The sequence below is a fragment of the Stenotrophomonas sp. SbOxS2 genome (genome assembly GCF_013416715.1).
Taxonomy (GTDB): Bacteria; Pseudomonadota; Gammaproteobacteria; order Xanthomonadales; family Xanthomonadaceae; genus Stenotrophomonas; species Stenotrophomonas lactitubi.
Window position 1 is genome coordinate 280,009 of sequence record NZ_JAAVXD010000001.1, and the last position, 55,792, is coordinate 335,800.

The 55,792-nt window shown below is 66.7% G+C and carries 55 protein-coding genes (2 of these 55 running past the window's edge); 23 read left to right on the top strand and 32 right to left on the bottom strand.

What is annotated here, in order from left to right; genetic code table 11:
- The 4 genes in view from HFK18_RS01380 to HFK18_RS01395 are tightly spaced (at most 27 nt apart) and all read right to left on the bottom strand, a layout consistent with a single transcriptional unit that may run on beyond the window.
- Positions 1–652: the 5' portion of a sugar phosphate isomerase/epimerase gene (locus HFK18_RS01380; RefSeq protein ID WP_180163862.1), read on the bottom strand. The gene continues 215 nt to the left of window position 1, outside the view; only the first 652 of its 867 coding nucleotides appear in the window; the start codon lies at positions 650–652; its stop codon lies beyond the left edge, outside the window.
- A 19-nt stretch (positions 653–671) separates the two neighbouring features.
- Positions 672–1,796, bottom strand: coding sequence for a Gfo/Idh/MocA family oxidoreductase (locus HFK18_RS01385; RefSeq protein ID WP_180163864.1), 1,125 nt, complete (start codon positions 1,794–1,796; stop codon positions 672–674).
- 12 nt (positions 1,797–1,808) lie between these two features.
- Entirely contained in the window at positions 1,809–3,026 is a 1,218-nt protein-coding gene (locus tag HFK18_RS01390; protein WP_180163866.1) for a nucleoside permease, read from the bottom strand.
- A 27-nt stretch (positions 3,027–3,053) separates the two neighbouring features.
- Positions 3,054–4,106: a sugar phosphate isomerase/epimerase family protein gene (locus HFK18_RS01395; protein WP_180163868.1), complete on the bottom strand. Its 1,053-nt coding sequence runs from the start codon at positions 4,104–4,106 to the stop codon at positions 3,054–3,056.
- Positions 4,107–4,201: 95 nt separating this feature from the next.
- Between HFK18_RS01395 and HFK18_RS01400 the strand changes: the two genes are divergently transcribed.
- Positions 4,202–5,209, top strand: coding sequence for a LacI family DNA-binding transcriptional regulator (locus tag HFK18_RS01400; RefSeq protein WP_180163870.1), 1,008 nt, complete (start codon positions 4,202–4,204; stop codon positions 5,207–5,209).
- Between the two features lie 40 nt (positions 5,210–5,249).
- Here HFK18_RS01400 and HFK18_RS01405 read toward each other — a convergent pair whose 3' ends face one another.
- The 4 genes from HFK18_RS01405 to HFK18_RS01420 all read right to left on the bottom strand — a co-directional run bounded on the left by HFK18_RS01405 (position 5,250) and on the right by HFK18_RS01420 (position 7,666).
- Complete coding sequence (locus tag HFK18_RS01405) at positions 5,250–5,642, bottom strand: DoxX family protein (RefSeq protein ID WP_180163872.1); 393 nt, start codon at positions 5,640–5,642, stop codon at positions 5,250–5,252.
- Between the two features lie 135 nt (positions 5,643–5,777).
- Positions 5,778–6,800, bottom strand: a complete 1,023-nt coding sequence (arsB, locus tag HFK18_RS01410) for an ACR3 family arsenite efflux transporter (protein ID WP_180164320.1) — start codon at positions 6,798–6,800, stop codon at positions 5,778–5,780.
- A 14-nt stretch (positions 6,801–6,814) separates the two neighbouring features.
- Positions 6,815–7,321, bottom strand: coding sequence for an arsenate reductase ArsC (locus tag HFK18_RS01415; RefSeq protein WP_100551806.1), 507 nt, complete (start codon positions 7,319–7,321; stop codon positions 6,815–6,817).
- Between the two features lie 15 nt (positions 7,322–7,336).
- Complete coding sequence (locus tag HFK18_RS01420; protein ID WP_100551807.1) at positions 7,337–7,666, bottom strand: metalloregulator ArsR/SmtB family transcription factor; 330 nt, start codon at positions 7,664–7,666, stop codon at positions 7,337–7,339.
- A 17-nt stretch (positions 7,667–7,683) separates the two neighbouring features.
- Between HFK18_RS01420 and arsH the strand changes: the two genes are divergently transcribed.
- The 6 genes from arsH (at position 7,684) to HFK18_RS01450 (ending at position 12,931) form a co-directional block, all read left to right on the top strand.
- A complete protein-coding gene (gene arsH, locus HFK18_RS01425) occupies positions 7,684–8,415 on the top strand; it encodes an arsenical resistance protein ArsH (RefSeq protein ID WP_180163880.1) in 732 nt (243 codons plus the stop codon).
- An 88-nt stretch (positions 8,416–8,503) separates the two neighbouring features.
- Positions 8,504–9,529, top strand: coding sequence for an AI-2E family transporter (locus HFK18_RS01430; RefSeq protein WP_099819337.1), 1,026 nt, complete (start codon positions 8,504–8,506; stop codon positions 9,527–9,529).
- A gap of 55 nt (positions 9,530–9,584) precedes the next feature.
- Positions 9,585–11,327, top strand: a complete 1,743-nt coding sequence (locus HFK18_RS01435; RefSeq protein WP_180163882.1) for a GGDEF domain-containing protein — start codon at positions 9,585–9,587, stop codon at positions 11,325–11,327.
- Between the two features lie 72 nt (positions 11,328–11,399).
- Complete coding sequence (locus HFK18_RS01440) at positions 11,400–11,843, top strand: hypothetical protein (protein WP_180163884.1); 444 nt, start codon at positions 11,400–11,402, stop codon at positions 11,841–11,843.
- 11 nt (positions 11,844–11,854) lie between these two features.
- Complete coding sequence (locus tag HFK18_RS01445) at positions 11,855–12,355, top strand: GNAT family N-acetyltransferase (protein ID WP_180163886.1); 501 nt, start codon at positions 11,855–11,857, stop codon at positions 12,353–12,355.
- Positions 12,356–12,499: 144 nt separating this feature from the next.
- Positions 12,500–12,931, top strand: a complete 432-nt coding sequence (locus HFK18_RS01450; protein ID WP_180163888.1) for a pyridoxamine 5'-phosphate oxidase family protein — start codon at positions 12,500–12,502, stop codon at positions 12,929–12,931.
- Positions 12,932–12,972: 41 nt separating this feature from the next.
- On the opposite strand, the gene HFK18_RS01455 is transcribed toward HFK18_RS01450, so the two are convergent.
- A complete protein-coding gene (locus HFK18_RS01455) occupies positions 12,973–14,358 on the bottom strand; it encodes a DUF2867 domain-containing protein (RefSeq protein ID WP_180163890.1) in 1,386 nt (461 codons plus the stop codon).
- A gap of 11 nt (positions 14,359–14,369) precedes the next feature.
- Positions 14,370–14,681: a metalloregulator ArsR/SmtB family transcription factor gene (locus HFK18_RS01460; protein WP_025873922.1), complete on the bottom strand. Its 312-nt coding sequence runs from the start codon at positions 14,679–14,681 to the stop codon at positions 14,370–14,372.
- Positions 14,682–14,810: 129 nt separating this feature from the next.
- Here HFK18_RS01460 and HFK18_RS01465 point away from each other — a divergent pair, with 129 nt between their 5' ends.
- The 6 genes from HFK18_RS01465 (at position 14,811) to HFK18_RS01490 (ending at position 20,532) form a co-directional block, all read left to right on the top strand.
- On the top strand, positions 14,811–15,404 hold the full coding sequence (locus HFK18_RS01465) for a hypothetical protein (RefSeq protein WP_165376517.1): 594 nt from the start codon (positions 14,811–14,813) through the stop codon (positions 15,402–15,404).
- Between the two features lie 186 nt (positions 15,405–15,590).
- Positions 15,591–16,058, top strand: coding sequence for a DUF2975 domain-containing protein (locus tag HFK18_RS01470; RefSeq protein WP_100554063.1), 468 nt, complete (start codon positions 15,591–15,593; stop codon positions 16,056–16,058).
- A gap of 13 nt (positions 16,059–16,071) precedes the next feature.
- Positions 16,072–16,296: a helix-turn-helix transcriptional regulator gene (locus HFK18_RS01475; RefSeq protein WP_100551815.1), complete on the top strand. Its 225-nt coding sequence runs from the start codon at positions 16,072–16,074 to the stop codon at positions 16,294–16,296.
- Positions 16,297–16,358: 62 nt separating this feature from the next.
- Positions 16,359–17,897: a TerC family protein gene (locus HFK18_RS01480; protein WP_180163892.1), complete on the top strand. Its 1,539-nt coding sequence runs from the start codon at positions 16,359–16,361 to the stop codon at positions 17,895–17,897.
- Positions 17,898–17,979: 82 nt separating this feature from the next.
- The gene (locus HFK18_RS01485; protein WP_180164322.1) at positions 17,980–19,116 is read left to right on the top strand and encodes a metallophosphoesterase; all 1,137 of its coding nucleotides are present in this window, start codon (positions 17,980–17,982) and stop codon (positions 19,114–19,116) included.
- Positions 19,117–19,257: 141 nt separating this feature from the next.
- A complete protein-coding gene (locus HFK18_RS01490; protein WP_180164324.1) occupies positions 19,258–20,532 on the top strand; it encodes an MFS transporter in 1,275 nt (424 codons plus the stop codon).
- 4 nt (positions 20,533–20,536) lie between these two features.
- On the opposite strand, the gene HFK18_RS01495 is transcribed toward HFK18_RS01490, so the two are convergent.
- The gene (locus HFK18_RS01495) at positions 20,537–21,484 is read right to left on the bottom strand and encodes a nucleoside hydrolase (protein ID WP_180163894.1); all 948 of its coding nucleotides are present in this window, start codon (positions 21,482–21,484) and stop codon (positions 20,537–20,539) included.
- A gap of 154 nt (positions 21,485–21,638) precedes the next feature.
- Here HFK18_RS01495 and HFK18_RS01500 point away from each other — a divergent pair, with 154 nt between their 5' ends.
- A complete protein-coding gene (locus HFK18_RS01500) occupies positions 21,639–21,977 on the top strand; it encodes a hypothetical protein (protein WP_180163896.1) in 339 nt (112 codons plus the stop codon).
- A gap of 92 nt (positions 21,978–22,069) precedes the next feature.
- On the opposite strand, the gene HFK18_RS01505 is transcribed toward HFK18_RS01500, so the two are convergent.
- The 14 genes from HFK18_RS01505 to HFK18_RS01570 form a co-directional block, all read right to left on the bottom strand.
- Positions 22,070–22,789, bottom strand: a complete 720-nt coding sequence (locus HFK18_RS01505; protein ID WP_180163898.1) for a GntR family transcriptional regulator — start codon at positions 22,787–22,789, stop codon at positions 22,070–22,072.
- A gap of 105 nt (positions 22,790–22,894) precedes the next feature.
- Positions 22,895–24,262: an SLC13 family permease gene (locus HFK18_RS01510; protein ID WP_100551821.1), complete on the bottom strand. Its 1,368-nt coding sequence runs from the start codon at positions 24,260–24,262 to the stop codon at positions 22,895–22,897.
- A gap of 117 nt (positions 24,263–24,379) precedes the next feature.
- Positions 24,380–25,300, bottom strand: a complete 921-nt coding sequence (mdcH, locus tag HFK18_RS01515) for a malonate decarboxylase subunit epsilon (RefSeq protein WP_180163900.1) — start codon at positions 25,298–25,300, stop codon at positions 24,380–24,382.
- Positions 25,297–26,154, bottom strand: a complete 858-nt coding sequence (gene mdcB, locus HFK18_RS01520; protein WP_180163901.1) for a triphosphoribosyl-dephospho-CoA synthase MdcB — start codon at positions 26,152–26,154, stop codon at positions 25,297–25,299. Before mdcB ends, mdcH begins: the two co-directional genes overlap by 4 nt.
- On the bottom strand, positions 26,151–26,801 hold the full coding sequence (gene mdcG, locus HFK18_RS01525) for a malonate decarboxylase holo-[acyl-carrier-protein] synthase (RefSeq protein WP_180163903.1): 651 nt from the start codon (positions 26,799–26,801) through the stop codon (positions 26,151–26,153). The genes mdcB and mdcG overlap by 4 nt, the downstream gene beginning before the upstream one ends.
- Positions 26,794–27,498, bottom strand: coding sequence for a biotin-independent malonate decarboxylase subunit gamma (mdcE, locus tag HFK18_RS01530; RefSeq protein ID WP_180164326.1), 705 nt, complete (start codon positions 27,496–27,498; stop codon positions 26,794–26,796). Before mdcE ends, mdcG begins: the two co-directional genes overlap by 8 nt.
- Positions 27,499–27,500: 2 nt before the next feature.
- The gene (locus HFK18_RS01535; protein WP_180163905.1) at positions 27,501–28,409 is read right to left on the bottom strand and encodes a biotin-independent malonate decarboxylase subunit beta; all 909 of its coding nucleotides are present in this window, start codon (positions 28,407–28,409) and stop codon (positions 27,501–27,503) included.
- Positions 28,406–28,726, bottom strand: coding sequence for a malonate decarboxylase acyl carrier protein (mdcC, locus tag HFK18_RS01540; RefSeq protein WP_180163907.1), 321 nt, complete (start codon positions 28,724–28,726; stop codon positions 28,406–28,408). Before mdcC ends, HFK18_RS01535 begins: the two co-directional genes overlap by 4 nt.
- A 10-nt stretch (positions 28,727–28,736) precedes the next feature.
- A complete protein-coding gene (mdcA, locus tag HFK18_RS01545) occupies positions 28,737–30,380 on the bottom strand; it encodes a malonate decarboxylase subunit alpha (protein ID WP_180163909.1) in 1,644 nt (547 codons plus the stop codon).
- A 180-nt stretch (positions 30,381–30,560) separates the two neighbouring features.
- Positions 30,561–32,759: a TonB-dependent siderophore receptor gene (locus HFK18_RS01550; protein ID WP_180163911.1), complete on the bottom strand. Its 2,199-nt coding sequence runs from the start codon at positions 32,757–32,759 to the stop codon at positions 30,561–30,563.
- Between the two features lie 331 nt (positions 32,760–33,090).
- Positions 33,091–34,782, bottom strand: coding sequence for a malate dehydrogenase (quinone) (gene mqo / locus HFK18_RS01555; protein WP_180163913.1), 1,692 nt, complete (start codon positions 34,780–34,782; stop codon positions 33,091–33,093).
- Positions 34,783–34,988: 206 nt separating this feature from the next.
- Entirely contained in the window at positions 34,989–35,435 is a 447-nt protein-coding gene (locus HFK18_RS01560) for a GNAT family N-acetyltransferase (protein ID WP_180163915.1), read from the bottom strand.
- A 78-nt stretch (positions 35,436–35,513) separates the two neighbouring features.
- Complete coding sequence (locus HFK18_RS01565; protein ID WP_099819359.1) at positions 35,514–36,098, bottom strand: hypothetical protein; 585 nt, start codon at positions 36,096–36,098, stop codon at positions 35,514–35,516.
- 103 nt (positions 36,099–36,201) lie between these two features.
- Positions 36,202–37,107, bottom strand: coding sequence for a LysR family transcriptional regulator ArgP (locus HFK18_RS01570; RefSeq protein WP_049464713.1), 906 nt, complete (start codon positions 37,105–37,107; stop codon positions 36,202–36,204).
- A 139-nt stretch (positions 37,108–37,246) separates the two neighbouring features.
- On the opposite strand from HFK18_RS01570, the gene HFK18_RS01575 reads away from it, so the two are divergent.
- Both HFK18_RS01575 and HFK18_RS01580 read left to right on the top strand, forming a co-directional pair.
- On the top strand, positions 37,247–37,882 hold the full coding sequence (locus HFK18_RS01575) for a LysE family transporter (RefSeq protein WP_025873889.1): 636 nt from the start codon (positions 37,247–37,249) through the stop codon (positions 37,880–37,882).
- 169 nt (positions 37,883–38,051) lie between these two features.
- Positions 38,052–40,043 carry a S9 family peptidase gene (locus HFK18_RS01580; RefSeq protein WP_180163916.1) on the top strand — a complete coding sequence of 664 codons (1,992 nt, stop codon included), beginning with the start codon at positions 38,052–38,054 and terminating at the stop codon, positions 40,041–40,043.
- A 55-nt stretch (positions 40,044–40,098) separates the two neighbouring features.
- On the opposite strand, the gene HFK18_RS01585 is transcribed toward HFK18_RS01580, so the two are convergent.
- Both HFK18_RS01585 and HFK18_RS01590 read right to left on the bottom strand, forming a co-directional pair.
- Complete coding sequence (locus HFK18_RS01585) at positions 40,099–41,853, bottom strand: oligopeptide:H+ symporter (protein ID WP_180163918.1); 1,755 nt, start codon at positions 41,851–41,853, stop codon at positions 40,099–40,101.
- 71 nt (positions 41,854–41,924) lie between these two features.
- Positions 41,925–43,073, bottom strand: a complete 1,149-nt coding sequence (locus HFK18_RS01590; RefSeq protein ID WP_180163920.1) for a heparan-alpha-glucosaminide N-acetyltransferase domain-containing protein — start codon at positions 43,071–43,073, stop codon at positions 41,925–41,927.
- A 201-nt stretch (positions 43,074–43,274) separates the two neighbouring features.
- Here HFK18_RS01590 and HFK18_RS01595 point away from each other — a divergent pair, with 201 nt between their 5' ends.
- The 3 genes from HFK18_RS01595 to HFK18_RS01605 all read left to right on the top strand — a co-directional run bounded on the left by HFK18_RS01595 (position 43,275) and on the right by HFK18_RS01605 (position 48,917).
- Complete coding sequence (locus HFK18_RS01595; protein WP_025873881.1) at positions 43,275–45,239, top strand: oligopeptide transporter, OPT family; 1,965 nt, start codon at positions 43,275–43,277, stop codon at positions 45,237–45,239.
- A gap of 209 nt (positions 45,240–45,448) precedes the next feature.
- Complete coding sequence (locus tag HFK18_RS01600) at positions 45,449–47,527, top strand: S9 family peptidase (RefSeq protein WP_180163922.1); 2,079 nt, start codon at positions 45,449–45,451, stop codon at positions 47,525–47,527.
- A 145-nt stretch (positions 47,528–47,672) separates the two neighbouring features.
- Positions 47,673–48,917: a DUF819 family protein gene (locus HFK18_RS01605; protein WP_180163924.1), complete on the top strand. Its 1,245-nt coding sequence runs from the start codon at positions 47,673–47,675 to the stop codon at positions 48,915–48,917.
- A 231-nt stretch (positions 48,918–49,148) separates the two neighbouring features.
- Here the strand turns inward: HFK18_RS01605 and HFK18_RS01610 are convergent, their stop codons facing one another.
- From HFK18_RS01610 to HFK18_RS01630, 5 genes are read right to left on the bottom strand one after another with little or no spacing between them, the layout of a single operon-like run.
- Entirely contained in the window at positions 49,149–49,628 is a 480-nt protein-coding gene (locus HFK18_RS01610) for a hypothetical protein (protein WP_032975950.1), read from the bottom strand.
- Positions 49,629–49,674: 46 nt separating this feature from the next.
- Positions 49,675–49,935, bottom strand: coding sequence for a cell division topological specificity factor MinE (minE, locus tag HFK18_RS01615; protein ID WP_005408532.1), 261 nt, complete (start codon positions 49,933–49,935; stop codon positions 49,675–49,677).
- Positions 49,936–49,937: 2 nt separating this feature from the next.
- Positions 49,938–50,747, bottom strand: a complete 810-nt coding sequence (minD, locus tag HFK18_RS01620; RefSeq protein ID WP_089239526.1) for a septum site-determining protein MinD — start codon at positions 50,745–50,747, stop codon at positions 49,938–49,940.
- A gap of 36 nt (positions 50,748–50,783) precedes the next feature.
- Positions 50,784–51,587 carry a septum site-determining protein MinC gene (gene minC, locus HFK18_RS01625; RefSeq protein ID WP_099819369.1) on the bottom strand — a complete coding sequence of 268 codons (804 nt, stop codon included), beginning with the start codon at positions 51,585–51,587 and terminating at the stop codon, positions 50,784–50,786.
- A 2-nt stretch (positions 51,588–51,589) separates the two neighbouring features.
- On the bottom strand, positions 51,590–52,186 hold the full coding sequence (locus HFK18_RS01630; protein WP_100551840.1) for a GNAT family N-acetyltransferase: 597 nt from the start codon (positions 52,184–52,186) through the stop codon (positions 51,590–51,592).
- Between the two features lie 150 nt (positions 52,187–52,336).
- Here HFK18_RS01630 and HFK18_RS01635 point away from each other — a divergent pair, with 150 nt between their 5' ends.
- From HFK18_RS01635 to HFK18_RS01650, 4 genes are all read left to right on the top strand, one after another.
- The gene (locus HFK18_RS01635; protein ID WP_180163925.1) at positions 52,337–53,542 is read left to right on the top strand and encodes a sensor histidine kinase; all 1,206 of its coding nucleotides are present in this window, start codon (positions 52,337–52,339) and stop codon (positions 53,540–53,542) included.
- Positions 53,542–54,183: a response regulator transcription factor gene (locus HFK18_RS01640; RefSeq protein ID WP_025873873.1), complete on the top strand. Its 642-nt coding sequence runs from the start codon at positions 53,542–53,544 to the stop codon at positions 54,181–54,183. Before HFK18_RS01635 ends, HFK18_RS01640 begins: the two co-directional genes overlap by 1 nt.
- A 245-nt stretch (positions 54,184–54,428) precedes the next feature.
- Entirely contained in the window at positions 54,429–55,502 is a 1,074-nt protein-coding gene (locus HFK18_RS01645) for an SRPBCC family protein (protein ID WP_099819371.1), read from the top strand.
- 104 nt (positions 55,503–55,606) lie between these two features.
- Positions 55,607–55,792, top strand: partial view of a DUF423 domain-containing protein gene (locus HFK18_RS01650; RefSeq protein ID WP_180163927.1) — the start only. It continues 186 nt past the right edge of the window; 186 of the gene's 372 nt are visible here — the first part of the coding sequence; the start codon lies at positions 55,607–55,609; its stop codon lies beyond the right edge, outside the window.

Here is a 55,792-nt window from a genome sequence, read left to right on the forward strand (position 1 = left end):
GTGCGTTGTCCTTGGCGTGTACCGCGAACAGCCGACCGCGGAACGTTGCCAGCATCACCGCCGGATCGAGGCCTGCACGCGCGACCCAGGCCAGGTCCAGCTCGGTCTGCAGGTCGGGTCCGGCCGCGGCGAACAACAGTTCCAGGCCGGTCCTGCCGTTGAAGTCGGCCAGCTCGAAATCGTGGTTGTGGTAGGCCAGGCGCATGCCCTTGGCCCGTACCTGCTTGGCGATTGCGCCCAGTTCCTTGCCGAGCGCGGTCCAGCCTGCGGCATCGGTTGGCCGATCCTTCGCATCCAGGTAAGGCACCACCAGCGTGGTGTTGCCGATCGACCGGTTGAAAGCCACCACGCCATCCAGGTCCTTGCGCAGCTCGGCCAATGGCACGTGCGACGAAATCGCCTTGATCGAATACCGGTCCAGCAACTGCTTCAGTTCGGTGGCGCTGACGCCCTGCGTGCCCACCGTTTCCACCGCGTGCACGCCCGCGTCGTGGACGATCTTCAACTGCTGGTCGAGCGGGCCGGCGTTGCGCAGCGTGTACATCTGCACCGCGATCGGCTTCTGCGGGCCCGGAGCTTCGAGTGCCAAGGCAGGCAGGGCAGCGAGCAGCAGCAGTGCGAGGGTCGCAGCTCTACGAACAGGGATGTTCATCAACAGATCCTCCGGGGATTCAACCGATGGCGGTCCAGGCGCGCGTCCTGGCCGATGCAATGACACGATCGACAATCTGCGCCGAGCGAACGCCGTCTTCGAAGGTGGGCAGGCCCTCAGGCCGCTCGCCTTCGATGGCGCGATAGGTATCAGCAACAAATGCTTCGAAACAATGGCCGTAGCCCTGCGCGTGCCCGGCCGGCAACAGCGACAACCGGCGCTGTTCGGCACTGCCGGCCCCGGGACCACGCACGAAGACTTCCTCGCGCTGGTCGGGCAGGCCGATCCACAGGCGCTCGGCGTCTTCCTGGTTGAACGCCACGCTGGCCCTGGCGCCATCGATCTCGAACCAGAGGCGATTGCGGCGTCCCGCCGAGACCTGGCTGACCGTCAACGACGCCAGCGTGCCGGCGCCGGTCCGGAACATCGCCGCCGCCACGTCCTCACTCGCCACCGCCTGCATCGCGCCGCCGGCCACCGCTGTAGTGAAGCTCTGCCCGGTGTCGGTGCTGCGTTGTGCGATCACCGTGTCGAACGCCGCGCTGACCTCGGTGAAACGCTCGCCGCTGACCCATTCCACCAGGTCGCACCAGTGCGAGCCGATATCGGCAAACACGCGCGATGTACCGCCCAGTGCCGGGTCCACGCGCCAGTTGTTGCTGGCCGGGTCCAGCAGCCAGTCCTGCAGGTAGCTGCCATGGATCAGGTGCAGCGGTCCCAGTTCGCCCTGCGCGATGCGTGCACGCGCCTCGCGGACCACCGGGTGGTAGCGGTAGACGAAGGGCACCGTGGCGATCAGTCCGGTCGAGGCAGCCAGTGCCGCCAGCGCCTGCGCATCCTCCAGCGTGGTCGCCAGCGGCTTCTCGCAGACCACGTGCTTGCCGGCCTGCAGTGCGGCCTGGGCCATGGGATGGTGCAGATGGTTGGGCGTGCAGATGTGCACGACCTGCACCTGTGGATCGGCGACCACCTCCTCGATGTCCCGATAGGCACGCGGAACACCCCACGACTGCGCCACCTCAAGCGCGCGTTGCGGGGAGGAGGCGGCCACGCCACGGATATCGGCGCCGGCCAACAGCGCCGCGCGGCGATGCACGGCAGCGATCATGCCCGTGCCGACGATGGCGATTCCAGGTGTGGGCATCGGTCGAGATCCTCAGCGAGTGGAAGGCGCGGCCGCGACCACCGGCCGGTCGCGGAACAGCAACAGGAAGGCGATCAGCACGACCAGCGCGACGCCTGCGGGGAACAGCCAGATCCGTTGCCAGTCCGGGCCCGCCGCGGTGGTGTAGTGCTCCACCACCGCGCCGGACAGGAACGTGCCGATCAACATGCCCACGCCGTACGTGGCCAGGGTGATGAAGCCCTGCGCGCTGCTGCGCGCGGCGGGGCCGGCATGCGCATCGGTGTAGATCTGGCCGGTGACGAAGAAGAAGTCGTAGCAGATGCCGTGCAGCACGATGCCGATCACCAGCAGCGAGAAGCCGCCACCCGCATCGCCAAAGGCGAACATGGCGTAACGCACTACCCACGCGGCCATGCCGACCGCCAGCATCGTCTTCACCCCCAGCCGCACGAACAGGAACGGCATGGCCAGCATCAGCAGCACTTCGGAGACCTGCCCCAGGGATTGCAGGCCGGCCGCGCCGCGCACGCCCAGATCATTGAGATAGGGGTTGGTGAAGTTGTAGTAGAACGACAGCGGAATGCAGATGGCGATGGAGGCCAGGAAGAACACCAGATACGAGCGCGATTTCAACAGCCGCAGCGAATCCAGCCCCAGGATCTGCCCCAGCCCAGCATCGCGCTGCTGCGCCAACGGTGGTGTGTGCGGCAGCGTGAACGCGTACAGACCGAGGGCCAGCGACGCCATCGCCGCCATTCGGAAGGTCAGTTCGAGCCGATGCGCCTGCTCCCAGCCCAGCCAGCCGATCAGCACGCCGGCCACGATCCAGCCGATGCTGCCGGCCACGCGCACCGGGGGGAATTGTTTCTCGGGCGACTGCATGTGCCGCATCGCCACGCTGTTGGCCAATGCCAGCGTCGGCATGAACAGCAGCATGTAGCCCATCACGCAGCCGAAGAACGTGTTGAAGTCCGTCGCCGTGGACGCCAGCCACATCAGCGCCGCGCCGGCCAGGTGAAGTACCGCGAGGATGCGCTGCGCCGCGAAGTAGCGATCAGCGATCAGGCCGACCAGGAAGGGGGCCACGATGGCGCCGATCGATTGGCTGAGGAAGGCCGTCGCCACCTGGCTTGCGCTGGCCTGCAACGGGCCCTGCACCAAATAGGTGCCGAGGGTCACGAACCACGCGCCCCAGATGAAGAACTGCAGAAACATCATCGCGCCCAAGCGCGACATCGCGTGCGTCATGGCTTGCCCTCCCGGGGCGGTATCGGCTCAGATTCCCAGCATGCGGTGCAGTGAAGCGGCGTCCGTGCCGCTGTCGGCAAAGTCGTCGAAGGCGCGCTCGGTCACGCGGATGATGTGGTCGCGGATGAAAGCGGCTCCTTCCCGTGCACCGTCTTCCGGGTGCTTCAGGCAGCACTCCCACTCCAGCACTGCCCAGCCGGGGAAGTCGTACTGCGCGAATTTCGAAAAGATCGCCTTGAAGTCGATCTGCCCATCGCCGAGCGAGCGGAATCGGCCGGGACGATCGATCCAGTCCTGGTAGCCGCCATACACGCCACTGCTGGCGCTGGCGTGGTACTCCGCATCCTTGACGTGGAAGATGCCGATGCGCGCGTGGTAGCGGTCGATGAAGCCGAGGTAGTCCATCTGCTGCAGCAGCATATGGCTGGGGTCGTACAGGATCTTCGCGCGGGGATGGTGGTCCACCACGTCGAGGAAGCGCTCGAAGGTGGCACCGTCATGCAGATCCTCGCCCGGGTGGATCTCGAAGCACAGGTCCACGCCGCATGCGTCGAACGCATCCAGGATGGGGCGCCAGCGGCGGCCGAGTTCGGCGAAGGCTTCTTCCACAAGACCAGGCGGACGTTGCGGCCACGGATAGAAATACGGCCAGGCCAGCGCGCCGGAGAACGTGGCATGCGCGGTCAGGCCCAGGCGTTGGCTGGCTTTGGCGGCCAGCAGCAGCTGCTCCACCGCCCAGGCCTGGCGGGCGGCAGGATCACCGCGTTTGTCCGGCGGTGCGAATCCGTCAAACAGCGCGTCATAGGCGGGATGGACGGCGACCAGCTGCCCCTGCAGGTGGGTGGACAGCTCGGTGATCTGCAGGCCATGTCCGGCCAGCATGCCGCCGACGTCGTCGCAGTAATCTTGGCTGTGCGCCGCCTCGGCCAGATCGAACAGGTGGGGCGCGCTGGTCGGCACTTGTAGGCCAGAATAGCCCAGGCCCGCGGCCCACCCGGCCAGCGTGTCCAGCCGATCAAAAGGAGCTGTGTCGCCGATGAACTGCGCCAGGAACAGCGCTGGACCCTTGAGCGTCTTCAACGTGATTCGCCCTCGATGCAATCGATTGCATTATCCTAGCAGGGGCTCACGCAGGACCTGTTGTGCACTGCACAGCGGACAGGAGAACTAACGCCATGGCCACCATCTACGACATCGCAAAGCACGTCGGCGTCTCTGCGGGGACGGTGTCGCGCGCACTTTCCCGGCCGGACAAAGTCCTGCCCGCCACGCGTACGCGCATCGAGCAGGCCGCTGCGGCACTGGGCTATGTTCCCAACACGGTTGCCAGGACGCTCAAGACCCAGCGCAGCGGCAAGATCCTGGTCACCGTCCCGGATATCGCCAATCCCTTCTTCGCGCAGATCCTGCAGGGTGCGGAGGACGCAGCGCAGGCCGTCGGCTACGCCGTCCTGCTGGGCGACACCCAGAACCTCCCCGAGCGCGAGGAGCGCTACGCGCAGATGCTCCGGCGCAACGAAGCCGATGGCCTGATCGTGCTGGGGCATCGCCTGCCACCCACGGCACGCGACATCGTCTGGCAGCAGGGCGCTGCTGCGCCGGTGGTGAACGGGTGCGAGTTCGATCCCGCGCTGGGCATCCCCAGCGTCCATATCGACAACGCCGCCGCTGCGCGCGCGGTGATGGAACACCTGTACGGCCTGGGGCATGAGCGGATCGCCGTGGTAGGCGGGCCGCCCGACAATCCGCTGCACACGCAACGGCTGGAAGGGGTCCGGGCTGCCGGCAGGGCGCGTGGCCGCCTGCGCCACCTCAGCGTCGTGCCGGGTGACTTTTCGGTGGAGTCCGGCCATGCGGCCGCGATGGCACTGTTGGCCGTCGCGCCGGCGCCCACCGCAATCTTCTGCTTCAGCGACCAGATGGCGCTGGGTACCCTGGCAGCCTGCCGCGATCTGGGCGTCCGAGTGCCCGATGACCTGTCCATCGTTGGCTTCGATGACCTGGCGTCATCGCGTTACCTGACGCCTCCGTTGACGACCATCAGGCAGCCGATGCGGGAGATCGGGGAGCGCGCGGTCAACCTGCTGCTCGCCATCATCGAACAGGCGGACGTGCCGCGTCAGCAGACGCTGGAGTTCAGCCTGATGGTGCGGGGCTCGACGGCATCGCCGAAGAAAGGGTGAGGGCAATGGCGGCGCGGCATGATGCCGCGCCTTCGCTGCCTCAGGGCCTGCCGCGCTTCGCGTCCACGCTGTAGCGCCCTGGCCCGCTGCACGCCAGCAGCAGGAAGCCGCCGGCGATGGCCAGATTCTTCAGGAACATGATCTGCTGCACCTGGTCTGCCAGCTGGTGGTGGAAGATGAAGGCCGTGACCAGGCTGAAGGCGGCCAGCACCGCTGCCACTGCCCGGGTCTGGAAGCCGAACAGGATGCACAGTGCCGTGCCGATCTCGAACAGGATGGTGGGCCACAGCAGGATGCCGGGAAGACCCATCGCCGTCATGTAGCCCTGTGTTGCCGCCGGGTCGGACAGCTTGCCCAAGCCCGATACCAGGAACAGCAGCATCAGCAGCACGCGGGCGGCCAGCTTCGCAAGAGAGTGAAGTGATGTGTTCACGGCAACGTCCTCAGGGTGGGCAGCGTGGATGGCGGTCGAGAACCTGTGTGGGCATCGAAGCCCATCACGGGTGAAGTCGGTGTTGAGGCCTGCTGTGCTGGAAGCCTGCGGACAGGCGTACGGCGCGTCCTTGCCTCAGCGCCGCTCATACCACCCGCGCGACGCATTGACGATGCGCACCACCGACAGCATCACCGGCACTTCGATCAATACACCGACCACCGTCGCCAGCGCCGCACCGGAATGCACGCCGAACAGGCCCACGGCGGTGGCCACGGCCAGTTCGAAGAAGTTGCTGGCGCCGATCAGCGCCGAAGGACCGGCCACGCAGTGGGCGACCCCCAGGCGTCGATTGAGCAGGTAGGCCAGCCCTGAGTTGAAGTAGACCTGGATCAGGATCGGTACCGCCAGGATGGCGATGACCAGTGGCTGCCGCACGATCTGCTCGCCCTGGAAGCCGAACAGCAGCACCAGCGTCAGCAGCAGGGCCAGCAGCGAAACCGGCCCCAGCTTCCGCAGTGCGGACTGCAGGCCGGCCTGCCCGCCGCGGGCCAGCAGCCAGCGCCGCAGCAGTACGGCCACCAGCACCGGCGCGATGATGTATAGCGACACCGACAGCAGCAGCGTGTCCCACGGCACGCTGATCGCCGACAGGCCCAGCAGCAGTGCCACCACCGGTGCATACGCCACCACCATGATGGCGTCGTTCAACGCCACCTGGCTGAGGGTGAAATTGGCATCGCCGCGGCACAGGTTGCTCCACACGAACACCATGGCGGTGCAGGGCGCGGCTGCCAGCAGGATCAGCCCGGCGATGTAGCTGTCGACCTGTGCGGCGGGCAGCGCATCGGCAAACACGTGGCGCAGGAACAACCAGCCCAGCAGTGCCATCGAGAACGGCTTGACCGCCCAGTTGATGAACAACGTCACGCCGATGCCTTTCCAGTGCTGGCCGAGCTGGCGCATCGCACTGAAATCAACCCGCAGCAGCATCGGGATGATCATCAACCAGATCAGCACGGCGATGGGCAGGTTGACCTTGGCCACCTCCGCCGACGCCAGCGCAGCAAATGGCTGCGGCAGTGCGTGGCCAAGCAGGGTGCCGGCCACGATGCACAGCGCCACCCACAGCGTCAGGTAGCGCTCGAACAACCCAATCGGTGCCGGCGCGCTCACGCCTGGCCGTCCTCGGGTTGCACGAAACCGATGCGATCCAGCGCGTCTTTCAACTGCCCGCGGTCGGACCAGGTGGCAGCGGGCAATGCCAGCAGGGCCAGCAACCGTGCCTTGACGATGGCATGTGCCTGCGCGAACGCGGCCGCCTTGTCATCCGCGCTGCCCTCGACGGCGGCCGGATCGGGCAAGCCCCAGTGCGTGCGCACGAAGTCGCCGAACACCACCGGGCACGCCTCAGCCGCTGCGGCATCGCAGACCGTGATCACCAGGTCCATCGGCGCGGCATCGGCGAACTCGTCCCACGATTTGCTGCGCAGGCCTGCGGTGGCGATGCCCTCGGCCTGCAACTGGGCAAGGGCGAATGGATTGACCGCGCCGGCTGGCTGGCTGCCGGCGCTGAACACCTCGAAGCGGTGGCCGGCCCACGCCCGCAGCGTGGCTTCGGCAAGAACACTGCGGGCGGAATTGCCCGTGCACAGGAACAGGACGCGTTGGGTGGTCACGAAGCGGATCTCCGGTCAGCAGGCGCAATCAGGGGACGTCGGGCTGCAGGCCGGATCGGGCGAGCCTGCGCAGCAGTTGTGGGTGAGGTACTCGATCAGGCCGGTCATGGCACTGAAGTTGGCGCGGTAGCAGACATTGCGGCCCTGGCTCTCGCTCTCGACCAGCCCGGCCTGCAGCAGCTCCTTCAGATGGAAGCTGAGCGTGGCCGGCGGCACCTGCAGGGCGGTGCCGATGTCGCCGGCCATGCGGCCGGCCGGGCCGGCTTCCACCAGCAATCGGAAGGCGGCCAGGCGGGTGGCATGGCCAAGGGCGGTGAGGGCGGCGATTGCATTTTTCGTTTCCATATTTCTAGAATAGTCGAATGAATGAATCCATCGCAAGTCCCATCCTCCCGAATCTGGCCGAAGCCTCGCTTCCCCAGCCTGACCCGACCCTGCTGGGCGCCGGCCGCGCGCACCCGCCGCGGATCCTGCTGCTGTATGGCTCGCTGCGTCCGCAGTCGTTCAGCCGCAAGCTGGCGATGGAGGCCGAGCGCCTGCTGCGCCACCTCGGCTGCGAGACCCGGGTGTTCGATCCGCATGCGCTGCCCATGCTCGACAGCGTCGGCACCGATCACCCTGAAGTGCAGCGCCTGCGCGCGTGGTCGCAGTGGTCCGAAGGCCAGGTCTGGATCAGCCCGGAGCGTCACGGCACGGTCACCGGCGTGTTCAAGAACCAGATCGACTGGCTGCCGCTGGAAGATGGCAGCGTGCGCCCGACGCAGGGCAGGACGCTGGCGGTGATGCAGGTCAGTGGCGGTTCGCAGTCGTTCAACACGGTCAACACGCTGCGCGTGCTGGGGCGGTGGATGCGCATGCTGACCATCCCCAACCAGTCGTCGGTGGCCAAGGCATGGCAGGAGTTCGACGAGAACGGGCGGATGAAACCCTCGGCGTACTACGACCGGGTGGTGGATGTGATGGAGGAGCTGGTCAAGTTCACTCTGCTCACGCGGGACCGTTCGGATTACCTGGTGGATCGCTACAGCGAGCGCAAGGGTGATCAGCAGGCGGCCGCATTGGCGCGCTCGGCCGGGGCGGTGGTTGCACGTTGACGGCAGGCGGCGGCCGCAGGGATGCGCGTGTGCGCGGGCGCATCACCTCAATCCACTACCATGGGCCACCCCTCCAGGATGTGCCCCGATGTCGCTCGTCATCCCGACCCTGCCCAAGCCTCCCGCCGCACGCATCGCCGCCTGGTTGATGATGCTGCTGGGCATGTGGCTGGCACTGAAGCTTGGCCTGGTGGTGACCCTGCTGTCGGGCCTGCTGGTGTTCCAGCTGACCCATGTGCTGGCCTCCACCGTGGAAGGCAAGCTGCGTCCCGGGCGGGCGAGGGCGATCGCAGTGATCGTGCTGTCGGCGGTGATCATCGGCGTGCTGGTGCTGGCCGGTATCGGCGTGGCCGCGTTCTTCCGCAACGAGACCGGTGGCCCTGACGTGCTGCTGGCGCGGTTGATGGACATCCTCAACACCTCCCGGCACCAGGTGCCGGCCCTGCTGCAGCCCTACATCCCCGAAGACCTGACGGCACTGCGTGCGGCCGTCAACGACTGGGCCGCCGAACACCAGCGCCAGCTGGGCGTGGCCGGCACGTCAGTGGTGCAGGTGGGGGTGCGCGTACTGATCGGCATGGTGCTGGGCGCGATGATCGCGCTGTACGACGAACTGCCGCTGCCGAAGATGGGCCCGCTTGCGCAGGAACTGATCGGCCGCACCAGCCGCCTGGCCACCGCGTTCCGCCAGGTGGTGTTCGCCCAGGTCAAGATCTCGCTGCTCAACACCGTGTTCACTGCCATCTTCCTGCTGGGCGTGCTGCCGCTGTTCGGCGTGCACCTGCCGCTGTCGAAGACGCTGGTGCTGATCACCTTCCTGGCTGGACTGCTGCCGGTGGTGGGCAACATCATCTCCAACACCATCATCGCCATCGTCGCGCTGTCGGTGTCGTTCTATGTGGCCGTGGCTGCGCTGCTGTACCTGGTGGTGATCCACAAGCTGGAGTACTTCCTCAACGCGCGCATCGTCGGCGGCGAGATCCAGGCACGCGCCTGGGAACTGCTGCTGGCCATGCTGGTGATGGAAGCGGCGTTCGGCCTGCCGGGGCTGGTGGCTGCGCCGGTGTTCTACGCCTACGTGAAGCGTGAACTGGTGGACCAGCGCTGGATCTGACCCGACTTCACCCGGGCAGAGCGCTACACTGATCCGCACGCCAGGGGATACATCGATGGGCCGCAGGGCATCGCCAAACGGACTGCAGACCTGGCTCTGGATCCTCGCAGGCCTGTTCGTGCTGTGCACGCTGCCGCTGATGGTCATTGCGCTGGTGCAGGGTACGCAGCGCTATACCGAAGCCGAGGCCAACCTGGTCAGCCTGCGGCAGCTGAGGCAGACCTTCGAACTGGCCAATCTGGTGTCGGCCGAGCGCGGACCGGCCAACAGCCTGCTCGGCGCCGACAGCACCGATGCGCAGGAGCAGCGCCGGTTGGCTGCACAGCTGGTGGTCGCCCGGCAGCGGGTGGACGCAGCGACGCAGCACCTGCAGAGCGTGTTCCAGACCGACCCGCGGGTGGTGGACGAAACACCACGCCTGCATGAAGCGCAGCGGCGGCTGCAGACCGCGCGCGCTGCGGTGGACCGCGTCGCCGCACTGCCCAGAGGCGAGCGCTCGGCAGAGGAGGTGGAGCACGCGATCAACAGCATGTTCGCGGTGTACGACCGGCTGCAGGCGCTGACGTCGGTGCAGATCAGCGACCTGGTCGCCGCTGATCGCGAAGCCGCGATTCCTGCCATGCAGGGGCAGATCCTGATCGACCTGCGCGAGCACGGTGGCCGCTTGGCATCCAACGTGATGGTGCCGCTGGCGGTGCCCGGCGCGTGGCGGGAGCCACAGGTGCGCGCTGCGCAGCAGACCCAGGGCCGCCTGCTGGAGCTGTGGCGGTTGGCGGCCAGCCACGAGTCTGTATTCCGCAGCGAGCCGACGCTGTCCTGGCATTGGGACATGGCGCGCCGGCAGTTCTTCGGCCAGTCGCTGCCGATGGTGGAACAGCTGATCGACGATGGCCGGCGCGGCGTATCGCCCCCCTGGACGGCGGCCGAGTTCACCGCGCGCTACGTGCCCACCCTGCAATCACTGGAAGCGCTGCGCGATGGCTACCTCGGCGTTTCGATCGCGCGCTTCGAGCACACCCGCAACAAGGAAGCGGTACGCCTGGCCGTGCTGGCCGCCACGGTGCTGGGGACGTTGCTGCTGCTTGCGCTGGCCCTGCGCATCGCCCACGTGCAGATCCTGCGGCCATTGCTGCAGGCGCAGGCACAGGTGATCCAGATCGCCTCGGATACGCCGGGCACCGAGCAGCATGCCACCCACCCGATGGCGGAAATGCAGCGCCTGTTCGATGCCATCGAGGTACTGCGGGCGAAGTCGCACCAGCGCTCGGCATTGACCCGTGAGCTGCGCGAGCTGGCCGATACCGATCAGCTGACCGGCCTGTTGAACCGACGCTCGCTGGAGGAACGGGTGCGACGGCGGCATGCCGATGGGAGCACGCAGGCGGTGGTGATTCTGCTGGACGTGGATCATTTCAAATCGATCAATGATGGGCAGGGCCATGCGGCCGGTGACGATGTGCTGGTGCAGGTGGCGCAGCTGCTGCGCAGCCACCTGCGCCGCAACGACAGCGTCGCCCGCTACGGCGGCGAGGAATTCCTGGTGCTGCTGGCCGACGGCGATCTGGCCAGTGGACGGCAGCTGGCCGAGTCGCTGCGGGTGGCACTGCGCGGCAAGGACATCGTGCTGAGCAGCAGCGACATCCTGCGGGTCACCGCCAGCTTCGGTGTTGCCCAGGGCACGCTTGACCCGATCGGCTGGCATGCGCTGGTACGTGCCGCCGACACGGCCATGTACGCGGCCAAATCACTTGGCCGCGACCGTGTGCAGGTGGCCACAGGTGGGCGTGCGCCGCGCTGAGGAAGGCCTTGTTCATCGCCAGCGCACGCGTTCCTGCCTAGACTGGCCGCTCGTCTGCCGGAGGAGTACGCCATGACCCTGCGTTCCGTTGTGACTGCCACGCTGGTGGCGGGCCTGTTCGCTGGCTGCGCCAGCAGCGCACCGCAACGCGATGCTGGCGCCGATGCGCCGCGTCATCCTTCGATCGCCGCCGATGCCAGCCCGGTGCCAGCCTTTACCGGTGGTGGCGAAGGCTGGTCCATCGAGATCGCCTCCACCGGCAAGGGCAATCACGATGCCACGCTCACCGTTGCTGGCCGCAGCAGCGCAGGCACGCTGCGCTACCTCGGCCAACCGGCCGGTGCGCCCGGTTCGTTGACGGTGCTCAACGGTGAGTTGGGCAAGCAGCCGACCATTGTTGAGATCAAGCGCGAGCCCTGCCGCAACGCCGAAGGCGTGGATACATCGGCCAGCGTGCAGGTGACGGTTGAAGGCCAACCACAGCGCCGCGGCTGTGGCTTCCTGGCCGTGTACTGACCGATCCACGCATGATCGACATTCCGCTGCTGGAAACACCGCGCCTGCGCCTGCGCGCGCAATGCCTGGACGACTTCCCGGTGTATGCCGCGTTCCTGGCCTCGCCGCGGGCGCGCGGCATGGGCGGGCCGTTCGGTGAGGTCGCTGCGTGGGGACAGTTCTGTCACGACCTCGCCAGCTGGCATCTGTTCGGTCACGGCGCCTTGATGATCGAGCGCCGCGATACGGGCGAGTGCATCGGCCAGGTGGGTATCAACCATGGCCCGCTGTTCCCGGAACAGGAACTGGGCTGGCTGCTGTATGCCGGGCAGGAAGGGCAGGGTTTCGCCAGCGAAGCCGCCGCGGCGCTGCGTGATTGGGCGTTCGTGGTGCGTGGCCTGCCGACCCTGGTCAGCTACATGGCAGCGGACAACCACGCCTCGCAGGCCGTGGCGGTTCGCCTTGGCGGTGTGCTGGATGCGCAGGCGGTGCGCAGCGATCCGGACGATCTGGTGTTCCGCTATCCGCATTGACGGTGGATGGTCACTGCAGCGCGAGTGCGCTGCGCGCGGGAACGCCGCATAGGCTCACCGCGTGAAGAAACCGGCAGCAGCCATCCACGCCTCGGTCACCGCAGTGGGCAGACGCTGGGCGCCCACCTGTCGAAGGAACCACCCATGACTACGCTCACCCTGCCTGAACTGGCCAAGAAAATGGCCGGCATCGATTTCACCATGCTGCAGACTCACGCCAATGGCCAGATCGCCGGGCGCCCGATGAGCAACAACGGCGATGTGGACTACGATGGCGACAGCTGGTTCTTCACCATGGAAGACACCGACATGGTGCGCGAGATCAGCACCGACCCGAGCGTGGCATTGGGTCTGACCGGCAGCAAGTCGCTGCTGGGCAAGCCGCCGCTGTTCGTGCACGTGCAGGGCAGGGCAACGCTGATCCGCGATCGCGGCACGATGGCCCAGCACTGGGTGAAGGACCTGGAGCGGTGGTTCGAACAGGGCGTGGATACGCCGGGTCTGGTGCTGATCCACGTACACGCCAGCCGCATCCATTACTGGGATGGCGAAGACGAAGGCGAGATCGTGGTCTGATCGCGGAACCCGCACAGGGCCCCGTGCCTTGCGTGCATGGGTCAGGAGTGCGCAGGCTCGCCGGACCACGCGGCCAGTTCCGGCGCCAGTGCATGTTCTACTGCGCGGCGCAGCAGGGCCGGCGCCACGTAATGCCGGTGCGCGCTGTCGATCATCGCCATGTAGAAGCGACCGAACGCATTGAGCGTCTGCACGCGCGAGCCCAGACTGATTTCGACCTGGCCGTCCTCGTTGAACTGCACGCGTACGCTGCTGCGGAAGCGCAGATGGCGGTCATCGGCACCGAGCAGCACTTCGGCACACCGGTCTTCCGCATCCACCTGCGCATCCAGTACCGGGAAACGACCACCGAAGACGCGGCTGCGGTCGCTGGACAGCAGTGACGACACCGGACATCCCAGCGGGGAGGTGCGCAGACGCAGCGGCGCAACCAGGCGATTGCGCAGGGCCATCAAGCGGCCTACGCCGGCTGGCGGGTTGCGCAGGAATCCGTCCAGTACGTCGGCCAGCAGGGCGGAGGCGGAGCGGTGGCCGGTCTGCCCGCCGTGCAACGCCAGCGTGGTCGTGTCGTTGTAGTGACTGTGCGGCAGTGCGCTGGCGAGCAACCCCTGCGTCGGCGCTGCGCTGCTGCAGACCGGGTATGCCGGCGTCGCCCGTTCCACGAATCCGCGCAGTGGCTCCAGGCTGAGGCGGCGCAGCGGCCCGAGCAGCGTGCGCGTCTGCGCGCACAGGCGCGCGCGCAGGCTGGGTGCTGCCGCCTGCAGTGACAGCTGCAACAACGGCGTGGCCGCCAGTGTGGTTGCGGTAGGCCAGTGCGCATCAGGCAGCACCTCGGTCAGGCTGGGAATGTCTGCGGCGTTGGCCTGTGCCTGTACGCGTGCGTGCTCGCTCATCGCCCCGGCCAGCTCATTGCTGTGGCACGAAAGCGCGAACAGGGCAGGGTGTGCCGGACTGTTCGAGGCGAACTGGTGCCAGGTGCCACCACCAAAGCGCACGGTGAACAGGCAGTCCGGTGGGATGCGGACCCGACGCAGTGATCGCAGGAAGTGTGCGGGATCGTCCGCCAGCTGCCCATCGGACGCGCTGGCAAACCGTAGTTCGGCACCCGCACTGCCGGCGATGGCGGTGAACATGCGCGGCCCGGCATGGCGATGGAAGGGGTGACCACCGGCACCCACCACGAAGCTGTACAGCGACGACGCATCGCCGTGCTGCAGGTGCATGCCACCCAGCCGCGCTGAAGGCTCGTCCAGTGCATCGATGAAAGCGGGGTGGTGGCGCTGGCGCTGGCTGGCATCGCTCACCAGCGCATCGCCGGCACCGATGCCGAGCTGCGCGATCAGGGTGACTTCCACCGGGCCACCGCCGTCCTGTGCCGGAAGCTGGATACTCGGGAACGAACGGCTGGTGCGGGTCGAACCGGGCATCACAGTGCTCCTCAGCGGGCAGGGGTCTTGCGGCGTGCGCGCGCTTCGCGCTTCAGCGGGCCACCCACTGGACAGACTTCGGCGGCCCAGGAAAACAGCGTGTTGGCCAGGCGGTCGGGTACCTGCCGGAAGTACACGAACTGGCCGCGCTTCTCGCGTTCGATCAGGCCGGCGTCTTCCAGGATGCGCAGGTGGCTGGACAGTGCCGGCTTGCTGAAATCGAAGCGCTCGGCCAGCTCGCCCGCGCTGAGCTCGCCGGCGCTGAGGTAGGCCAGGATCTGCCGGCGTGCGGTGGAGGCCAGGGCTTCGAAGATGCGGTCCATGGGGTCAGTTAACTAATTCGTTAACTGATGTTCTCCCTGGGGCTGGGTGATGTCAAGCGGGCGTGCCCGTTGCGTTCTGCCACCCGGCTTTGCCATCCTCCCCGCTGTTTTCCGTTCCCTGGAGTTCCGATGCGCCCTGCGCCCTGGCTGATGGCTGGCCTGCTGCTGCCGATCGTGGTGATGGCCCAGCCCGCGCGTGCGCCGAAGGCACCGGCGCAGGATCCCTTCAGCGAACTGTTCGACACCGCCTGCATGCAGCACATCGGCGCACCGGCGCGTCTGCAGTCGCTGATGGATGCCAACGGCCTGACCCCGCTGCAGCCGGCCGAGGCGGCCACGCTGCTGCAGGGCCAGCCGGGCATGGCGTGGATGGTGCCGCTGGCCAGTGGCCGCTATGCGGTCAGCTGGGCCGACGATGGCACCTGTACCGTGTATGCCGAGAAGGCCGACCCGGCGGTGGTGCAGAAGGGCTTCGCGCGGCTGATGCAGGCCGCGCCGAAACCGCTGCAGATCCGCTCGCTGCCCTCGCGCGGTCCATTGTCCGGCGACCAGGTGGCGATCCAGTACGGCTGGGCAACGCCGGGCGAGAGCAAGCTGCGCGTGCGCTTCCGGCTGGTTACCCGGCAGGCCGCCGAAGCGGGGGTGCAGGCGATGGCCTCGGCCACGCCGGGCGAAGCGATGCGCGAACAGGCCGCGCCGCCTGCATCCGCACCCGCCCGGTAACGGCGCCGGAGCGGAAGCGATTCAGCCAACAGCCCCCGGATGTGATATATCGTTTATCGATAAATCCACCCCGGGGCGGCAGGGCCGCTCCACATCGGAGGCTGCTTGACCGTTCGTCCCGCCCGCGCCCTTCCTGCGCGCGGCTTGTTCACCCTGGCCCAGACCGCCGTGCAGGCGGTGCGCGCGATGTGCTGGCTGGGCATCCTGGCCGCGCTGCTGGCAGTGCCGCTGGTGGCCTACGACCGCAGCTGGCTGCTGGACAGCGTGCACGATGCGCACGCGGCGGCCATGCACGGTTCGCATCTGTTCCTGCATTTCTGCGTGGGCCTTGCCGCCATCGTCGCGCTGCTGGTGCTGTGCCTGGTGTTCCTGCGCCACCTGGCGCGGCTGCTGCGGTCTGCGGCCAACGAGCGCCCCTTCACCCATGCCAATGCCGTGCGCCTGCAACGCATGGCCTGGCTGATGCTGGCGATGGAGGTGCTGTCGATCGTGATCGGGCTCTACGCCAGCTGGATGGGGCCGGACTTCGCCTGGATGGAGGTGGGCGGCGGCATGTCGATCACCGGCCTGGTCGCGGTGCTGATGCTGTTCGTGCTGGCGCGGGTGTTCACCGTCGGCGCAGCGATGCGCGACGATCTGGACAGCGTGATTTGATGAGCATGAGCTGATGGCGATCATCATCACCCTCGACCGCATGCTGCAGCAACGTGGCATGACCCTGTCCGAGCTGGCCGGGCGCATCGACATCACCCTGGCCAACCTGTCGATCCTGAAGACCGGCAAGGCACGTGCGATCCGCTTTTCCACGCTCGATGCGATCTGCCGCGAACTGCAATGCAGCCCCGGCGACCTGCTCGGGCATGACCCGACGCAGGCGCAGGATGCGGATTGACCTTCGCCTCGCCGCACACCTGCACTGCACCACTTTCCCCTTACTGACGAAACGGACCTGAAATGGAATGGTTGGCTGACCCCTCGATATGGATGGGCCTTGCAACCCTGGTCGTGCTGGAGATCGTTCTCGGCATCGACAACCTGGTGTTCATCGCGATCCTGGCCGACAAGCTGCCGCCGCACCAGCGTGACCGCGCGCGGGTGATCGGCCTGGCACTGGCGCTGCTGATGCGGCTGGTGCTGCTGGCCGCGCTGGCCTGGATCATGAAACTGACCGAACCGCTGGTCACCCTGTTCGAGCACAGCTTCTCCGGGCGTGATCTGATCCTGCTGGCCGGCGGTCTGTTCCTGCTGTTCAAGGGCACGATGGAACTGCACGAGCGGCTGGAAGGCCGCGAGCATCACGAAGATGGCAAGAAGGTCTACGCCAGCTTCGCTATGGTGGTGGCGCAGATCGTGGTGCTCGATGCGGTGTTCTCGCTGGACTCGGTGATCACCGCCGTCGGCATGGTCGACAACCTCGGCGTGATGTATGCGGCGGTGACCATCGCGATGGTGCTGATGCTGCTGGCCAGCAAGCCGCTGACCCGCTTCGTCAACAAGCACCCGACCGTGGTGGTGCTGTGCCTGGGCTTCCTGCTGATGATCGGTTTCAGCCTGGTGGCCGAGGGCCTGGGCTACAGGATTCCGAAGGGGTACCTGTACGCGGCCATCGCGTTCTCGATCCTGGTGGAAGCGTTCAACCAGTGGATACGTTTCAACCGCGAGCGCAACGAGCAGCGCCAGCCGTTCCGCCAGCGCACCGCCGACGCCGTGCTGCGCCTGCTGGGCGCGCGGCAGGCCAATGGCCACGATGAAGAAGACGCCGATGAGCGCGGCACTGCCGAAGAACGCCTGCAGCCGGCCGAGCACGAGATGATCCGCAGCGTGCTGGGCCTGGCTGATCGCCCGGTGTCCAGCGTGATGACCGTGCGTGCCGACGTGCAGTGGATCGACATGGCGCGCGGTCACGACGACGTGGTCGCACGGCTGGTGACGTCGCCGCATACGCGGATGCTGGTGGGCGACGGTGACCTGGACAGCCTGCGCGGCGTGGTGCAGAGCCGCGACCTGCTGGCCGACCTGCTGCAGGGCAAGCCACTGCAGCTGGAAGGCAACCTGCGCGAGCCGCAGTACGTGCTGTCCAGCGCCAGTGCCTTGCAGGCCCTGGAACTGATCCGCCAGCACCCGGTGCCACTGGCGGTGGCGGTGGACGAGTACGGCAGCGTGGAAGGCCTGGTGACCGCCAATGACCTGCTGGCGGCCATCGCCGGTGACCTCGCCGACACCCAGGATGAGCGCTATGGCGTGGTCGCGCAGGGCGAGGACTGCTGGGACGCCGACGGTGCGCTGACCTTGGACGACCTGCAGCGGCTGGCCGGCGTGTCGCTGCCGCGCAGTCCGGACTACATGACCATCTCCGGGCTGGTGCTGGAACAGCTGGGGCGCCTGCCCGACATCGACGACACGCTGGAGGTGGCCGGTATCCGCATCACCGTGCTGGCGATGGAGAAGCGCCGCATCACACGATTGCGGGTGGAGCGCTTGCCCGAAGCATGATGGCGCCGGGGCCGGGCCTGAGCCCGGCTCTATCCATTGCCATCTTCTGCCGTCACCATGGCGGGCCTGTTTGCCGTTCTGGATTGTCGTAGTGCTGAGTACGATTGGTTTTCTGATGGGCCTGTATGTGGCCTGGCGCCTGTTCTGGCCGTTGCGCCTGCCTGTCTGGTTGAAGGTGGTGCTGTCCGCGCTGCTGGTCGGCATTGCCGTGCAGCTGCGCATCGTCGCCAGCTTCTGGGGCACGATGGCCTCGCCGGAGATTCCGAAGATGGCCATCGCCACGCTGGCCACCGGCTCCACCGCGGTGCTGCTGCTGGCCCTGGCGCTGCTGGTGCTGGATGCCGGCCTGTTGGCTGCGCGCCTGTTGCGCGCACCGCGTGCCCTCTCTGCACTGCGCAACAGGGCGTTGCGCCCGTCTGCCGCGGTGCTGGCGCTGCTGCTCAGTGCCTTCGGTGTCAGCCAGGGCATGGCCGTACCCCAGCCGCGGCAGATCGAGGTGGCAATCGCCGGTCTGCCGCAGGCCTTCGATGGCTACCGCGTGCTGCAGCTCACCGACATCCATGCCAGCCGCCTGCTCACCGGCGACTGGGTGCGCCAGGTCGTAGCAGCAAGCAATGCACTGCAACCGGATCTTGTGGTGATCACCGGCGACCTGATCGACGGCACGGTGCAGGCGCGCCGCAACGATTACACCCCACTGGCGGACCTGCGAGCGCCGGACGGGGTGATCGCCATCACCGGCAACCACGAGTACTACGCGCAATACAGCGAATGGATGCAGGCGTTCCGCGCGCTGCACATGCAGGTGCTGGAAAACAGCCACACCCAGGTGCGCCGTGGTGATGCCGCGCTGACCATCGCCGGGATGACCGATCCGGTGGCCTCGCGCTATGGCCTGCCACTGCCCGACCTGGAGGCGGCGCTGGCCGGGGCCGATCCTGCCGCGCCGGTGATCCTGCTCGACCATCGGCCACGCAATGCACGCGAAGCGGCTGCACGCGGGGTGAAGCTGCAGCTTTCCGGGCACACCCATGGTGGCCAGATCATCGGCATGGACCAGCTGGTGAAGCGTGCCAACGGCGGCTTCGTTTCCGGCCGCTATACGGTGGATGGCATGACGCTGTACGTGAGCAACGGCGCCGGCCTGTGGGCGGGATTCCCGGCGCGCATCGGCGTGCCGTCGGAGATCACGTTGATTACCCTGCGTCGGGCACGGTGACACAGTGGGGTCGGGTCCCTTTGCGAACAGCAAAGGGACCCGACCCCGATTGCCACGGAAGGCGAGCATCCACGCATGGCGTGGATCTACTGCTTCGTCACTGCCGCCGTGACACCCTTCAGCGATGAAGGAAAACACGCGATGACGGCGGGGCGGCAGCGCTCGATGTGGGTGGCGGGCCTGTCCACGGTAGTGGAGTGGTACGACTTCACCCTGTACCTGTACTTCGCCACGGTGCTGTCGCGGGTGTTCTTCGGCGGCGGCCAGGAGGCGATGCTGGTTACCTTGGCCGGTTTTGCGGTGTCCTATCTGATGCGTCCGCTCGGTGCGCTGTGCTTCGGCCACCTGGGCGACCGGCTCGGCCGGCGCTGGATGCTGCTGGCCTCGATGGCGCTGATGGCGGCGGCCATGCTGGCCACCGCGTTGCTGCCGACCGCCGCGACCGCCGGTGCGACGGCTGGCGTGCTGCTGTTGATCCTGCGCTGCGTGATGGCATTCTCGGTGGGCGGCGAATACACCGGCGTGGTCGCCTATCTGCTGGAAAGCGCGCCGGCGCGACGACGTGGCCTGGTCACGTCGTTGGCTTCGGCGGCCAGTGAAGTGGGCGCGCTGCTGGCGGTGGCGATCTCTGCCCTCACGGTGGCGCTGTTGCCTGCGCCGCAGCTGGACAGCTGGGGCTGGCGAATCCCGTTCTTCTTCGGCGCGGCGCTGGCACTGGTGATCCTGATCGCGCGTTCGGGCATGCACGAATCGCCGGAGTTCGAACGGCAGCGACGCGAAGGCAGCATTCCCGCCACGCCGCTGCGGCATGTCCTGCGCAACCATCCTGGTGCGGTGGCACGCACATTCGCGATTTCCGCACTGGGGTCGATCACTTACTACGTAGGCATCACCTATGTGCCAGCGTTCCTGCACGCGCAGGGACACGAGGAAGGCGATGCGCTGTGGCTGTCGACCATTGCAGCGGTGGCGGTGATCGCAATCACTCCGCTGTGCGGCGCGTTGTCCGATCGCTTCGGGCGGCGTCCGCTGCTGCTGGGGCTTACGGTACTGGCGGCGCTGCTGCCGTTGTCGATGTTCGGCTGGATGGCGTCTGCCGCGCCACTGGGCATCGTGCTCGCAGCAGTGGTGCTGGCCTGCGTGGCCGGTGGCATCAGTGCCGTGGCGGCACCGGCCACGGCAGAACAGTTCCCGGGCGAGGGCCGGGTCAGTGGACTGGCGTTGGGAGTGACCATGGCCACCGCGGTGTTCGGCGGGGCGACGCCGTGGCTGGCGCAATGGTGGGTGGAACGCAGCGGCTGGGCGGCGGCGCCGGGGGCGATGATCGCGCTGGTGGCGGTGCTGGTACTGCCGGTGCTGTGGACCCTGCCGGAGACCGTGCCGAAGACCCGCCCCGTGTCCCGGGGCGGGCAGTGAGCGCTTAGACCTTCAGGGTCTGCTCGATGTCGGCCAGTACTGCAGCCGCATCGACGCCAATGGCAATCGACTGCAGCACGTGGCCGTCCCACACGCTGGGGCCGAAACCCATGCCTTCCGGCTTGGGAATGGTCATGCCGCGGGCGACGCCGTCGGTGGCCACGCGCACGCTGGCGCGCTCGAACTGGAACAGCTCCGGGCGGGTCAGGGCGATACAGGCGCAGCAGTCGTGCACGACCATGCCCTTGTGGCCGGCCTGCAGATAGAAGTCGACGTAGTCCTGCGACAGGGTGCGGACCAGTTCGGCATCGGCGCCACCGATGGCGGCCAGTTTGTCCAGGCCGTCACGGTCCATTTCCACGCGGGTGGTCACGTCCAGGCCGATCGCGGTCACCGGCCAATGGGCAGTGAACACGATGTCGGCCGCTTCGGCGTCGCCCCAGATGTTGGCTTCGGCCGCCGGAGTGATGTTGCCGTTGACGTGGAACGCACCGCCCATCAGCACAACGCCGCGCACCAGACCGGCGATGTCCGGTGCCTGCTGCAGGGCCAGCGCCAGGTTGGTCATGCGGCCGACCGCCACCAGGGTCACTTCGCCCGGATGGGCGCGCACCAGGTCGATGATCAGCTGGTGGGCCGGGCGGCTGTCGGCGGCCACATCCAGGGCCTCCGGCACCGGGTGGTTGCCCAGGCCGTTGTGGCCATGGATGTGCACCGGCCAGGCTTCCGGGGTGGCTTCGGGCTGCAGCGGGCCTCCAGCGCCGCGCGCGATCGGCGCGGACAGGCCCCAGGCCTGCTTCAGGTACAGCGCGTTGTGGGTGGTCGACTCCACCGAGGCATTGCCGAAGGTGGTGGTGACGCCGATCAGGTCGATCTGCGGATGCTTGTGCAGGTACAGCAGCGCCAGCGCGTCGTCGACGCCCGGGTCGGTATCGAAAATGACTTTCAGCATGTTGTTGTTCTTCTTCTTCCGTGTGGTGCAGGGGGGCCGGCGGCCCCGAGGGCAGGCCGGCGCGCCCTACATTGTCCCATCTTCATGACAGGCAGGGCGAACTGGCGGCGGTGGTATCGTCTGCGGGCCCGAACCCGTCGCAAGGAGCTGCGCCATGCTGGCTGTGACCCTCGTCCTGATTGCCCTGGTGCTGGGGCTGAACCTGGTGGCCAGTTTCGTGGTGCTGGGGCGCGACGACCTTCCCATCAGCAGCCGCGCCGGGCAGCTGCTGGTGGTGTGGCTGCTGCCGCTGGTCGGCGCCATCGTGTGCATGGCGATGGCTACTGCCGATGGCTCACCCGCACGGGGCGATGGCAATGGCAGTGGGCCCGCCGATTTCTCCGGCGGCTATTCCGGAGACAGCAACAGCCACCACAGCTACAGCAGCTCGGACTGCGGCAGCGGCGACAGCGGTGGAGGCGGTGACGGCAGCAGCTGTGGCGGTGGCGATTGACGCAAGGTTCCTGGTTGCCGGCCAGCGGCCGGCACTACCGTGACCTGGCCTCGCCGGGGGAGTGCCGGCCGCTGGCCGGCAACCCGATGAACTCAGCTTCCGCCTTCGGTCGGCAACGGCGCAGGCACGTTCAGCAATCCGCCGCTGGCCACATACGCGGCCAAGGCCTGGCCCTGGCTGAGCAGATGCCGCTCCATCGTGCGTTCGGCGCCGGCCGCATCGCGCTGGCGGAAGCACTCCATCAGTTCGCGGTGTTCAGCCAGCGACTGCGCGGTGCGGCCCGGGGCCAGCAGCTGGCGCCCGCGATGCATCTTCAGGATACGGTGCAGGTCGTGGGTGATGCGGATCAGCCACGGGTTGCCGGCGTAGTGCTGCACCGTCTCGTGGATGAGGTAGTTGTTGCGGTAGTACTCGGCGATGTTGCCGTCTGCGGCCGCCGTTTCCATTGCCGCGTGCAGTTCTTCCAGCTGCTGCACGCCGGCGTCGTCGATGTGCTTGACCGCTTCATGCGCACAGCGGCCTTCCAGCATCGCCATCACCGGGAACAGCTGGTTGAGGTCTTCCAGCGTCAATCGGGTGACCCGCGCACCGCGGCCCGCATCGATCTGTACCAGGCCTTCGGCGGCGAGCAGCTTCAGCGCTTCACGCAACGGCGTGCGACTGATGCCCAGTTCCTCGCACAGCGCCGGTTCGTCGATCCACTCGCCCGGTGGCAGGCGGTAGTCGTAGATCCGCTCGCGCACGTGTTCGGCCACCTCTTCGTACAGAGGGGCGCGCTTCTTCGGAGTACGCGGAGCGGGAGCGATGGCCATGCGGAAAGTGTAACGCCAGGTAGTGCCGGCCGCTGGCCAGCAACCCATGATCGCTGGATGGCTTCATGAGATTGCCGGCCAGCGGCCGGCACTACCGTTGGCTGGTTACATCCAGCCCGGCACCACGAACACCAGCCAGGCCAGCAGTGGGCCGAATGCCACCACCAGGCCGCTGTAGACCAGGAAGCGGCGGAACAGCGTTTCGCGTTCTTCCTTCGCGGCAGAGGCCACTACCAGTGCGCCGTTGGTCGAGAACGGGCTGACATCGACGATGGTGGAGGACACGGCCAGCGCGCAGATCACGCCGGCGGCGCTGAGATGGCCCTGCATCAGGAATGGCACGGCCAGCGGAATGGTGGCACCAAGCACTGCTGCCGACGAGGCGAACGCGGAGACGATGCCACCCACGTAGCAGACCAGCAGTGCGCCCAGCAGCGGGATGCCGATGCTGGAAACACCGTGGCCGATGAAGTCCACGGCACCGGCATGTTCCAGCACGCCGATGTAGGTGACCACGCCGCAGATCAGCAGCACGGTGGACCAGCTGATGCCATCCACCGCACCCTTCTGGCTCTGCGGCGACAGCAGTGCCAGCACCACCGCAACGGTGATCGAGACCAGGCCGACGTTGAGGTTGTAGATCAGTGCGGCCACGCCCAGGCCGAGCAGGCCGATCAGGGTGAACAACCGCTCGCGGGTCAGGCCCACCGCGTCCAGTGCCACCGGATCGTTGGACAGGGTGCCACCACCGGCCGCGACCAGCGCACCGTGGCCTTCGATGGCGAACTGCCGCGACGAGGCCTGCGGACCACCGGCCATCGCCAGTTCCGCCGTGCCGACCGTGCCCGCCGCAGTGATCGAACCGCGACGCAGCAGTGCGATGCCGCCGAAGGCGAAGAAGCAGATCGTGGCCATCATGAAGTTGAAGCCGAGGCTGGTCAGGAACACGGCCATCTCGGTGACTTCCAGCCCGGCCTTCTGCACCACGCCATTGGTGATGCTGCCGTACACGCTGATCGGCGAGAAGCCACCCGCCTGCGCGCCATGGATCACCAGCAGGCCCATCATCAGCGGGTTGATGTGGTACTGCTTGGCAAAGCGCAGTGCGACCGGACCGATGATCGCCACTGCGGCCGGGCCCAGCGCGCCGAAGGCGGTCAGCACGGCGGTGATCACGAACATCACCCACGGAATGGCCACGATATGGCCGCGCACTGCTTTCACCGCCCAATGCACCAGCAGGTCGATGGTGCCGTTCTTCTGCGCGATGGCGAACAGGTAGGTGATGCCGACCAGGGTCAGGAACAGGTCACCCGGGAAGCCGGCGAGGACTTCCTTGCCCCCCATGTCGACCCAGAGACCGCCGACGATGAAGGCCAGCGCGAAGGCGACGGCGCCCATGTTGATCGGCATCGCGGTGGCGACGATGAACATGATCACCAGACCGATGATCGTTGCAATTTGTGGAGTCATGCGCCCTCCCAGACACCTGATTCGCGTACTGCACGGATGGAAGCCCGCCATCCCGGGGTATGGCCTGTTACGTACTGCGCGTTACGTACTGCTCAAACCCGCTACCGCTCAACCCCGCTACTGCAGCCGCTGCAGCGCGCTGCGGACCCACGCCGCCGCGCCGTCCAGGCTCTGGAATTCCTCGATCGCGCGCACCTCGCAGCACGGATAGGCCGGCGCGATCATGCGTGCCAGCGCGTTGCCCGGGCCCAGCTGCAGGAACACGCGCGCGCCGCGCTCGAAGGCCTGGCGCATCACCTGTGCCCATTCGATGGTCTGCGCCAGCTGTGCGGACAGCGTATGCACCGTCATCGTGGTGTCGCGCACCGGCCGTGCATCGATGCCGGCCAGCAGTGGCAGGCGAGGGGCATGCAGGGTGGTCGCCTGCAGCGCCGCGGCAAACGGTGCGACTGCCGCCGACAGCAGTGGCGTGTGCGCCGGCACATGCACCGGCAACGGGCGCACCTCCGCGCCCTGCGCGTGCGCGGCAGCGGCCAGCGCATTCAGTGCCTGCTGCGTGCTGCCAACGATGAAGTGATCTGCGCCGTTGGCGATGGCCACGTGCGCGCCGTACGTGTCGCACAGCGGCTGCAGCGTCTGTCGATCCAGGCCGAGGATGGCCTGCATGCCCGCACCGGCGGGACTGGCAGCATCCATCAGGCGCGCGCGCTGGGCCGACAGCGAAAGGCAGGTGCTGGCATCGAAACTGCCAGCAATGGCGTGCGCCGCCAGTTCGCCGATGCTGTACCCGGCCAGCACGATCGGGCTCGGCAGGGCGTCGCGCAGGACATGCCATTGCGCGATGCTGGCGGCGCACAGCAGCGGTTGCGCCTGTGTGTTGTCGAAGCGGTCGTCGGCGGCTGCGGCAGCGAACACGTCGCGTCCCAGCACATCACCCGCCGCGTCCAGTACCGCGCGTGCAGCGGCGATGCCACGCACGCGGTCGAACATCGCCGGATGCTGCGCACCCTGTCCGGGGCAGAGCAGGGCCAGGCTCATACGCCCTCCTGCTGCAGCAGGAACCAGGCGCAGGCCAGCAGATCGGCACTGCCACCCGGGCTGAGCCGACGCGTCACGAACGCATCGCCCATGGACTGCAGGCGCATGCGCCAGTCCAGCGCGAAGGCGCCGCCCGAGGAAAGGAATGCGCTCGCTTGTTGCTGCGCCCAACGCAGGCCCTCGGCGCCGCCACGGTGCAGCAGGTTCAGATCGTCCACCTGCGCCATCAGCTGCATCAGCGTGTGGCACAGCGCGGCGTCGCGCGGCAGGCCGCTGTGCAGCGCATGGCGCAGGGTCGGCAGGGCCAGCTCGCGCAGCACCGGGTAACCAGCGGCGGCCTGCTCGCGTACGCCGCTGACCCCATGGCGTGCGCGCGCGCGTTGTCCCGGGCTGTGCGGGTCCAGTGGTGCCGCGATGAGCGCGTCGTTCCACTGCTGGACTGCCAGACACACCTGTGCGCCGGATACAGCATGGCCATGCACGCGCCTGCGCTCAGCAGCGGCGGCCACCAGCAGGCCAAGGCTGAAGATCGCGCCGCGATGGGTGTTGATGCCGGCGGTGGCGGCCAGCATGGCCGTTTCGGCGGCAATGCCGTGATCGCGCAGCACCGTGAAGGGGGCACCCGCGGCACCGGCCCTGGCCACCGCAGTGAAGTAGTGGCGCAGGGCGAACAGGCTGCGCAGGAACGTGCTGGCATCCATGTCGTCATGGCTGCCACTGTTGAACGGCGTGACCAGGCCCGGTTTCGGGGCGCAGGCCACCTCGGTGTGCAGGCTGGCAATGGCCAGCCGTCCCAGGCGTGCGCTGTCTACCATCGTGCCGTGTGCGGGCAACTGCTTGCGGGCGGCAATCATGCGGTCACCTCGCACTTGTCGAACAGCGCATCGCGCGCTTCCAATGCGGCTCCATCCAGACGTTTCACCAGCACCTGCCGACTGCGGCCGGCAAGTTCGCGCCAGTTCACCGCACCGCCATCGGGCAGGCACAGCTCGCCATCAAGGCGATGCGGATGGCGGCTCTCCCATGCCAGCAACTGCGCGATCAGTGCCTCGGCCTGCGCGGCATCGGTCACCTGCCATAGCAGGTCGATGTCCGAACGCTCATGCACGTAGGGCAGGGCGGTCAGCCATTGCCAGGCGAAGGCGCCGAACACACGGGCCGGGGCCAGTGCCTGCAGGTCGTGAAGCGATTGCTGCCACGCCTGCGGAACCACGGCGTCGCCTGCCGCCAGCAGCTCACTCAATGCCGGCGGTGCGTGCATGCGAGCGACGTCGTGCAGCGGTACGCGCAACGACAGCCTCTGCTTGCCTTCGGCCGGTGGCAGTGGAACGCCCAGTCGCAGGCGCGGATCGGGATCATCCGCCGCACGACGTGCCACTACGGCAGGGAAGCCGTGCGCCAGCCACGCGGCAAGGCGCGGTTCGTGCGTGGGCACGTCGGCCCGCCAATCGGCATCGACCGACAGCCAGACCAGCGTATGCCGGGCAGGCCGCTCAGGCATTGCCCTGGCTCACGGCAATGGCCACCTGCGCAGCCAATGTGCGGCCACCGCGTTCGGCGCCCAGCGCCGCGCGATGGTCACCGTCGGCGGGTGCGCGCAGTGCATCCAGCAGGTGACGCGCCAGATCACCATCCCACAGCGATTGCACTGCGCCCATCGCCACATAGTTCTCCACGCCGGGCGCGAACACCGGCGAGGTCAGGCTCAGCGCCTGCAGTTTTTCCAGCGGCTGCTTGGTCACCCTTGCCATCGCGCGCAGGTCCATCACCCGCACCTGTGCATCGGGCAGGGCATGGATGTGGTCAGCCATCAACCCGAACGACAGGAAGCCACCGCTGACCGATTCGCCGTAGACCAGCGTGACCAGGCGCGCACCACGACGGCGGGCCAGGTCCAGGGTCTGTGCGAGGTGGGCGAAGTAGCCGTTGATGCCCAGCAGTTCATCGCGGCGCGCCAGGCGCTGGCCGGCGGTATCGACCAGCATCACGATCGGACGCTGCGGATGTGCAGCGGTGCTGGCCAGCACGGTGTCGGCCAGCACCAGCGCATGGTCAACGCCCACTTCGATCTTGTCGGTGGTGCCGATCACGGTCACCTCGCCGTCGTCGGTGGTCGCTGATCCGGTCAGTACCGAATCGTTCACCGTGATTGCGCGGCCACGCGGGAACAGCGCGTCCAGCAGCGTAGTCAATGGCATGCTCATGGCAGGCTCCGGTGCGCGGTGGCGGCAAGGAAGGCATCGGTTTCCAGCAGCGCCAGGCGTTCTGGATCTGCAATGCCCTGGCGCGCCCAGATCTGCAGTCCATCGTTGCAGTCGCCCCATGCTTCCACGCGCGCTTTCAATGTGGCGTGGCGTGCCTGCAGCGCGGCCAGCGCTGCGTCGGTGTCGGCGCTGGCGGTGTCTGGCTGCAGTGCATCAAAGGCCGCCTGCGCAAAGGCGCTGATCGCATCGGGCACCAGCACCTGCGCCTGGTCGATCAGGTAGCGGTGCTTGCCGCCGGTCACCCGCCACACCAATGCGCGGTCGCGCGAATCGAATTCCTCCACGCCGCGCACGGTCTCGATCACTTCCGGACCGGACAGCGACAGCCGCCCCTCCTCGGACATGATCACCGTGCTGCAGCAGCGGGCGACGATGCCCATGCCACCGAAGGCGCCGTTGCCACTGCCGATCAGCGCCACTACCGGCACCCCCGTCGCACGCGCACCCAAGGTGGCGCGCATGATCTCGGAAATGGCGATTAGGCCGGCGTTGGCTTCATGCAGGCGCACACCACCGGTATCGAGCAGCAGCAGCACGCCATCGGGATGGGTGTCTGCCGCGCGGCGCAGCAGGCCGCTCAGCTTGGCGCCATGCACCTCACCCACACCGCCGCCCATGAATTCACCCTGCTGCGCGGCCACCAGCACGTGTTTATCACGCAGGCGTCCCTCGCCGACGACGATGCCATCGTCGAAGGCGGCTGGTTGGTCGAGCTGCGCCAGGTGCGGGCTGATGGCGCGCTGGGCCGGGCCGAGAAATTCGCGGAACGATCCCGCATCGAGCAGCCCGGCGATGCGCGCGCGGGCATCGGCTTCGTAATAGCTGTTGCGCTGCGCGTGCGTCATGGCTTGCCTCCGGCATGCAGGGTCTCAACCGCCTGGTCCAGGCGCAGGCTGACCACGGCTGGTGTGGCGCCGGCATCGTTGATCGACACGCGTACATCGCGCAGGGGGTGACGCTGGGCGAAGTCGGCGATCACCGCCTGCCATACCGTGCCGAAGCCACGCGCGGCGGTGATGATGCGCACCGTCATCGCACCGTCCAGGTCGGCCGGTTCCAGCAGGATTTCCAGGTTGCCCGAAGCCAGTACGCCCACCAGCACGGCATCGGTGGGGAAGCGCACAGGCGTCGTGCCGTCGAATCGATAGTCGAGGGTTTCCATGGCGTGCCCCTTACCAGTTGCGGAAGCGCTTGGGCGGGTCGTACAGACCGCCGGACCAGCGCACCAGGTCTTTCACCGAGCGCGCGGCAAGAAGATCGCGGCTGGCGTCACGCACGTTGATGCCGAGATCGTCCGGGCGGCGGATCACTCCACGGTCGCGCAGGTTTTCCACCATCGCGCGATCGCGGCCCCTGCCCACGGCGGTGTAGCCGGCCACGCCGCGGATCGCCTGCTCGCGCTCTTCCGGACTGCGGCACAGCAGCAGGTTGGCGATGCCTTCCTCGGTCAGCACATGGCTGACGTCGTCGCCGTAGATCATCACCGGCGGCAGCGGCATGGCCGCGCGTTCGGCCAGCTCCCAGGCATCGAGGCGGTCGACGAAGGCCGGCGCCATGTGCTCGCGGAAGGTTTCCACCATCTGCACCACCAGCTTGCGCCCACGCGGCATTTCGCCCCGCCGCGCGGCCTGCTGGCCGGCCTTGAGCCAGGCGTCGCTGGCGTGGCGGCGGCCGCGTGCGTCCGAGCCCATGTTGGGCGCGCCACCGAAGCCGGCGATACGGTCGCGGGTGGCGGTGGAACTGTTGCCCTGCAGGTCGATCTGCAACGTGGAGCCGATGAACATGTCGCAGGCATACAGTCCTGCAGTCTGCGAGAACGCGCGGTTGGAGCGCATCGAACCGTCGGCGCCGGTGAAGAACACATCCCCGCGCGCGGCGATGTACTTCTCCATGCCCAGTTCCGAGCCGAACGAGTGCACCGATTTGACGAAGCCCGATTCGATGGCCGGAATCAGCGCCGGGTGCGGATTGAGCGCCCAGTGCTGGCAGATCTTGCCTTTCAGCCCCAACGATTCGGCATAGGTCGGCAGCAGCAGTTCGATCGCCGCGGTATCGAAACCGATGCCGTGGTTGAGGCGGTTCACCCCGTACTCGGCGTAGATGCCCTTGATCGCCATCATCGCCATCAGCACCTGGATCTCGGAAATCTGCGCCGGGTCGCGGGTGAACAGCGGTTCGATATGGTTCGGGCGCGGCGCCTGCACCACGAAGTTGACCCAGTCGGCAGGAATGTCGACGCGGGGGAGGATGTCGACGATCTCGTTGACCTGGGCGATGACGATGCCGCCACCGAACGCGGTGGCTTCGACGATCACCGGCGTGTCTTCGGTGTTGGGGCCGGTGTAGAGATTGCCGTGGCGGTCGGCGGCCTGCGCCGCGACCAGTGCCACGCGCGGGGTGAGGTCGATGAAGTAGCGGCCGAACAGTTCCAGGTAGGTGTGGATGGCGCCGATCTGGATGCGCCCTTCGGCCACCAGGTTGGCCAGCCGCACCGATTGCGGCCCGGAGAAGGAGAAGTCCAGCCTGGAGGCGATGCCGCGCTCGAACACATCCAGGTGCGAGGGCAGCGACAGCACCGACTGCACCATGTGCAGGTCATGCACCCTTGCCGGATCGAGGTCGGCCAGCGCCTGGGCGAGGAAGTCGGCCTGCTTCTGGTTGTTGCCTTCCAGGCAGACCTTGTCGCCCGGCTCCAGCAGCGCGTGCAGCAGATCGGCGATGTCGCCGGCCGCCACCTCGTGGCCCTTGGCCCATGGCGCGGCGCGCTCCAGCCGCGCCTGGCGGCCCCGCTCCAGCGTGTCCCAGCTCGGGTTCATCGACGGACTTCCGAATGGCGTTGAAATAATTACGCCATAATTATGGAGGCATGTGCAACCCGCAGCGCAGCAAAGAAAAGGCCCGCGCGGAGGCGGGCCCATTCAGGTGGGCCACGACCGTTGGTCGTGGCGGAGCGTCGGCCGACCAACGGTCGGCACCCACCGTTTCCGCTGCGCGCCTCAGAACTTCCAGCGCAGGCTGACCGCCACGAAGCGCGGTTCGCCGTAGTTGTTGTAGTCCAGGTTGGCCCAGTAGGTCTTGTCCAGCGCGTTGCGCACGCTCAGCGTCGCCGTCCAGTTGTCGCTGATGCGGTAGTTGGCGTTGAACTGCACCAGCGCATACGCCGGCTGGTTCACCGTCACCGTGGTGCCCACGCCCACCGGGTAGGGGATGTTGTAGCCCTGCACCTTGCTCTGCCACTGCACGCCACCGCCGATGCTCAGGCGCTCCAGCGCGCCGCGCAGCTGCAGCTGGGTATTGAGCTGCAGCAGGTTCTCGGCCGGATTGGCGTACAGCAGGTCGGTGGCCGCGCGGGTCACCTTGACGTGGGTATATCCGGCATTGACCGTCCAGCCCGGCAGGATCTCGCCGTTGACGTCCACTTCCCAGCCGCGCGCCTTGGTGCCGTTGACGCCGATGTAGGCCGAGCTGCCGTCGCTCAGTGAGCCTTCCGGCACGCCCATGTCACGCACCGCGTAGTTGTCCTGCTTGGCCTCGAAGATCGCTGCGTTGGCAGTCAAACGGCCATCAAACCACTGCGTTTTCAGGCCCGCTTCCAGGTTCGAGCCCTGCACGGGAGCCAGCAGGTTCTCGTTGCGGTCCTTGTAGTTCTGCGGGTTGAAGATCTCGGTGTAGCTGGCATAGGCCGCCACGTTCGGGGTGATGTCGTACACCAGGCCCACGTACGGGGTGACTTCATCGCTCACCTTGTACGCGCCGCTGGTGGCGGTGTAGGCACCGGCGGCGTTGTAGGCGCGGGTCTGGGTCTGCCAGCGGCTCAGGCGTGCGCCGGCGATCAGCGCCAGCGGGCCGGCCAGGCGCAGGCGGGTGGCCAGGTAGAAACCGCTCTGCGTGGTCTTGGCCACGCGGCGTGCGCCGGTGAGGGTGTAGGTCACTTCGGAGATGTCGCCATCCCAGGTGTGCACGTTGGGGATGTAGTAGCAGCGCTCACGGCCACAGGTCGCCCAATCGCGCGGGTAGTTCAGCGCCAGGGTATTGGTGGTGCCTTCCAGGTCGGCCCACTGTGCGCCCACGGTCACGTCGTGCTCCTGGCCCCACAGGTTGAAGGTGCCGGTCAGGTAGGCGTCGACGTTGCGGCGGGTGTCTTCCGAATCGCCGGCGGCAGTGCGCAGGTAAATGCCCGCGCCGGTCACCGGGTCGGGATTGCCGGTGCCGTACAGGCGCATGTTCTGCACGTTGCCGCGGGTGTAGGCGGTGTTGATCTTCAGCAGCCAGTTCTCACCGAAGCGCTGTTCCAGGTTGGCGAATACCGTGCTGGTCTCGCGCTGCCAGTAACTCCACTTCGGTGCCAGGTTGGTCGAGCGCGGCAGATGCGCGAAGTTACCCTTGCTGTCGAAGAACGGCACAGTGCCCCAGGTCGAACCCACCGGGTTGTTGTCCTGGGTCTGGTAGCCGACGGTAACCGTGGTGCTGTCGGTCACATCGCCTTCCAGCACGGCCATGCCGGCCATCTTGTTCTCTTTGTAGCGGTCGTAATAGAAATCGCGGTCGGTGTAGGCGGCGACCACGCGGCTGCGGAAGCGGCCGTCGGCGGTCAGCGGCGCGGTCACGTCCGCCTCCATGCGGCGGTAGTCCCAGCTGCCGGCACTGACCGAGAACGAGGCGTCGAACTCCTTGCCCGGGCGCTTGCGCAGCAGGTTCACCGTGGCCGACGGCACGCCGGCGCCGCTGAGCAGACCATTGGCGCCGCGGATCACTTCCACCCGGTCGTAGAAGGCGGTGTCGTATTCCTGGTTGGTCGAGCCGCTGTAGGTGGGGATGCCGTCCACCTGGAAATCGGTGATGGCAAAGCCGCGCGCGTAGTACAGCGGGCGCTGGGTGTCATAGAAGGACACGCTGACGCCGGTGACATTGCGCATCACGTCGTTGAGGCTGAACAACGATTCGTCCTGCAGGCGCTGCAGGCCGATCACCGTGGACGACTGCGGCGTTTCCTGCAGGGTGATCGGCAGGCGGGTGGTGCTGGACGGCGGCGCGGACTGCTCGGCGCGCACGCTTACCCGGTCCAGGGTCTTGGCGTCGGAGGCGTCGGCAGCGACCTCGGCGAACGCCGACGGTGCAACCACGGCGAGGGAGGACAGCAGGGCAGCCGGCAGCAGCGCACGGCGGGGCAGGCGGGTACGGAGAGTCAGGGACATGGCGGGCTCGAAGCGTGAAGGCGGGGAAGGGGCGGCAACAGTCGTCCAGCACCCGGGCGGCGGCTTCGGGCACATCAGGTCCATCTGGGAGCGGCGCGGTCACTGCGCAGGACGCAAATGTAAATAATTCTTAACAACATTACAATTCGCGTCATTGCGCACGGGTTTGTCGGCGCCTGACAGGGATTTCTGTAGAGCCGAGCCCATGCTCGGCTGTCGGCAACCGCGAGGAGCAGCCGAGCGCAGGCTCGGCTCTACAGGTGGGTGCGACACAAACGCAGACGGCCACCCGAAGGTGGCCGTCCGTTTCCGTCCAATGGCAACCGCAGGCTTACAGCGCCTGCAGTTCCTCGTTGGCGTTGCGCTTTTCCTTGGCCGGGGCCGGCGCGGCCGTTGGTGCCAGGGCCGGTGTCGCGCCTGCTTCCACCGGAACGTCCAGGTAGGGCAGGTGCAGGGTCTGGCTGGTCAGCGTGCGGATCTCGTTGGTCAGCGCGGCACTGTCGTTGAGCTTGCGGCCGTACGACGGCACGATCTCGCGCAGGCGGGCTTCCCAACCGGCCTTCATCTGTTCCGGGAAGGCCTTGGCCATCAGGTCGAGCATGATCGGCGGCGAGGTCGAGGCGCCCGGTGAGGCACCCAGCAGCGCAGCGAGGGTGTGGTCCTTGTCGGTCACGATCTCGGTACCGAACTGCAGCACCGCGCCCTTCAGCGGATCACGCTTGATGATCTGCACGCGCTGGCCAGCGGTGACCAGCTTCCAGTCGCCCGGCTTGGCGTTCGGGAAGTACTTGACCAGTTCGGCCTGGCGATCGGCGTCGTTGAGGCGCGCCTGGCCCATCAGGTACTGCACCAGGTCCAGGTTGTCCTTGCCCACTTCCAGCATCGGGCCGACGTTGTTGTGGTTGACCGACGAATACAGGTCCCACCACGAGCCGTGCTTGAGGAACTTGGTGCTGTACAGCGCGAACGGCCCGAACAGGACCACCGGCTTGCCATCCAGCTTGCGCGCATCCAGGTGCGGCACCGACATCGGCGGCGAACCGGTTTCGGCCATGCCGTAGGCCTTCACGCCATGGCGCGAGGTCACGTCCTGGCCCTGGAAAGCGAGGAACTGGCCGCCCACCGGGAAGCCCGCGTAGTCCTTCGATTCCGGGATGCCCGACATCTGCAGCAGCTTCAGCGCGGCGCCACCGGCACCGATGAACACGAAGCGGGCGTGGGTGGTGGACTCGGTGCCGGCCTTGAGATCCTTCACCGTCACGTTCCAGCTCTTGTCCGCGTTCTGCCGCAGGGCGCTGACCTCGTGGTTGAGGTGCAGGCCGAAGTTGGGGCTGTGCTGCAGGCCGGCGGTCAGCTGGCGGGTGATGACGCCGAAGTTGACGTCGGTGCCCAGCGGCATCCAGGTCGCGGCGACCTTCTGCTTCGGGTCGCGGCCTTCCATCAGCAGCGGTGCCCACTGCTTGATCTGCGCCGGGTCTTCGGAGTACTGCATGCCGTAGAACAGCGGGTTCTTCACCAGCGCCTGCTGGCGCTTGTGCAGGTAGGCGATGTTGTCATCACCCCAGACGAAGCTCATGTGCGGGGTGGGGTTGATGAAGTCGCTGGGCTGGCTCAGCCGGCCTTCCTTCACCTGGTGCGACCAGAACTGGCGCGAGACCTCGAACGATTCGGCGATGCCGACCGCACGCTTGGTCTCGATGCTGCCATCGGGCAGTTCCGGGGTGTAGTTCAGTTCGGCGAATGCCGAGTGGCCGGTGCCGGCGTTGTTCCAGCCGTCCGAGCTTTCACCGGCGACGCTGTCGAGGCGCTCGTAGACCTGGATGTTCCAGTCCGGCTGCAGTTCCTGCAGGTAGGTGGCCAGGGTGATGCTCATGATGCCGGCGCCGACCAGCACCACATCGACGGGCTTGTCGTTGCTCGCGGCGGGCACCGAGCGCTGGGTCAGCGGCCAGTACAGGAACAGTGCGGCGACCAGCAACAGCAGCACGAGCAGGGCGAGCAGGGCCTTGCCAAATTTCTTCATGGGGGCGGAATCGTTGGCGGGGGGAAGGGGTCAGGATGCGCAAGAAGCAGAGAAAGAGCGTGAAGAAACAACGCCTTGCAGCATTCCAGTGGCAATTTTAACCGCTTCTGGTCCGATTTTGATGCAACGCAGCATCCGTCCTGCGCGTTCTACCCCATCCCCGGTCGCGCCGGGCCATGCCCGGCGGCTGTTTCCAGCGACGCGCGTCAAGACAGTTCAAGAATCTCGTCACCGGCCTCGTCGATCTCGCCGGTCGCCTTCCAGCCAAGATGCCGATAGAAGCCATACGAGCGCGAACGCGGGTCTGCCGAGCAGGCCAGGAACAGGCGGGTGTGTCCGGCATCGCGGGTCAGGCTGACCACCTCCAGCAGCAGCTGCCGGCCGATGCCACGGCCTTCGTAGTCCGGTAACAGGGCCAGCACCAGCACCTCGCCGCTTTCGCGGTCAGCAAAGCAGTAGCCGGCCATCCGCTCGCCCTCCCAGGCGACGCGGCCAATCGAATCGCCATCAGCGATGCCTGCGGCCCAGCTCTCTTCGGTGATGCCCAGTTCGGCCAGCTGCGCGGCGCTGAAGGCGTTCTCGCGGGTGCACCCACGAAGGTCGATGCAGGCAGCGGCATCATCGGGGAGGGCATCGCGGTAGTGGATCGTCATCTGGGAGACCTGTGGTCGAATGGAACCACATGATTGTGGACGCCCCGGATGGAGATTGGATGGAGACGGCGGCGGTCTTCAATCACTGCCGATGGTGAAGTATTCCGCCGCGAAGTAGGCCAGTTGATAGGCCAGTGTCGCTGCGGCCAGCACCAGTTGCATGCGCGCGCTGCGCAGATGCCATCCCAGCGCCGCAACGATGAGCATCAGCGCCGTGTGCAACGGGTAGGCATCCCCCAGCAGCCGCCATCGGCTTCCTCCCTTGATCGCGGTGTCCACAAGGTCCAGTAGCGTCAATATCGCGATCACCCCGAAGATCCAGCGCCGCCGCTGCATCAGGTAGTGGCCGTAACTGCCGTAGTCGCGCAGATCGTCGGGAAACAGCAGCGCGCACAGCAGGAACCAGGTCGCGCTGTAGGTGATCACGAACAGATAGGTTTCAAACGTCCAGCGGTGCACTTCGACGAGACGGAATTCCCACCACCAGAAGGTGACCAGCGACACCAGCGTCCACATCACCCAGCACAGGTGCAGCGCCGAACAGCCACGTCGCTGCGGGTGCTCGATGATCTGCGCCAACCCCTTCAGCAGGGTGGTGATGGACAGGCCGAGGATGATCCCCATCACCACGCGGATATGCAGGAATACCGGTTCGGTTTCCATCAGCCAGCCCCCTCGTCGGTTGCGCCGATGCTTGCACAAAAAGGGGACGTAGGGATCAAGTCGTTTATGGCAAGAAGGACTTGATCCCCTCGCTGTCCTCTTTTCAGCGCCTGCGCTGCACCAGCGCCGAGGCGGCGTCCAGCACCGCCCGGGTCAGCAGGGCCATCGTCTGCACGTCGCCCTTCCAGTGCTGCCAGTACAGCGGCACGTCTTCCCACGCGCGCTGCCGCACATACACCAGGCGCCCGGCATCCAGATGGCGCTTGACCAGTGGCAGGGGATTCATCGTCCAGCCGAGCCCGCCCAGATTGGCCTGCACGAAGGCACGGGTGGAGGGAATCCACCAGGTCGGCGCGGTGCTGGGCAGGTCGGCGCCGGCCATGCGCCGGGCAAAGCGTGACTGCATGTCGTCCTTGCGGTTGAACACCAGCACCGGTGCCTGCGCCAGCGCCTGTGCGGTCACGCCCTTGGCGAAGTGCTGCTCGCGGAACGCCGGCGTACAGGTGGCGGCGTAGCGGATGCTGCCCAGCGCGTGGATCTGGCAGCCCTGCACCGGCTCGTCCAGGGTGGTCACCGCACCCAGCACGGTGCCCTGGCGCAGCAGCTCGACGGTGTGGTCCTGGTCTTCCACCCGCAGGTCCAGGGTAGTGCCGGTGCCCTGCGCGAACTGCTGCGCGGCCTGCGGGAACCAGGTCTCCAGACTGTCGTGGTTCACCGCCACCGGGATGCTCGCCTGCGGCAGGTCTTCGTCGGCCAGGCCCATCCGGTGCAGGGCATCGTGCTCCAGCAGGGCGGTCTGCTCGGCCAGCTGCACCAGCAGCTGGCCTTCGGCCGTGGCGGTCGCAGGCGTGCCACGTTTGACCAGCAGCCGGCCGATGCGGTCTTCCAGTGCCTTGACCCGCTGCGAGATGGCCGAGGGGGTGACGTTGAGCGACTGCGCAGCACGGTCGAAGCTGCCTTCGCGGATCACCGCAGCCAGGGCCCGCAGCTGTGCATGGTCGATGCGCATGGCAATTAAGCTCCGCTAATGTTGGTTTAGTAAGTTTAGCTCGTCTTTTCTATGTTGCGGCGCGACAATGACGCCCGTTCCGGTGCTGTCCGCCTTCGCGAGGCACCGCTCCCCCAAGCAAGACAAGGTAGTGAATCCCATGTTCTCGGTCATCTCCGCCAGCACCGGCCTCGGTGCCTGGTTCAGTGGTGCGGCTACCGGCATCGGCCTGTTTGCCGTGGTCGGCGCCCAGAGCGCCTTCATCCTGCGCCAGGGCATCCTGCGCAAGCACATCGTGCCGGTGGTGGCCACCTGTGCGGCCATCGATGCGATCTTCATCTTCGCCAGCGTGGCCGGCCTGCGCACGCTCACCACGGCGCTGCCGTGGCTGACCACCGCCGTCCTCTGGACCGGCGTGGCCTTCCTGGCCTGGTATGCGATGAAGTCCGCACGCCGTGCGATCGCCGGCGGCGGCGGCATGGGCGAAGCCGACAGCGATGACGGCAGCCGCCGTGCGGTGCTGATGGCGGCGGTCGGCTTCTCGCTGATCAACCCGCACTTCTGGCTGGACATGATGGTGATCGGCTCGATCGCCGAGAACTTCGGCAATGCACGCATGGCCTTCGCGGCCGGCGTGGTCACCGCCAGTTGCCTGTGGCTGACCGCGCAGGGCCTGGGCGCGCGCCTGCTGGCACCGCTGTTCACCAAGCCCAGCACCTGGCGCGTGCTGGACGGCACCATCGCGGTGATCCTCAGCATCCTGGCCCTCACTCTGGCGGTGCGCGGGGTCCATTGACCCGGCGCACGCCCCCCGAACCCACGTCCTGACTCTCTCTCCAAGGTAAAGGTAGTGGTAACGACGGCACCGGCAACGGTGCCGTCGTTTTTTCTGTCCACTGGCGGATGCGTCGACGGGTTGCCTAGAATCGGCCTGCGGACAAGGGGTCCGTCTCCAAGGGGGAAGGATGCGCAGGACTGTGCTTGCCGTGCTGTTGTGCACGGTCGTGGGAGGGGCGACGGCGGGGGCCGGCGAGGTCGATCTGGACCGCTATCTCCGGCAGGAAGCGTTTACCGACATCAGGATTTCGCCCGGGGGCGAGTACGTGGCTGCCACGGTCCCGATCGAGGCCGGCACTGCGCTGGCGATCTACAGGATCGCCGACATGAAGATGGTCGGCACCTTCCGGCCGCCCCGCAACAACCATGCCCACACCTTTGATTGGGTCAGCAATGACCGTCTGCTGGTGGGAATGGCGCAGAAGTTCGGCGTGCTTGATCGCCCCGCGCTCACCGGCGAACTGTTCGGTATCAACGCCGATGGCAAGGGCGGTGAACTGCTGGTCGGCTACCGCACGGCTGAAACCGGCCTGGGCACCAACATCAAGGTCAAGCCGGCCGGCATGGTGGCCGCGTTCCTCACCGACGAATTGAAGGATGACGACCGCAACGTACTGGTTGCGGTAACACCGTTCACGGCCAACGCCTTCACCCAGTTGGAGCGGATGGACGTGAACACCGGTCGCCGCAATGCCGTGGCGCGGGCGCCGATCGCACAGGCGGAATTCACTACCGATGCCCAGGGTGAGGTGCGCTTTGCCTACGGTTCCGGCACCGACGAGACAAACAAGAAGCTCTATTACCGCGCAGGTGCCAGCAGCGAGTGGGTGCTGCTGAACGATGAGGCGCTCAGCCGACGCATCGAGGCGGCTATCGGCTTCTCTGCTGATGGCCGCCTGGCCTATCTGCAGACCGAGCAGGCCGAGGGACCCGATGCAATCGTCAGTTGGGACCCGCAGAGCAACGAGCGTCGGGTGGTACTGCGCGATGAGGTGGTCGATCCGCATCGGATCATCTTCCGGCCGGGAACCCGCGTGCCGGTGGGAGCCGAGTTCCTTGGCGACGTGCCACGGACGCGCTTCTTCGACGAAGCCTCGGCCGAAGCGCGCCTGTACCGCAGTCTCGAGGCAGGGCTGGGCGGCCCCGTGTACATCACCTCCAGTACCCGCGATGGCCGCACGGTGCTGGTGGAATCGCACTCCGCGCGCAACCCGGGCGACTTCTATCTGTACGACACCATCGACAAGAAGGCGCGCCACCTCATCAGCCGCAGTGACTGGATCGATCCGGCGCAGAGCGCCGTCGTCCAACCGGTCAGCCTGAAGGCGCGTGACGGGTTGGCGCTGCATGGCTTCCTCACCCTGCCGGCAGGCCAGCCGGCCACCGGCCTGCCCATGGTGGTGATGCCACATGGTGGGCCGATCGGGATCTTCGACGACGGAACGTACGATGTGGATGCACAGATGCTGGCTGCTGCCGGCTATGCCGTGCTCCAGGTCAACTACCGTGGTTCGGCCAACTATGGGCGTGCGCACGCCCAGGCCGCGAAGCTGCAGTGGGGACGGGCGATGCAGGACGATGTCACTGATGCCACGCGCTGGGCGATCGCGCAGGGCACGGCCGATCCGGCGCGCATCTGCATCTACGGCGGCAGCTATGGCGCCTATGCGGCGATGATGGGGCCGGTGCGCGAGCCCGGCCTGTATCGCTGCGCTGCCGGCTATGTCGGTGTCTATGACCTGCCGTTGATGTACGCCCGCGGTGACATCCAGGATGATGCATCCGGATTGACCTACCTGCGCGAATGGGTCGGCCGCCCGAAGGAGCTGGTCGAGCAGTCACCGGTCAACCTCGCCGCCCAGATCCGCGTGCCGGTGCTGCTGGCGGCAGGAAGGGAAGATCAACGCGCACCGGTGGTGCATACCCAACGCATGGAGGCGGCGCTGAAGCAGGCCGGCACGCCGGTGGAAGCGCTGTACTACAAGGCCGAGGGGCACGGTTTCTACAGTCCGGCCAACCAGCGCGATTACTACACCCGCTTGCTTGCCTTCCTGTCGCGCAGCCTGGGCGGTGGTACGGCAGCCGCCGCGACGGCTCCGAGCAAAGCCAAGGCACCCTGAAACAGACGCGGCGGCAACCGCCATGGTTGCCGCCGCAGCCACTCGCCAATGGGTGTTACTTCACCCCATGCATCATCCGCTTCAACAGCGGCGCGGCGATGAAGGCCAGCAACGCGCAGCCCAGGCCGATCCACATCAGCAGCCAGAACAGGTGTGCGTAGGCACCGGCGGCCGCGGCCATGTCCAGTGTTTCGCCTTCGGGCACGTCAATCGCCGCCAGCTTTCCGAACAGCGCGGCCAGCGTTTCCGAGAAGGCTGTCGCGAGGAACCAGGTGCCCATCATCAGGCTCATCACCCGTGGTACCGCCAGCTGGGTCACCGCCGACAGGCCTACCGGCGACAGGCACATCTCGCCGCTGGCCAGCAGGAAGTAGGCCAGTACCAGCCACCACACGCTGGCCATCTCGCCGGTGGCGCCGACGTGCTGCGCGGCCAGCGCCAGCGGCACGAACGACAGCGCGCCGATCACCAGGCCCCAGGCCGACTTCACCGGCTTGCCCGGCTCCCAGCCACGGCGGTCCATCCACGTCCACAGTGCAGCGAACGCTGGCGCCAGCAGCACCAGGAACAGGCCGCCCAGGTAGGTCAGCGAACCGGCAGTCTGCGGAATCACCAGGCAGTCGCGCACCAGCAGCACCAGCATCAGCGCGACGATGGCGATGAAGAACATGCGCGGCGCGGATGAACCGGGGCGGCGTTCGGACAGGCGCGCGCTGACCACGAAGCCCAGCGGTGCCAGCAGCAGTGACACGATCGACCATGGCAGCGGCGAGCCTTCGCGGATCACCAGTGCCGGCACGATGTCCTTGGTCAGCAGGCGGTCGGTGAAGGTCACCCACGAGCCGTACGACTGCTCGTACATCGTGAAGAACACCAGCGCCATGAAGATCAGCACCATCAGCGCGATCATCTGCTGGCGCTGCACCGGCGTGCACTTCGTGCCGGTGAACCACGCGAACCAGACCAGCACGCCGCCCAGCACCACCAGCATCAGCATCAGCGCCAGGCTGATTTCACCGCCAAGCGCGAAGGCACCGTTGCCGGCCGCCCACATCAGCCAGGCCACCGGCAGCACGCCGATCACCGCGCACAGGTAGATCAGCCATTCGCGCGGCAGGCCCAGCACCTTCTGCTTCAGCGTGGCCGGCTGCGGCGGTTCGGCGTGGCCCTGCAGGTATTTCTGGCCCCACAGGAACATCGCCAGGCCGGCAATCATGCCGATGCCGGCCGCGCCGAAGCCGTACTTCCAGCCGTAGACCTCGCCGAGGAAGCCGCATACCAGCGAGGAGAACAGGGCGCCCAGGTTGATGCCGGCATAGAACAGCGAGAAGCCCGAATCGCGGCGCGGATCGTCCTGCGGATAGAGCTTGCCGACGATGGTGGAGATGTTCGGCTTGAGGAAGCCGACGCCCATGATGATCAGCGCCAGCGACAGGTAGGTCACTGCCAGCGCCGAGGTGTCGCGCACCACTTCACCATTGACCCGGTACGCCGCGTGGCCTTCGAAGGCCATGCCCAGATGACCCAGCACCAGCAGGATGCCGCCGAACAGCACCGCCCGGCGCATGCCCAGCCAGCGGTCGGCCAGCATGCCGCCGAACACCGGGATGCAGTACACCAGGCCGCCATAGGCACCGAGCAGGTCCAACCCGGCCTTGTCGCCGAACAGGTGGTATTTGGTGAGATACAGCAGCAGCAGCGCCTTCATGCCGTAGAAGGAGAAGCGCTCCCACATTTCGGTGAAGAAGCAGACGTAGACGCCCTTGGGATGGCCCAGGAAGTCGTCGGAAGCGATAGCAGTGGAATTCATCGCGGAATTATAGGCCCGCGCCCGCTTTCAGTAGATCCACGCCATGCGTGGATGGCCGCCCCGGTACATGCCTACAGATACCGCAACCAGGCCAGGTCGCGTCGCCGTGCCTTGAACCGCGCGAACGCCCGCGTTGGTGGATACAGCACCACCGCCAGCGCGCAGGCCACCAGCAGCAGGCCGGCCACCGAGTCCAGTGCATACAGGCTGCCGTGGGTCGGGCCCCAGGTCTTCAACGCGGCCAGGTACAGCAGCTTCAGCACGTACAGGTGCAGCAGGTAGAAGAACATCGGCGCTGCACCGATATCGGCCAGCGGCCGCAGTGCACGCGCCAGCGGCGGCCACTCGTACAGCCGCAACAGCAGCAGGCCCACGCCCAGTGTCAGCAGCAGGAACTGCAGCGACGGCGGGTACTTGGTGATGTTGAACACGCTCATCCACGTGCGCAGTGGGGTCTGCTGGTATTGCCAGGGCGCGTCGCCATAGTCGTTGGCGAAGCGCAGCAGAGCGAAGGCGGCCAGCGCGCCCAGCCCGGCCCACAGCAATCGCTGCCGGCGCCGTTCCGGATCGCTGCCGGCGGCGAACCACGGCGCCATCAGGTAGCCCAGCGCGATCACCCCGATCCACGGCAGCACCGGGTAGGAGGTACGCAGGCTCAACGGCCCGACCTCGATCCAGTCGCGCTGGTGCAGCACTTTCCACAGCACCGTCAGGGCGCCGTCGCCCTGCACCCTTATGCCATCCAACAGGTTGTGGCCAACCACCAGCGCCACCGCCAGTACCACCAGCACCGGGCGCGGCAGCCACAGCAGGCCGGCCAGCGCGATCATGCTCAGGCCGATCGCCCAGATCACCTGCAGGTACACCGTGTCCGGCGGGAACTGGAACGTCCAGGCGAAGTTGACCAGGGTCAGCTCCAGCACCACCAGGAACAGGCCGCGCTTGAGCAGGAAGGCGGCGATGGCGCGGCGCGGATCGGCCTGGCGCTGGCCGTACAGCCACGCCGACAGGCCGGTGAGCAGTACGAACACCGGTGCGCACAGGTGGGCCAGCAGGCGGCAGACGAACAGGGCAGGGGACACGTTGGCCGCGTCCATCGGGTCGCTCACCTGGTACTGCAGGAAGAACGTCTCGCGGACGTGGTCGAGCAGCATCAGCAGCATCACGGTACCGCGCAGCTGGTCGATGGAGGCCAGCCGGGATGAGGCGGAAGGGGGCATGCAATGGGGCAGGTGCGGATCAATCGGAAGTTATAACATATCGTTTGCATGGCGCCCACTCGGGCTTTGCCGCATCGGTTGACTGGCGATGCCGGTGCGGGCCTGTGTCTGTTCCATGCTCGGCCCCCATCCTTTGGCACGCTGGACTTGCTGTCCCCTGAACGCTAGCGTGGCAGGGATTTTTTGCCAGCAGGGGCTTTCATGAACCATGACGCTGCGCCCAAGCAGCTCACTTTCCGCGCGGTGGTCCTTGCCATCGTGCTGGCGGTGGTGCTGTCGGCCGCAAACGCCTACCTCGGTCTGTTCGCAGGCCTGACCATCGCCACCGCGATTCCCGCCGCGGTCATTTCCATGGGCGTGCTGCGCCTGCTGGGTGGCGGTTCCATCCTTGAGAACAACATCGTGCAGACCGGCGCTTCGGCCGGTTCGTCGATCGCCGCCGGTGTGATCTTCACCATCCCCGCGCTGGTGATCATGGGCTACTGGCCGGACTTCAAGTACTGGTGGGTGCTGGGCATCGCCGGTCTCGGCGGCCTGCTGGGCGTGCTGTTCTCGGTGCCGCTGCGCCGTTCGATGATCGTCGAAGACCCGCTTCCGTTCCCGGAAGGCAAGGCGGCGGCTGAAGTGCTCAAGGCCGGTGAAAACCCCGGCCCGGGCCTGAAGATCCTCGGCCTGTCGGCGGTGATCGGTGCCTTCGTGAAGCTGGCTGCGGAAAGCGGCATGCGCCTGATCCCCGACGCCTGGGCCACTTCGGCCTATGTCGGCAGCTCCAAGGTCACCGCGTTCATCGGTACCAACCTGTCGCCGGCGCTGCTGGGTGTGGGCTACATCGTCGGCCTCAACGTCGGCATCGTGGTGGTGTCCGGCTCGATCCTGACCTGGCACATCGCCATTCCGATCTACCAGGCGTTCTTCATGAACACCGATCCGGCGCTGGCCGCCTCGATCGCCACCGCCTCATCCACCGAAGCGGCGTTCGCCATCTGGGGCGCGAAGATGCGTTACCTGGGCGTCGGCGCGATGCTGATCGGTGGCATCTGGACCCTGATCTCGCTGCGCAAGTCGCTGCTCAACGGCGTCAAGAGCGGCTTTGCGGCCGCGCGCAAGAGCGGTGGCCCGGTGCTGGCGCACACTGAGCGCGACCTGCCGATGAAGTGGATGCTGGTGGCCCTGGTGGTGTTCACCCTGCCGCTGCTGGCGCTGTACCAGGCCATCGTCGGCCAGTGGCACGTGTCGATCCCGATGACCCTCATCATGATCGTCGCCGGCTTCCTGTTCGTGTCGGTGTCGGCCTACCTGGCTGGCCTGATCGGTTCGTCCAACAACCCGGTCTCTGGCATCACCATCTCCACCATCCTGTTCGCTTCGGCAGTGCTGGTGCTGCTGCTGGGCAAGGACGGCCTGCAGCCGGTCGGTGCCTTCGGTGCGCCGCTGGGCGCGGTGGCCGCGATCATGATCGGCGCGGTGGTGTGCTGTGCCGCCGCCGTAGGTGGCGACAACCTGCAGGACCTCAAGGCCGGCTACATCGTCGGTGCCACCCCGTGGAAGCAGCAGCTGATGCTGGGCATCGGCGCGTTCTCGTGCGCGCTGATCATGGCCCCGGTGCTGAACCTGCTGGCCACCGCCTACGGCATCGGCGTCAAGTCGGAGCTGCATCCGAATGCGCTGGCTGCACCGCAGGCGAACCTGATGGCGTCGGTGGCCAAGGGCCTGTTCGGCGGCGAGCTGCCGTGGACCTTCATCGGCATCGGTGCCGTGGTCGGTGCCGCCATCATCGCGTTCGACAGCTGGCTGAAGTCGCGCAACTCGCGTTTCCGCGTGCCGGTGCTGGCCGCGGCGATCGGCATCTACCTGCCGCTGGAACTGATGGTGCCGATCTTCCTCGGTGGCCTGATCTCCTACCTCGTCGAGCGCTTCCACAAGGTGCGTGCCGATGACGAAGAGGGCCGCGACCGCGTGCACAAGCCGGGCGTGCTGTTCGCTGCCGGCCTGATCACCGGTGAGGCGCTGATGGGTATCGCCATCGCCGTGCCGATCGTGGTCAGCAGCCGTGCCGACGTGCTGGCCGTGCCGTTCCACCTGCCGGCCGCGCAGTGGATCGGCCTGGCCGTGCTGTTCCTGGTCGGCTGGTTGATCTACCGCACCGGCAAGCGCGCCGTGGCGTAAGCGGAACGGGTAGTGCTGGCCGCTGGCCGGCAACTCCAGGATGCCGCGATACCCGTGGTTGCCGGCCAGCGGCCGGCACTAACGCAGACCCCGCCCCGGCGGGGTTTGCTTTTTCTGGCGGCAGCTCGGCCCCGGCCATGACCGATGGCCTTGGCAGGCCCGGCCGCGCAGGCCTACCATCGGTTTTTTGCCGTCCTGCGGAGACCCCGATGAAACTGCGTCATGCCCTGCTGCCACTGAGCCTGCTGGCTGCCCTGCCCAGCGTCGCCGCTGCCCGTGGCCTGGAAATCCGCGACATGGTGGCCATGGACCGCGTCTCCGCGCCGGTACTGACCGCTGACGGCGGCACCGTGGTGTTCGCCAAGCGCAGCACCGATGCCAACCTCAAGGCCAGCACCGCCCTGTTCGCGCGCAACCTGCGCACCCGCGACGCGGCGCCGCCGAAGCAGATCACCCCGGCCGGCTGGAACGTCAACTCCGCCTCGCTGTCGGCCGATGGCCAGACCGTGTATTTCCTCAGCGCGAAGAACGGCAGCCAACAGCTGTACTCGCTGCCGATCACTGGCGGTGCTCCGCACCAGCTGACCGACTTCCCGGTGGACGTGGACAGCTACCACGTGTCGCCGCAGGACGACCGCGTGCTGTTCAGCGCCGGCGTGTTCCAGGCCTGCGCCTCGGACCTGGCCTGCACCGAAAAGAAGCTGAAGGACGTGGCCGGCGCCAAGGCCAGCGGCAAGGTCTTCGATTCGTTGTTCGTGCGCCATTGGGATACCTGGAACGACGGCCGCCGCAACACTCTGTTCGTGGCGCCGTTGCCGGCGGCCAAGGCTGGTGCGGTCAAGGGCGCTTCGGCGCTGAGCGCGGCCATCGACGGCGACGCTCCGTCCAAGCCGTTCGGTGGCAATGATGATTTCGCGTGGTCGCCGGATGGCAGCAGCGTGGTCGCCAGCATCCGCGTGGCCGGCAAGCAGGAGTCGTGGTCGACCAACTTCGACCTGTACCGCTTCGATGCCGCCGGCAAGCAGGCGCCGGTCAACCTGACCGCCTCCAACCCGGCCTGGGATGCCGGCCCGGTGTTCAGCGCCGACGGCAAGACCCTGTTCTACCGCGCGATGAAGCGCCCGGGCTTCGAAGCCGATCGCTTCGGCCTGATGGCGATGGACCTGGCCAGCGGCAAGACCCGCGAGATCGCTCCGCAGTGGGACCGCTCGGCTGGTGGCATCGCCCTGTCCGCCGACGGCACCAGCATCTACACCACTGCCGATGACCTCGGCGAACACCCGCTGTTCCAGATCGATGTGGCCAGCGGCAAGGCCACCAAGCTGATCGGCGACGGCAGCGTCACCGCTGTCGACGTGGCCGGCAACAGCGTGGCGATCACCCGCAACAGCCTGAAGAGCAACGACCAGGTGCTGGTCGGCCTGCTGCCGGCCGCTGGCGAGGCGATCGGCGAACTGCGCGCGCTGACCCCAGCTGCTGGCGAGGTGCTGAAGGACGTGTCGTTCGGCGACTACGAGCAGTTCGAGTTCAAGGGCTGGAACAACGACACCGTGCATGGCTATGTGGTCAAGCCGCACAACTACCAGGAAGGCAAGTCCTACCCGGTCGCGTTCCTGATCCACGGCGGCCCGCAGGGCAGCTTCGGCAATGGCTGGAGCTACCGCTGGAACCCGCAGACCTATGCGGGCCAGGGCTACGCCGTGGTGATGATCGACTTCCATGGCTCCACCGGTTACGGCCAGGCCTTCACCGATGCGATCAGCCAGCACTGGGGCGATCGCCCGCTGGAAGACCTGCAGAAGGGCTGGAGCGCGGCACTGAAGAAGTACGATTTCCTCAACGGTGACAAGGCCTGTGCACTGGGCGCCAGCTACGGCGGCTTCATGGTCAACTGGATCGCCGGCAACTGGAACAGCCCGTTCAAGTGCCTGGTCAACCATGACGGCGTGTTCGACCAGCGCATGATGGGTTACGCCACCGAAGAACTGTGGTTCACCGAGTGGGAGCAGGGCGGTACCCCGTACCAGAAGGCGGCGAACTATGAGAAGTTCAATCCGGTCAACCACGTGGCTGACTGGAAGAAGCCGATTCTGGTGATCCACGGCCAGCAGGACTTCCGCATTCCGGTCGAGCAGGGCCTGGCCGCGTTCACCGCTGCCCAGCGCCAGGGCATCGAGTCGAAGTTCCTGTACTTCCCGGATGAGAACCACTGGGTGCTGAAGCCGAACAACAGCATCCTGTGGCATGACACCGTCAACGCCTGGCTGAAGCAGCACATCGGCGAATAAGCGATACCGGTGCCGCCCTTCGGGGCGGCGCTTTTGTTTCGCCATCTGCTTCACCGGTGGGTGCCGACCGTTGGTCGGCAACTGCACGTTGCGACCTACCTATATGGGGTTGCCGGCCAGCGGCCGGCACTACCAGGATGCCTGCATGCCTTCGACTGCCCTGATCCAGAACGACATCGTCGTCTTCGGTTTGATCGCCGCCACCCTCGGCGCCGTGTTCTGGACCGCCTCGCGTGAGCAGGGCCTGTGGAAGCGCTTCTATACCTTCGTGCCGGCGTTGCTGCTGTGTTACCTGCTGCCCGGCATCTACAACACGTTCGGCCTGATCGATGGGCAGAACACCAAACTCTACAATCCGGTCGCGCGCGACATCCTGCTGCCGGCGGCGCTGATCCTGTTGACCCTGGCGGTCGACATCAAGGGCATCCTGCGACTCGGGCCGAAGCTGGTGCTGATGTACCTGGGCGCCTCGGCCAGCATCATGCTGGGTGCGGTGGTGGCGTTCCTGGTGATGCGTGCGATCCATCCCGATACCGTCGCCGGTGATACCTGGGCTGGCATGGCCGCACTGGCCGGCAGCTGGATCGGCGGTGGTGCCAACATGCTGGCGATGCGCGAAGTGTTCGACGTCAACGCGACCACCTTCGGCCAGTTCGCCGTGGTCGATGTGGGTGTCGGCTATGTGTGGATGGCGGCACTGATCTTCCTGGCCGGGCGGGCGGCGAAGATCGACGCGCGCAGCGGTGCCGATACGTCGGCCATCGACGAGCTGAAGGAGCGCATCGCACGCTTCCAGGCCGAGCACGAGCGCATTCCCAGCCTGACCGACCTGATGCTGATCGTGGCCGTGGCCTTCGGTGGCGTCGGTCTTGCCCACGCCATCGGCGCGCCGCTGGCGGCGTGGTTCAAGGTCAATGTCAGCTGGGCATCGCAGTTCAGCCTGGATGCGCCGTTCGTGTGGGTGGTGGTGCTGTCGACCACGCTCGGTCTGGGCCTGAGCTTCACCCGTGCACGTACCCTGGAAGGGGCCGGTGCGTCGCGACTGGGCTCGCTGCTGCTGTATTTCCTGATCGCCTGCATCGGCATGCAGATGGATCTGCTGGCGCTGCTGGATCGCCCGTGGCTGTTCCTGCTCGGCCTCATCTGGATCAGCGTGCACATCGCGCTGCTGTGGTGCCTGGGCAAGCTGCTGAAGGTGCCGTTCTTCTACTTCGCCATCGGCTCGCAGTCGAACATCGGCGGCCCGGCCTCAGCGCCGGTGGTGGCCGCCGCGTTCCATCCGGCGCTGGCGCCGGTGGGCGTGCTGCTGGGCACGATGGGCTATGCCACCGGCACCTATCTGGCGTATGTGGTCGGCATCACCCTGCGCGCGCTGGCAGGGCAGGGGTGATTATTCAACGGTAGCGCCGGGCCATGCCCGGCGAGCCGCATCGCGGCGGTGGATGTTTATGCCGCCGGGCATGGCCCGGCGCTACCGATGCGTTACGCCACCGGCAACCCGCGCTCGATCAGCCATGCTTTCGCGTCTTCGGCATCCTGCTCGAACCGCGCCGAGTGAAAAGAAGGGCGCCGCAAGGTCCGGCGCGTCGCCACGCGCCCATTGCCAACGGCGCACGCGGCTTTACGCCACCGGCAAACCGCGTTCGATCAGCCACGCTTTCGCGTCTTCGGCATCCTGCTCGAACCACGCCTTCGTCGACCCCAAGCGATACGTGTAGCCCCACGCATCCATGTCGGCCATCAGCCGCTCGCTGCCGACGCCAGGCAGGTGCCCGGCCAGCACGATCTGCAGGTAGCAGGTGGCGTCTTCTTCGGGTACCGAATCGGTGGCGTCGGTATGCACCTGCGCGCGCCGCTCCGGCGGCAGCACGATCAGGTGGCAGGCCTCGTGCAGCATCGAGTGCACCGGCGTGTCATCGCGCACGTACACGTCGCTGGCGATGATGCCGGCCTCGGGCTCGCCCCAGTAACTGCCCGGGATCGGTTCGCCGGCCGCAACGTGGTGCAGCCGCAGCTCATGTGCAGCGAGCAGGCGCTGGGCATCGGCGAAGGCGATGTCGCCGACGCGGGTAACGTTCGGTTCGGGCGTGGTATCAGTCATGCGGGTCAGGCAGCCCCGCCCATGCAGGCACGGGCGGGGCAGGGGGTCAGGGTTTGTCCGGGCCTTCAGGCAGCGCCACGGAAATGTCCAGCACGTCGTGCTGGCCATCCTTGACCAGGTCCACCTTCACTGCATCGACGTCGATGTTGACGTACTTCTTGATCACTTCCAGCAGCTCGCGCTGCAGCAGCGGCAGGTAGTCGGGACCGCCACGGTGGCTGCGCTCCTGCGCGATGATGATCTGCAGGCGGTTCTTGGCGGTTTCGGCGGTGGTCTTCTTCGCTTTGAGGAAATCAAACAGGCCCATGCTTACCCTCCGAACAGCTTGCTGAAGAAGCCCTTCTTCTCGACGTTGGTGAAGCGCATCGGGCGTTCTTCGCCGAGGATGCGTGCGACGGCGTCGTCATAGGCCTGGCCGGCAGCGGATTCGCCATCCAGGATGACCGGTTCGCCCTTGTTGGAGGCATTGAGCACGTCGCCCGATTCGGGGATCACGCCGATCGCCTTCAGGCCAAGGACCTCCTCGACGTCGGTGATGCTGAGCATCTCGCCGCTTTCCACGCGCACCGGGGTGTAGCGGGTCAGCAGCAGGAAGGCCGGCACGTCCTGGCCGGATTCGGCCTTGTGGGTCTTCGAATCGAGCAGGCCGATGATGCGGTCCGAGTCGCGTACCGAAGACACTTCCGGGTTCACCACCACCACTGCGCGGTCGGCGAAGTACATCGCCAGGAAGGCGCCTTTCTCGATGCCTGCCGGGGAGTCGCAGATGATGTACTCGAAGCCGTCGGCGGCCAGGTCCTTCAGGACCTTGCCCACGCCTTCCTGGGTCAGCGCATCCTTGTCGCGGGTCTGCGAGGCAGCCAGCACGAACAGGTTGTCGAAGCGCTTGTCCTTGATCAGGGCCTGCTTGAGGGTGGCTTCGCCGTGCACGACATTCACGAAGTCGTACACCACGCGGCGTTCGCAGCCCATGATCAGGTCGAGGTTGCGCAGGCCGACGTCGAAGTCGATCACCGCCACCTTCTTGCCACGCTTTGCCAGGCCGCACGCAAGGCTGGCGCTGGAAGTGGTCTTGCCGACGCCGCCTTTGCCGGAGGTGACTACGATGATTTCAGCCAAAGGACTTCTCCTGATGATTCTGTTTGAGGTGCTGCGTCAGTCCAGCGCAGCGATCTTGATCTGGTCCTGTTCCAGCCACACCTGCACGGCCTTGCCGCGCAGGGTTTCCGGTACATCGTCCAGCACCTTGTAATGGCCTGCAATGGCGACCAGTTCCGCATGGAAATCACGGCAGAAAATACGTGCCGCGGTGTTGCCCTGGGCCCCTGCCAGCGCACGGCCGCGCAGGGTTCCGTAGATATGGATGCTGCCATCGGCGATGACCTCGGCGCCGGCGCCGACGGTGGCCATCACGGTCAGGTCGCAGTTTTCCGCATACAGCTGCTGGCCCGAACGCACGTTGCCCAGCTGCATGCGCCCCGGCTGTGGCGCGGCGGCATCGGCCGCCTTGCCCATCGGCGTGGCCGGAGCCGCTGCCGGTGCGGCCTTCGCCTCGGCCCGTGCGGCACGCCGCGGTTCCGGCGCGGGTGCCGGCGGCGGGGCAGGCTCTGCCTCGGCGCGCTCGTACTGGGCGCGGAACTTGGCCAGCAGCGGCAGGCCGAGCTGCTGCGACAGCAGGTCGACCGCGCTGGTGCCATAGGCCAGTGCCACCGGCAGTACGCCGGCACTGCGCAGGCCATCCACCAGCGCCTGTGCCGTCGCCACGTCGGGCACCTGGCTGAGGCCGCCGAAGTCGAGGATCACCGCCGCCCGGCCGAACAGCTTCGGCGCACGGCTGACCCGCTCCTGCATTTCCTGCACGAGGCGTTCAACATCGAGGGTGCGGATGCGCAGGTTGGCGATGCCCACCTGGCCGATCTTCAGTTCACCGGCCTGTTCGTAATCGAAATTCACCGCCACGCTCAAGTCCCCGTCGACCGCTGTGCCTGCGCCGGCAGCTGCCGGTCGCGTGCCCACGCCACATCGGGCAGCTTGCCGCCGTAGGTTTCGTTCACCCACGGGAAACTGCACAGTTCCTTGGCCAGCATGCTGGCCCGCACGTCCACCTGCGGCATGGTGTTCTGGCCCAGCTCGCGGAAGCCGAAGCTGCCGTGGAAGAGCAGGGCGGCATCGGCGCCGTGGTCGAGGAACACCTCGCAGGTCATCTGCGGGTAGCGCAGCTCGGCGAAGCTCTGCGCATCGGCGTAGAACGCACGGCCGACGCCACCACCGCGACGGCGGCTGGCGACCACGATGCGGTCGATATAGAAGAAGGGGGTGTTCAGCTGCTGCTTGAACCAGGCGAAATTGCTGCTGTCGTGCTGGCTGTCGCTGCCGAAGCCGATCAAAAAACCGGCCAGGTTGCCGTCGCGCTCGGCGACGCGGAAATACTCAGCGGTTGCATAGAACAGGCGCAGGCGCTCGGCATCCAGGGGAAGGATGGCCAGGCCAGCATTGTTGTTCAAAGCCAGGACGGAATCGAGCTCGTGCTCGCGCACGTCGCGGATGACAATCGACATTGTGACTCCGTGGGGTAACGCGGTTGGTCCATTACAAGACCCTGCGCACGATTATTGCATGCCCGGGGTGGGCTGCGGCATGAACAGGGGGATATGCCCAAGCATGACTTTCGGCGCTTGGGAGCAGCCACACACAGGCTACGATGGGTGATGCTGGCCCGACTCAACCACAATGCGATGCTGCGCTACTCCGGGTTGTTCACCTGGGGCACCGTCGGCCTTTGGCTTGCGATCTACCTGATCGACCCGGTGTCGCTGACGCTGGAGAGCCTGGACGGCGAGGCCGGCTTCCGGATCATTCCCTGGGCCTCGGCCTACCTGGCCTTCGGCTTCGTGTACTGGGTGCTGACCCGCTCGCTGGGCGAAAGCCGGCCCGGCTTCTTCGACCATGCCGCGCTGATCCTGCTGACCGCCTGCGCGATCGGCGTGAGCTATTTCTCCGGCACAGCGCTGGGCAGCATCCTGCTGATGGTGGTGGCCGGCCTGCTGCCTTGGCTGCTGGGCCCGCGCATCGGTGTGGTGTGGCTGGTGGCCAGCAACCTGGCCGTGCTGCCGGTCTACATCCAGCCTCTGGGTTTCCCGCCGATCATCGCCGTGCTGCAGGCCGTCGGCTACATGGGTTTCTCCAGCTTCGTGTTCGTGATCGCGCTGGTGGCCCGCCGCCAGGCCGAGGCGCGTGAGGAGCAGCGCCGTCTGAATGCCGAGCTGCGCGCCACCCGTGCGCTGCTGGCCGAAAGCGCACGGGTGAACGAGCGCACCCGCATTTCGCGCGAACTGCACGACCTGCTGGGTCATCAGCTGACTGCGCTGACCCTGAACCTGGAAGTGGCCGGCCATCTGGCCGAGGGCCAGGCGCTGGAGCACGTGAAGCGCTCCCATGCCCTGGCCAAGCTGCTGCTGGGCAACGTGCGCGAGGTAGTCAGCCAGCTGCGCGAGACCGGCGCCATCGACCTGGCCGCTGCCCTGCGTCCGCTGACCGAGCACGTGCCTTCGCTGGACATCCAGCTGGAGATCGAAGAGCCGCTGAACGTGGAGGACCCGCAGCGGGCCCATGTGCTGCTGCGCTGCACCCAGGAGATCATCACCAACACGGTGCGCCATGCCGGCGCCCGCCACCTGTGGCTGCGGGTGTACCGTGAGGTCCCGGACCAGGTCGTAGTGGAAGCCCGCGACGACGGTGTCGGGGCGGAAACGGTCAATGTGGGCAATGGTTTGCGCGGCATGCGCGAACGCCTGCAACAATGTGGAGGCCAGCTGCAGGTGGAGACCCGCCCCGGCGAAGGCTTCCGGCTGCGGGCGACGGTACCGGCAACGGTGCTGGCGGCCCTTACCCAGGTTCCTGAAGGAGTGCGTTGATGATTCGCGTCTGCCTGGTCGACGACCAAACCCTGGTGCGGCAGGGGATCCGCTCGCTGCTGGCGCTCGACGACGGCATCGAAGTGGTGGCCGAGGCCGCCGATGGCCGCCAGGCGGTCGAGCTGATCCCGCAGATCCGTCCGGACGTGGTCCTGATGGACATGCGCATGCCGGTGATGTCCGGGCTGGAGGCGCTGCAGGTGCTGTCACGGCAGGAACAGCTGCCGCCGACCATCATCCTGACCACCTTCGACGATGACCAGCTGGTGCTGGCCGGGCTCAAGGCCGGTGCCAAGGGCTACCTGCTCAAGGATGTCACCCTGGCGCAGCTGGTCGGGGCGATCCGCACGGTGGCCGATGGCGGTTCGCTGGTGCAGCCGGCGGTGACCCAGCGCCTGCTGTCCGGGCTGGAGCACATGCGCAACGACTTCGTCAGTCTGGACCGCCCCGACCCGCTGACCGACCGTGAGACCGAGATCCTGCGGCTGATGGCCAGCGGTTTCTCCAACAAGGAGATCGCCAATTCGCTGGGGGTCGCCGAGGGCACGATCAAGAACCATGTGTCCAACATCCTCTCCAAACTGGGCGTACGTGACCGTACGCGTGCGGTCCTGAAAGCGTTTGAACTCCAGTTGGTGTGAGGAAAATCCTTTAGCGACAAAGACTTGGCATGCAGTCCGGGGCCGGATTCAGGGTTGACGCCTGTTTGCCCCCTACTTGCCGGGTACGCGGATGCGTTACCCTTCGAATTCTTTGTGCATACAAATGCGCCGCCGGCACGGAAACCGGTGCGCCAATCCCGATAACCAATGCCCGCGAAGCCTGCTAGGATTGGCGCTTCGCTTCAATCAACCCGGCCGTGGGATCGGCCCCGGAGACTCTCTGAATGACCCGTATTATCGAGTTCCTGATCGCCTTGGGGATCGTGGCTGGCCTGTTCGTCATCATTGGCGTCTGTCTGCCGGGCGAGCGTCACATCACCGAAAGCATCGAGACCAACCGCAAGATGACGATCGTGTACGACACGGTCAGCAGTCTGCGCCGCTTCAAGGACTGGAACCCGCTGGTACTGCGCGATCCCGCCGTTGAACTGAAGCTGTCCGGCCCGGCCTCCGGCGTCGGTGCCACTCTCGACTTCACTTCCAAGGACCTGGGCACCGGTTCCTGGAAGGTGACCGAAGCCGAAGAGAACAAGCGTGTTGTGATCGCCGTCGACGATGCCTCCAAGGGTCACGACAAGGTCACCACCTTCACCCTGGAGCCGACCGGCAAGGGCGGTCGCAACGTCAAGATCACCCAGGACTACTCGGTGAAGTACGGCTTCGACCTGTTCGGCCGCTACGCAGGCCTGTATGTCAGCCGCCAGATCGGCGATGACATCAAGATGGGTCTGTCGCGCATGGCGAACATGCTGGCCACCGTGCCGAATGTCGACTACCGCACTTCCGAAGCTCCGCTGACCGATCTGGGTATCGTCGATGTCCCGGCCGAGGACCTGCTGGTCGTCACCGCCGGCAACGTCGATCGTGGCCAGGACTCCATCACCAAGTCCATCAAGGACAACCAGGAGTGGATCAAGCGCGTGATCGAGGCCAATGGCTTGGAAGCCGCTGGCCCGCTGCGTATCATCACCACCGATTTCGGTGCTGAGAAGTACGCCTTCGACATCGCCCAGCCGGTGAAGAAGAAGGGTGCCGAAGGCGTGCCGGCCGAACAGCTGACCGTCAAGATCGACGGTGGCGCTCCGGTCAAGTACGTCCGCGTTGCTCCGCACCGTTCGGCACATGCGGCCTACACCGGCCACATGGCGGGTCTGGACGTTGCCCGCAGCGCCCTGCGCGCCTGGGCCGTGACCTCGGGTAACGAAGTCATCGACCGTCCGTACGAAACCTGGAAGGACGGCGTGGACAAGTCGTTCACCCCGGAAGCGACGTACGACATCTACTGGGCCGTCAAGTAAGCCTCGGCTGACCCATGTAGTGTTGGACACAAAAACGCGCCGCTTCCTGCGGCGCGTTTTTTTTCATCCCGAGCCCGGTGTCGGGCATTGCGCAAGGAGCTGTCATGTTCAATTCCGAACGACGCGCGCGTAAACCGTCGTTGCTGGCCTGCCTGGGGGCGCTGCTGGCGGCCGCCTCGATCGGTCTGTCCGCCTATGCCGCGCATGGCGTGTCCGATCCGCTGGCGCAGCAGCACCTGAACATGGCGGCGCTGTATGCGTTTGCCCACGGTGCGGTACTGGTGGCCCTC

Bases quoted from the DNA above. Each gene is read 5' to 3' on its own strand.
- HFK18_RS01385 (WP_180163864.1), bottom strand. From the start codon at position 1,796: ATGCCCACACCTGGAATCGCCATCGTCGGCACGGGCATGATCGCTGCC.
- HFK18_RS01390 (WP_180163866.1), bottom strand. From the start codon at position 3,026: ATGACGCACGCGATGTCGCGCTTGGGCGCGATGATGTTTCTGCAGTTC.
- HFK18_RS01400 (WP_180163870.1), top strand. From the start codon at position 4,202: ATGGCCACCATCTACGACATCGCAAAGCACGTCGGCGTCTCTGCGGGG.
- HFK18_RS01420 (WP_100551807.1), bottom strand. From the start codon at position 7,666: ATGGAAACGAAAAATGCAATCGCCGCCCTCACCGCCCTTGGCCATGCC.
- arsH (WP_180163880.1), top strand. From the start codon at position 7,684: ATGAATGAATCCATCGCAAGTCCCATCCTCCCGAATCTGGCCGAAGCC.
- HFK18_RS01430 (WP_099819337.1), top strand. From the start codon at position 8,504: ATGTCGCTCGTCATCCCGACCCTGCCCAAGCCTCCCGCCGCACGCATC.
- HFK18_RS01435 (WP_180163882.1), top strand. From the start codon at position 9,585: ATGGGCCGCAGGGCATCGCCAAACGGACTGCAGACCTGGCTCTGGATC.
- HFK18_RS01440 (WP_180163884.1), top strand. From the start codon at position 11,400: ATGACCCTGCGTTCCGTTGTGACTGCCACGCTGGTGGCGGGCCTGTTC.
- HFK18_RS01445 (WP_180163886.1), top strand. From the start codon at position 11,855: ATGATCGACATTCCGCTGCTGGAAACACCGCGCCTGCGCCTGCGCGCG.
- HFK18_RS01450 (WP_180163888.1), top strand. From the start codon at position 12,500: ATGACTACGCTCACCCTGCCTGAACTGGCCAAGAAAATGGCCGGCATC.
- HFK18_RS01455 (WP_180163890.1), bottom strand. From the start codon at position 14,358: ATGCCCGGTTCGACCCGCACCAGCCGTTCGTTCCCGAGTATCCAGCTT.
- HFK18_RS01460 (WP_025873922.1), bottom strand. From the start codon at position 14,681: ATGGACCGCATCTTCGAAGCCCTGGCCTCCACCGCACGCCGGCAGATC.
- HFK18_RS01465 (WP_165376517.1), top strand. From the start codon at position 14,811: ATGCGCCCTGCGCCCTGGCTGATGGCTGGCCTGCTGCTGCCGATCGTG.
- HFK18_RS01470 (WP_100554063.1), top strand. From the start codon at position 15,591: ATGTGCTGGCTGGGCATCCTGGCCGCGCTGCTGGCAGTGCCGCTGGTG.
- HFK18_RS01475 (WP_100551815.1), top strand. From the start codon at position 16,072: ATGGCGATCATCATCACCCTCGACCGCATGCTGCAGCAACGTGGCATG.
- HFK18_RS01480 (WP_180163892.1), top strand. From the start codon at position 16,359: ATGGAATGGTTGGCTGACCCCTCGATATGGATGGGCCTTGCAACCCTG.
- HFK18_RS01490 (WP_180164324.1), top strand. From the start codon at position 19,258: ATGACGGCGGGGCGGCAGCGCTCGATGTGGGTGGCGGGCCTGTCCACG.
- HFK18_RS01495 (WP_180163894.1), bottom strand. From the start codon at position 21,484: ATGCTGAAAGTCATTTTCGATACCGACCCGGGCGTCGACGACGCGCTG.
- HFK18_RS01500 (WP_180163896.1), top strand. From the start codon at position 21,639: ATGCTGGCTGTGACCCTCGTCCTGATTGCCCTGGTGCTGGGGCTGAAC.
- HFK18_RS01505 (WP_180163898.1), bottom strand. From the start codon at position 22,789: ATGGCCATCGCTCCCGCTCCGCGTACTCCGAAGAAGCGCGCCCCTCTG.
- HFK18_RS01510 (WP_100551821.1), bottom strand. From the start codon at position 24,262: ATGACTCCACAAATTGCAACGATCATCGGTCTGGTGATCATGTTCATC.
- mdcH (WP_180163900.1), bottom strand. From the start codon at position 25,300: ATGAGCCTGGCCCTGCTCTGCCCCGGACAGGGTGCGCAGCATCCGGCG.
- mdcB (WP_180163901.1), bottom strand. From the start codon at position 26,154: ATGATTGCCGCCCGCAAGCAGTTGCCCGCACACGGCACGATGGTAGAC.
- mdcG (WP_180163903.1), bottom strand. From the start codon at position 26,801: ATGCCTGAGCGGCCTGCCCGGCATACGCTGGTCTGGCTGTCGGTCGAT.
- mdcE (WP_180164326.1), bottom strand. From the start codon at position 27,498: ATGCCATTGACTACGCTGCTGGACGCGCTGTTCCCGCGTGGCCGCGCA.
- HFK18_RS01535 (WP_180163905.1), bottom strand. From the start codon at position 28,409: ATGACGCACGCGCAGCGCAACAGCTATTACGAAGCCGATGCCCGCGCG.
- mdcC (WP_180163907.1), bottom strand. From the start codon at position 28,726: ATGGAAACCCTCGACTATCGATTCGACGGCACGACGCCTGTGCGCTTC.
- mdcA (WP_180163909.1), bottom strand. From the start codon at position 30,380: ATGAACCCGAGCTGGGACACGCTGGAGCGGGGCCGCCAGGCGCGGCTG.
- HFK18_RS01550 (WP_180163911.1), bottom strand. From the start codon at position 32,759: ATGTCCCTGACTCTCCGTACCCGCCTGCCCCGCCGTGCGCTGCTGCCG.
- mqo (WP_180163913.1), bottom strand. From the start codon at position 34,782: ATGAAGAAATTTGGCAAGGCCCTGCTCGCCCTGCTCGTGCTGCTGTTG.
- HFK18_RS01560 (WP_180163915.1), bottom strand. From the start codon at position 35,435: ATGACGATCCACTACCGCGATGCCCTCCCCGATGATGCCGCTGCCTGC.
- HFK18_RS01565 (WP_099819359.1), bottom strand. From the start codon at position 36,098: ATGGAAACCGAACCGGTATTCCTGCATATCCGCGTGGTGATGGGGATC.
- HFK18_RS01570 (WP_049464713.1), bottom strand. From the start codon at position 37,107: ATGCGCATCGACCATGCACAGCTGCGGGCCCTGGCTGCGGTGATCCGC.
- HFK18_RS01575 (WP_025873889.1), top strand. From the start codon at position 37,247: ATGTTCTCGGTCATCTCCGCCAGCACCGGCCTCGGTGCCTGGTTCAGT.
- HFK18_RS01580 (WP_180163916.1), top strand. From the start codon at position 38,052: ATGCGCAGGACTGTGCTTGCCGTGCTGTTGTGCACGGTCGTGGGAGGG.
- HFK18_RS01585 (WP_180163918.1), bottom strand. From the start codon at position 41,853: ATGAATTCCACTGCTATCGCTTCCGACGACTTCCTGGGCCATCCCAAG.
- HFK18_RS01590 (WP_180163920.1), bottom strand. From the start codon at position 43,073: ATGCCCCCTTCCGCCTCATCCCGGCTGGCCTCCATCGACCAGCTGCGC.
- HFK18_RS01595 (WP_025873881.1), top strand. From the start codon at position 43,275: ATGAACCATGACGCTGCGCCCAAGCAGCTCACTTTCCGCGCGGTGGTC.
- HFK18_RS01600 (WP_180163922.1), top strand. From the start codon at position 45,449: ATGAAACTGCGTCATGCCCTGCTGCCACTGAGCCTGCTGGCTGCCCTG.
- HFK18_RS01605 (WP_180163924.1), top strand. From the start codon at position 47,673: ATGCCTTCGACTGCCCTGATCCAGAACGACATCGTCGTCTTCGGTTTG.
- HFK18_RS01610 (WP_032975950.1), bottom strand. From the start codon at position 49,628: ATGACTGATACCACGCCCGAACCGAACGTTACCCGCGTCGGCGACATC.
- minE (WP_005408532.1), bottom strand. From the start codon at position 49,935: ATGGGCCTGTTTGATTTCCTCAAAGCGAAGAAGACCACCGCCGAAACC.
- HFK18_RS01630 (WP_100551840.1), bottom strand. From the start codon at position 52,186: ATGTCGATTGTCATCCGCGACGTGCGCGAGCACGAGCTCGATTCCGTC.
- HFK18_RS01635 (WP_180163925.1), top strand. From the start codon at position 52,337: ATGCTGGCCCGACTCAACCACAATGCGATGCTGCGCTACTCCGGGTTG.
- HFK18_RS01640 (WP_025873873.1), top strand. From the start codon at position 53,542: ATGATTCGCGTCTGCCTGGTCGACGACCAAACCCTGGTGCGGCAGGGG.
- HFK18_RS01645 (WP_099819371.1), top strand. From the start codon at position 54,429: ATGACCCGTATTATCGAGTTCCTGATCGCCTTGGGGATCGTGGCTGGC.